Genomic DNA, 57,671 nt, shown 5'->3' with positions numbered 1-57,671 from the left:
CTTCCTCACGCCGAACCTGAGTTGCGATGCCGCGAAAAACGGCGAAAACTACGCCCGCTGGTGTAACCAGGAGTTTCAGGGCTTGATCGACAAGGCCCGCGCCATCGCTGAACCCACACAGCGCGCCGCACTCTATGAACAAGCGCTGGACGTTTTCGACAAGGACCAACCGTGGATCCCCATGGCCTACCCGAAAATGTTCACCGCCATGCGTAAAAACGTCGAGGGTTATACCCAAAGCCCCCTGACCAACAATAACTTCGCCACCACCCAGGTGAAGTAATAAGAGACGCCCGGCGCCGTCGACATTGACGGTGCCGGACCTGCCTAACCGGCTGATTGAGGTAGATACCACGATGTTTAGTTTTATTGCCCGCCGATTGGGGTTATTGATCCCAACGTTTTTCGGCATCACGTTGCTGACTTTTGCGTTGATTCGCATGATCCCTGGCGACCCCGTAGAAGTCATGATGGGCGAAAGGCGGGTTGACCCCGAGATGCACGCCCAGGCAATGGAACGCCTTGGCTTGAACAAACCCTTGTATGCGCAATACCTGGACTACGTCGGCAAGCTCGCCCAGGGTGACCTCGGCGAATCCCTGCGGACCCGCACCAGCGTTTGGACCGAGTTCAGCGCCCTGTTCCCCGCGACCCTGGAACTGTCCATGGCCGCCCTGTTGTTCGCCGGCATTCTTGGGCTATTGGCCGGGGTGATCGCGGCCTTGAAACGAGGATCCCTGTTCGACCATGGGGTGATGGGCATCTCCCTGGCGGGATATTCGATGCCGATCTTCTGGTGGGGCCTGATCCTGATCATGTTCTTCTCCGTGAGCCTGGGCTGGACCCCGGTTTCCGGGCGTATCGACCTGCTCTACGACATCGAGCCGCGCACCGGCTTCATGCTGATCGACACCTTGCTGGCCGACGAGCCGGACGCGTTCTGGGATGCCCTGCACCACCTGATCCTGCCAGCCATCGTGCTCGGCACCATCCCGCTGGCGGTGATTGCGCGGATGACCCGCTCCTCGATGCTCGAAGTCCTGCGCGAAGACTACATCCGCACCGCCAAGGCCAAAGGTCTGTCGCCGGCGCGCGTGGTCTTCGTACACGGCCTGCGTAATGCGCTGATTCCGGTGCTGACCGTGGTCGGCCTGCAAGTCGGCACGTTGCTGGCCGGTGCAGTCCTGACCGAAACCATCTTCTCCTGGCCCGGCATCGGCAAATGGCTGATCGAAGCCATTGGCGCACGGGACTACCCGGTGGTGCAAAACGGCATCCTGCTGATCGCCTGCCTGGTGATCCTGGTGAACTTCGTGGTGGATATCCTCTACGGCTTCGCCAACCCACGCATCCGTCACCAGCGCTGAGATCATGACCATGACCACACCTACTCCCGTGTCAGCAGTCGATCAAAGCCTGCTGTACCCGTCGCCGTACAAAGAATTCTGGCAAGCCTTCTCCAAGAACAAAGGCGCGGTTGCCGGCCTGCTGTTCATGCTGCTGATCGTGTTCTGCGCGATCTTCGCCCCGTGGGTTGCCCCCCATAACCCGAGCGAGCAATACCGTGACTTCCTGCTGACCCCACCCTCGTGGCTTGAAGGCGGGCAGATGCAGTTCCTGCTGGGCACCGACGAACTGGGCCGTGACTTGCTGTCGCGCCTGATCCAGGGCTCGCGCCTGTCGTTGCTGATCGGTTTGTCATCGGTGGTGATGTCGCTGATTCCGGGGATCCTGCTGGGCCTGTTCGCCGGGTTCTTCCCGCGCCTGCTCGGCCCGACCATCATGCGATTGATGGACATCATGCTGGCCCTGCCATCGCTGCTGCTGGCCGTGGCGATTGTCGCCATCCTCGGTCCTGGCCTGATCAACACCGTGATCGCGATTGCCATTGTGTCGCTGCCATCCTATGTGCGCCTGACCCGCGCCGCCGTGATGGGCGAGCTCAACCGTGACTACGTGACGGCCGCGCGCCTGGCCGGTGCCGGCCTGCCGCGCCTGATGTTCGTCACGGTGCTGCCCAACTGCATGGCCCCCCTGATCGTGCAGGCCACCTTGAGCTTCTCCTCGGCGATTCTCGATGCCGCGGCCCTGGGTTTCCTCGGCCTTGGCGTGCAACCGCCGACGCCTGAGTGGGGCACCATGCTGGCTTCGGCCCGTGACTACATCGAACGTGCCTGGTGGGTCGTGAGCCTGCCGGGTCTGACCATTTTGCTCAGCGTGCTGGCAATCAACCTGATGGGCGACGGACTGCGCGATGCGCTGGACCCGAAACTCAAGAATGCCGCGTGAGGAGATTCCCATGTCACTGCTAGAAATCAAGAATCTCAATGTGCGCTTCGGCGACAAGACTGCCGTGCCAGTGGTCGACGGGCTCGACCTGTCCGTGGACAAAGGCGAAGTATTGGCCATCGTTGGCGAGTCGGGTTCGGGTAAATCCGTGACCATGATGGCGCTGATGGGCCTGATCGAGCACCCCGGCATCGTCAGCGCCGACTCGCTGACCTTCGACGGCAAGGACATGCTCAAGCTGAGCAATCGCCAGCGCCGGCAGATCGTCGGCAAAGACCTGGCGATGGTCTTCCAGGACCCGATGACCGCGCTGAACCCCAGCTATACCGTGGGGTTCCAGATTGAAGAAGTGCTGCGCCTGCACCTGAAAATGTCCAGCAAGCAAGCGCGCAAGCGTGCCATCGAGTTGCTGGAAAAAGTCGAAATCCCCGGCGCTGCCAGCCGCATGGACGCCTACCCGCACCAGTTGTCGGGCGGCATGAGCCAGCGTGTGGCGATTGCCATGGCCATTGCCGGCGAGCCCAAGCTGCTGATCGCGGATGAGCCGACCACAGCGTTGGACGTGACCATCCAGGCGCAGATCATGGAGTTGCTGCTGGCCCTGCAAAAAGAACAGAACATGGGCCTGGTACTGATCACCCACGACCTCGCGGTAGTGGCAGAAACCGCCCAGCGCGTGTGCGTGATGTACGCAGGCCAAGCCGTGGAAGTCGGCCAGGTGCCGGGCTTGTTCGACGTGCCTGCGCACCCTTACAGCGAGGCATTGCTGGCGGCGATCCCGGAACACAGCATGGGCGCCGAGCGCCTGGCAACCTTGCCGGGCATCGTCCCCGGTCGCTATGACCGCCCGCAAGGCTGCCTGTTGTCGCCACGCTGCCCGTACGTGCAGGACAGCTGCCGCCAGACCCGTCCGAGCCTGGACCCGCAAGCCCACAGCCTTGTGCGCTGCTTCTACCCCTTGAACCAGGAGGTGGCGTAATGGCCGTCGTTCTTACCGCCCGCGACCTGACCCGTCATTACGAAGTGTCCCGTGGCCTGTTCAAGGGCCACGCCACCGTGCGTGCCCTCAATGGCGTGTCGTTCGAGCTGGAAGCCGGCAAGACCCTGGCTGTGGTGGGTGAGTCCGGTTGCGGCAAATCCACCCTGGCCCGTGCGCTGACGCTGATTGAAGAGCCCTCGTCCGGCTCCTTGAAAATCGCCGGCCAGGAAGTCGCCGGCGCCGACAAGGCCCAGCGCAAGCAACTGCGCAAAGACGTGCAGATGGTGTTCCAGAGCCCTTACGCGTCGTTGAACCCACGGCAGAAAGTCGGTGATCAACTGGGCGAGCCGCTGCTGATCAACACCAACCTGTCCGCCGCCGAGCGCCGGGAAAAAGTCCAGGCGATGATGAAGCAAGTGGGCCTGCGCCCTGAGCATTATCAGCGCTACCCGCATATGTTCTCCGGTGGCCAGCGCCAGCGGATCGCCCTGGCCCGGGCGATGATGCTGCAACCCAAAGTGCTGGTGGCGGACGAACCGACCTCGGCGCTGGACGTGTCGATCCAGGCCCAGGTGCTCAACCTGTTCATGGATTTGCAGCAGCAGTACAACACGGCCTATGTGTTCATCTCCCACAACCTGGCGGTCGTCCAGCACGTGGCGGATGACGTGATGGTGATGTACCTCGGCCGCCCGGTGGAAGTGGGCCCCAAGGAAGACATCTACGCACGCCCCCTGCACCCGTACACCCAGGCGCTGTTGTCGGCCACCCCGACCATTCACCCGGACCCGAACAAGCCGAAGATCAAGATCGTCGGCGAACTGCCCAACCCGTTGAACCCGCCATCTGGCTGCGCCTTCCACAAGCGCTGCCCGTACGCGACCGAGCGCTGCAGCAGTGAAGAGCCGCTGTTGCGCGAACTGGACAACCGCCAGGTGGCCTGCCATCACGCGGAGCAGTTCGTCGCCTAAAGCCTGTGGGAACGGGCTTGTGTGGGAGCGGGCTTGCTCGCGAAAGCGGTGGGTCAGCCCCCCATTCAGTGACTGATACGCCGCCTTCGCGAGCAAGCCCGCTCCCACAGGGGATCGTGGTGATACCGAGTTGTACAGCCTCTCCCGCCAGATTGCGCATCAGTCTGGCAGGAGGGGCTTTTTTGTTTTTGGGGGCCGCATCGGGGCTTGGGCAAAGTGTAAAAGTTGTAAATGACATTTACTTGTATTTGATAATGAATAGCATTCCGGCGCATAGAGCGCGCCGAATCCTGCTGGAAGGCAATTCTGGTGCGTCTCGCTCAGTTGCCACCTTCCTTAAAGGATTTTGCGGACATGTCACCTCGATTCAGGCTCAGCCATTTCTCCCTGGCGTTTATCGCCGCCCTTTCTTCCCCCGCACTGCTCGCAGACACCCAGGAAAGAGAACACGGCAAAGTGCCGGTGCAAGCGAGCGACCTGCCCGTCGATGGCACCTCCCAAGCGTTGGAACTGAGCGAAACACGAATCCTGGGCACCGCCGCCGAAGAGCTCAAACAAGCCCCCGGCGTGTCGATCATCACCGCCGAAGACATCAAGAAGCGCCCCCCGACCAACGACCTGTCGGACATCATCCGCCGTGAGCCAGGCGTCAACCTGACCGGCAACAGCTCCAGCGGTAGCCGTGGCAACAATCGCCAGATCGACCTGCGCGGCATGGGCCCGGAAAACACCCTGATCCTGATCGATGGCAAACCGTCGACCTCGCGCAACGCCGTACGCTACGGCTGGAGCGGCGACCGTGATACCCGTGGCGAAACCAACTGGGTACCGGCCGAGGAAGTCGAACGCATCGAAATCCTGCGCGGCCCGGCAGCCGCGCGTTATGGCTCCGGCGCCATGGGCGGGGTGATCAACATCATCACCAAGCGCCCAACCGACCAGTTGCACGGCTCGCTGACCACCTACGTGTCGCTGCCCGAAGACGATGCCGAAGGCATGAGCAAGCGCACCAACTTCAACCTCAGCGGCCCGTTGAGCGATACCTTGGCGTTCCGCGTCTACGGCGGCCTGAACAAGACCGATGCCGATGACGCCAACATCAACCAGGCCGAGCAGGCCAGCGCCGACTCGTTGGTAGCCGGCCGCGAAGGTGTGCGCAACAAGGACGTCAACGGTCTGCTCAGCTGGCAGTTCACCCCCGAGCAAACCCTGGACCTGGAAGCCAGCTACAGCCGCCAGGGCAATATCTTTGCCGGCGACACCATGCTCAACGGCGGCGGCACCTTCGTTAACAGCCTGGTGGGCAAGGAAACCAGCGTGATCCAGCGCAGCAGTTTCTCCGCCACCCACCGCGGCGAGTTTGACTGGGGTTCGACCATGGCGTCGCTGAGCCACGACCTGACCCGCAACGCGCGTCTCAACGAAGGCCTGGCAGGCTCCGGCGAAGGTGCCCCTTCTGCCACGGCGGGTGCTTTTGAGTCGCGCCTGCGCAATACCCGGGCGACTGCCGAAGTCAACCTGCCCCTGAGCTTCGGCACTGAGCAGGTACTGACCCTGGGCAGCGAATACCTCTACGAATCGATGAACGATCCAGGTTCACTGCGTCCGCAAACCTTTGACCCAGGCACCGGCGGTGTACCCAGCATCCCAGGCGTCAGCCGCAGCAGCACCAAGACCACCGCGTCGAGCTATGCGTTGTTCGCCGAGGACAACATCGAAGTCGGTAGCAAGACCATCATCACCCCCGGCCTGCGCTACGACAATCATGAAGAGTACGGCGGCAACTGGAGCCCGAGCCTTAACGCCTCGCACCAGTTGACCGATGAACTGAGCCTCAAGGGGGGTATCGCCCGGGCCTACAAGACGCCGAACCTGTATCAATCCAACCCCAACTACTTGCTGTACAGCCGCGGCAATGGCTGCAATGCCAGCGAAGCCAACTCGGGCGGTTGCTACCTGATCGGCAACCCGAACCTGAAACCGGAAATCAGCGTCAACAAGGAAATCGGCCTGGCCTTCGACAAAGGCACCTGGCGCACCAGTGCGACCTACTTCCGTAATGACTACAAGAACAAAATCAACGCCAGCAACCAGGCCGCTTTCCGCCTGGACGGTGGCCGCCGTGTATTGCAGTGGGAAAACAGCGGCGCGGCACTGGTCCAGGGGATCGAAGGCAACCTGTTCATGGACCTGCGCGACGACCTGGCCTGGAACACCAACCTGACCTACATGATCGACTCCAAGGACAAGGACACCGGCGAGCCACTGAGCATCATCCCCAAGTACACGGTCAACACCACGCTGGACTGGCAGGCCACCGACAAGCTGTCGTTCCAGGTCAGCGGCACCTACTACGGCAAACAGGAAGCGCCGACCCTCAACTCGCGCAGTGCCAATAACTACGACAGCAGCGCACAGCAGGATGTCGACCCGTACGGCCTGATGGGCTTGAGCAGTGGTTATGAGTTCACCAAGAACCTGAGCGTACGCGTGGGTATCGAAAACCTGCTGGACAAGCGCCTGTATCGCAAAGGCAATGCTGATGATGCTGGCGCGCAGACCTATAACGAGCCGGGGCGTGCTTACTTTGCATCGGTGACTGCTTCGTTCTGACGGTACGCCTCAACGAAAACACCTGCACCGCCCGGCCTGCCGGGCGGTGCTTTTTCCGACGATGTTGAAGTCTCGCCGATCAAGTTTTATTCGAACTTATCTGTAATCCCCGCCCAGAATAGACAACTAATAAAGAAAACAACTACAACCAACACTCGTTAACTCCCCACCACACTTCGCAGAATCCGAAATATGTAACACCTCCCACTTTAATATTGCCCCACAAAAAATCCACGATTAAAGTCTGCCGTCCAAACCCTCATCAACAGGTAGACCCTTATGCAGTATCGCGCCATATCCCGCTCACTCGAAAACTTACTTGACACCATCTACAAAGATGGCAACGTCACCTTTGACGAATTCAAAACCCTCCAGAAAGAATCGGATCGTCGCTGGGAGGCGGTCATGGAAGAGCTTGGCAAGAACAACACGCTAATCTCTTTCCAAAGCGCCATGGATGTTGCCCTGCACTTGCTCTACCTCAGTGTCGAGCACATAAAAAACCAGGAGTTGACCGACTTTGGCGAAGCGCTTGTAAAAGATGCGGTGATTGCACAGGTTGAAGCGGTGCGGGTGGGGGCGGAGCTTTCCTTGAAACAGTTGAAGGTAGGGCCCAACACCCTATAAGTTTCTGCTATTCGTTACCCACAAAAAGGGCAAAGCCATGATAGCTTCGCCCTTTGATAAATACTCACAAGACACTCCACGACCTCAATCACTTCCCACCCAGCATTGCAAATAGCCACCCTCAAACCATTTACACCATCAATAAACAAACGCCATGAGTGTTCATTAGGCCCTGGCACCCACCCCACCAAGCATGATTTCCTATACCGAACCGCCAGATAAAGAAGCATTATTCGCCTCCAATATACAATACCCTTTTATATGCTTGCTCAGTGAGTTTCGATGCGCTACAAAGTCAAATTCAATATAAGCCGCTTTTTGATAAACATTAACAATTCCAGTAACACTTCCCGCCTTACCTTCCCAGCGTTCCCCTAGATAAAAATATGTGGCTTCGACATCCCCTCCGATAGAAACATCGTCCCCCCAAAACTCTCTCCCATATTTAAAATCAAGATAAACACCCGTTTCCCGGATAGTATTATCAGCACCTCGCCCCAATAAAATCGCCGTAGTTCTATCTCCCATATCCAAAAAATATGTGTATTTATAAGCTGGAGCAATAAGGCTACCGCCATCAACAGTGTATTCAAAGACACCATGGGAATTTAACAGATTCTTCTCTATTTCCTGACGATCCAACATGATTTCACTCTCCAGATGCAACCACCGAAAGGCACATACCTCCCACCAACAAGATTAGAAGCATGCTATTTATCGTCAACTGTCAATCTTGACAGTTGACAACTCAGTAAAAACCATAAGTCCTAATGATATTCGCGTGGCGTGCGAAACTTACACCCGGCTGGCGCTCCTCTATCAACATCTGTTGACTCAGATCGAGATTGGTAGATAACCACTGGGCCTTAAAATCAATTCCTACCAGACAACCAAAGTTTGACTTTTTATCCAAAAAGCCCGAGAGCACAATAAATAACTTTACCGCTTTATCAATCATAATGCTTGTACAGCCTCAGCCTTCTCCATTCAAGCCTTTCAAAGAAACCACCCAAATCAACATATGTACGGAGTACCTGAGACTTTGTATGCGTCATAGGCTTCGCAAAAAATCAGAAACGTGAACTCGATAACGTGCCAAGTGCAATAGCTTTATACTGAATCAATTGAGGAAGAGAAATTACTCTCCTTCAACAGAAGACGCCCCTTTATATGCTTAACCTGTGAGTTTCGCTGCGCTGTAAAATCAAACTGGAAAAACGCCGCTCTTTGCGAAGAGCTGAACATCCCAGTAATACTCCCTGCCTGGCTACCCCAGACTTCTCCTGCATTGTAAAAATTGGCGATGAGATCTCCTCCAAGTGGAGCATCAACCCCCCAGAACTCAAGTGACTTATCATAGGTGAACAATAAATGAACACCCGTTTGCTGGACATCAGAATCAGTATCCCGCCCAATAAAAAATGTATGGGTTCTATTCTGAAAAAAATGAGCATATTTATAAACAGGAATAACAACTACCCCTCCATCCACTGTATATTCAAATCTCCCCTGGGCATTTAACAGATTCTTTTCTATTTCCTGACTGTCTAACATGATATCGCTCTCCAAGCCCTGTTATTGAAAGACATACGCCTCTCACCTACAAAGTAGGAAGCACGACATTCAGTGTCAACTGTCAACCTTGACAGTTGACAGTCCAGAACCTCTCAGAAACTAAAAAGCCCTACAGACATAAATCTGTAGGGCTTTCAGTTCAGCGACAAATACCTGTGTTAATGATGCTCACGCGTCGCGCGGAACTTCACATCCGGCCAACGCTCTTCCATCAACGCCAGGTTCACCCGCGTCGGCGCCAGGTAGGTCAGGTGACCACCGCCGTCGATGGCGAGGTTTTCCACGGCCTTGTTGGAGAATTCCTCCAGTTTCTTCTTGTCGCTGCAATCGATCCAGCGCGCGGAGTACACGGTGATTGGCTCGTAGGAGCACTCGACCTTGTATTCCTCTTTCAAGCGGCTGGCCACCACATCGAACTGCAGCACACCGACGGCGCCGAGGATGATGTCGTTGCTGCGCTCGGGGAAGAACACCTGGGTCGCGCCCTCTTCGGCCAATTGCTGCAACCCCTGGCGCAGTTGCTTGGACTTGAGCGGGTCGCGCAGGCGTACGCGGCGGAACAGTTCCGGGGCGAAGTGCGGGATACCGGTGAAGCCCAGTGCTTCGCCTTCAGTGAAGGTGTCGCCGATCTGGATGGTGCCGTGGTTGTGCAAGCCGATGATGTCACCGGCAAACGCTTCTTCCAGCTGTTCACGCTCGGAGGAGAAGAACGTCAGGGCGTCGCCGATGCGCACGTCCTTGCCGGTACGCACATGGCGCATCTTCATGCCTTTTTCGTATTTGCCGGAGCAGATACGCATAAAGGCGATACGGTCGCGGTGCTTGGGGTCCATGTTCGCCTGGATCTTGAACACGAAACCGGTGAACTTTTCTTCGACCGGCTCAACCGTGCGCTCGTTGGCAACTCGCGCCAATGGTTTGGGCGCCCAGTTCACGACCGCATCAAGCACGTGATCGACACCGAAGTTGCCCAATGCCGTACCGAAGAACACCGGGGTCAACTGGCCGTCGAGGAATTCCTGCTGGTTGAATTCGTGGCAGGCGCCCTGCACCAGCTCAAGTTGGTCGACAAACCTGTCGTACTCGTCACCCAGGTGGGCGCGGGCTTCGTCGGAATCGAGCTTCTCGATGATTTTCACATCGGTGCGTTCGTGACCGTGGCCGGCGGTGTAGACAATGATGTAGTCGTCGGCCAGGTGGTACACGCCCTTGAAGTCGCGGTAGCAACCAATCGGCCAGGTAATCGGCGCAGCCTTGATTTTCAGGACGGCTTCGATTTCATCGAGCAGTTCGATCGGATCACGGATATCACGGTCGAGTTTGTTGATAAAGCTGACGATCGGCGTGTCACGCAGGCGGCAGACATCCATCAGCGCGATGGTACGTGGCTCAACGCCCTTACCACCGTCGAGGACCATCAAGGCCGAGTCCACTGCGGTCAGGGTACGATAGGTATCTTCGGAGAAGTCTTCGTGGCCCGGGGTGTCGAGCAGGTTGATCATGTGTTCGCGGTAAGGGAACTGCATGACCGACGTGGTAATGGAAATACCCCGTTGCTTCTCCATCTCCATCCAGTCGGAAGTGGCATGGCGATCAGACTTGCGGGATTTCACCGTGCCGGCCACAGCGATCGCCTTGCCCATCAGCAGGAGCTTTTCGGTGATGGTGGTTTTACCGGCATCGGGGTGGGAAATAATGGCGAAAGTGCGGCGTTTCGCGACTTCGGCGGCCTGGTGGGTCATGGGAAATCGCCTGGCAGGTGAGTCAAAAAAGGGCGGCGAGTATAGCGTAAATCAAGGCACCCAGACCACCGCTCACCCGATTGGGGGTGGCTAAATGCTGCCAATTATGGAACCTTTTAAAAGGCGGAGACGTCCACTCCCCTGTTATCGCATTGGTAACAGAGGCTGAAATATCAGCAAGTTAGCCTGACGGGGCTGCGCTCATGGTTCGACCAAACGCCGTATTACCGGCATTGGCGAGCTGCTTTTCGCGACCACATTGACCGGCAGCCAGGAATGGCAATGCCACACGGGAATGTGCTCGCCGACTGAAATAAAGGAGTCCGCCTGTGGCTATTCGCTATGGCAAAGGGCTGATAGGAGGAGCGGTTGTCGTCGCTCTCCTGGCCCTGCTGATCCACTGGATCGGCATCAACACGATCGAGATGTACCGCGACGATTTGTTGTTTTACCTGCAAGCACACCTGATCCTCGTTCTAGTCTCCATGCTGGCCGCCCTCGTTGTAGGGATTCCCGCCGGTATCCTGCTCAGCCGACCGAATATGGTCGGGCGCGCAGAACGCTTCATGCAGATCTTCAACATCGGCAACACCGTCCCTCCCCTGGCCGTACTGGCCATCGCCCTCGGCGTCCTCGGCATCGGCAGCGGCCCTGCGATCTTCGCCCTGTTCCTCGCCTCCCTGCTGCCTATCGTGCGCAACACCTATGAAGGCCTGAAAAACGTGCAGGGCTCCCTGAAGGAAGCTGCCGTCGGCATCGGCATGACCCCGCGCCAGGTGCTGTTTCGCGTCGAACTGCCCAACGCCGTGCCCATCATCATCGGTGGCGTGCGCGTGGCCCTGGCGATCAACGTCGGTACCGCACCGCTGGCGTTCCTGATTGGTGCCAACAGCCTGGGCAGCCTGATTTTCCCCGGCATCGCCCTGAACAATCAGCCGCAATTGCTGCTTGGCGCCGCGTGTACCGCGCTGCTGGCCTTGCTGCTTGACGGCCTGGTGACCATGGCCAGCCGCCTCTGGCTGGAACGCGGGTTGCGTGCGTCTTAAGGCTGGGTAAAGGAATCGACATGAAAAAAATAAGCTTGATATTAGGCTGCGTCCTGCTGTTTGCAGGCATTGCGCAAGCCGCTGAAAAACCGGTGATCCGCATCGGCGCCCGAGTGTTCACCGAGCAGACCCTGCTGGCGGAAATCACCTCCCAGTACCTGCGCACCAAGGGTTACGAGACCCGCGTGACCGGTGGCCTGGGCAGCAACCTGGCGCGCAGTGCCCAGGAAAGTGGGCAACTGGACCTGATCTGGGAATACACCGGCGTATCCCTGGTGGCTTACAACCATGTGGACGAGAAGCTCGACAGCGAACAGTCCTACGCAAGGGTCAAAGAACTCGACGCGAAAAAAGGCCTGGTCTGGCTGTCGCCGTCGAAGTTCAGCAATACCTACGCCCTGGCACTGCCAGAAAAAGTGGCCGCCGAGCACCCGCAGATCAATACGATCAGCGACCTGAACAAAGCCATGCGAGAGGACACCAAGGAGCACCGCCTGGTGGCTCTGGACACCGAGTTCGCCAACCGTTCCGACGGCATGGCCGGCATGGTCAAGCTGTATGAGATGAACCTGACTCGCGAAAACACGCGCCAGATGGATGCCGGCCTGGTCTACACCGCGCTGCGCAATGGCCAAGTGTTTGCCGGGCTGGTGTACACCACTGACGGGCGCCTCAACGCCTTCAAGTTGAAGCTGCTGGAAGATGACCTGCATTACTTCCCGGACTACACCGCCGCGCCCGTGGTGCGTCAGGTTTATCTGGATGCCCACCCGCAACTGGCCGCCGAGCTCAAGCCACTGGCGGCGCTGTTCGACGATGAAACCATGCGCCAGTTGAACGCGCGGGTCGACGTCGACCATGAAAGCCCGTCCGCAGTTGCCGCTGACTTCCTGCGCCAGCACCCACTCAACTAAAGAGGAGAAGACATGGAATTTTTGAACGCCTTTTCCCATCTTGATTGGGCCCAAGTCCTGCACCTGACCTGGCAGCACATCACCCTGGTCGGTATCGCCGTGATCCTCGCAATTGTCGTCGGTGTGCCCCTGGGCGTGCTGATGACCCGTTTCCCGACCCTCGCCGGCCCGTTGCAGGCCAGCGCCACAGTGTTGCTGACCGTGCCGTCCATCGCCCTGTTCGGCCTGCTGCTGCCGTTCTACTCCAAGTTCGGCCAGGGCCTGGGACCGATGCCGGCGATCACCGCGGTGTTCCTCTACTCGCTGTTGCCGATCATGCGTAACACCTACCTGGCGCTGACCGGCGTGGAGCCTGGGATTCGCGAAGCCGCCAAAGGCATCGGCATGACCTTCGGCCAGCGCCTGCGCATGGTCGAGTTGCCCATCGCGGTGCCGGTGATCCTCGCCGGCGTGCGCACTGCCGTGGTGATGAACATCGGTGTGATGACCATTGCCGCCACCATCGGCGCCGGTGGCCTGGGTGTACTTATTCTGGCTTCCATCAGCCGCAGCGACATGTCGATGCTGATCGTTGGCGCCGTGCTGGTCAGTCTCCTGGCCATCTTCGCCGACCTGCTTCTGCAATGGCTGCAACGCTCGCTGACTCCAAAAGGATTGCTCAAATGATCGAACTTCAAAACCTGTCCAAGACCTTCCAAAGCAACGGCAAGACCATTACTGCCGTTAACGATGTGAGCCTGACCGTCAACGAAGGCGAAATTTGTGTGTTCCTCGGCCCGTCGGGTTGCGGCAAGAGCACCACGCTGAAGATGATCAACCGCCTGATCCGCCCGACCTCGGGCAAGATCCTGATCAACGGCGAAGACACCACCGACCTCGATGAGGTGACCCTGCGCCGCAACATCGGCTATGTGATCCAGCAGATCGGCCTGTTCCCCAACATGACCATCGAGGAAAACATCGTGGTGGTGCCCAAGCTGCTGGGCTGGGACAAGCAGAAATGCCATGACCGCGCCCGCGAATTGATGAGCATGATCAAGCTCGAACCCAAGCAGTATCTGCACCGCTACCCGCGCGAGTTGTCCGGCGGCCAGCAGCAACGGATCGGCGTGATCCGCGCCCTGGCGGCCGATGCGCCGTTGCTGCTGATGGACGAACCGTTCGGCGCGGTCGACCCGATCAACCGCGAGATGATCCAGAACGAGTTCTTCGAGATGCAGCGTGCGCTGAACAAGACGGTGATCATGGTCAGTCATGACATCGACGAGGCGATCAAGCTCGGCGACAAGATCGCGATCTTCCGCGCCGGCAAGCTGTTGCAGATCGACCACCCGGACACCCTGCTGGCCCATCCTGCCGACGATTTTGTCAGCAACTTTGTCGGCCAGGACAGCACCCTCAAGCGCCTGTTGCTGGTCAAGGCCGAGGACGCGGCAGACAACGCCCCGTCGGTCAGCCCGGAAACGCCGGTGGCCGATGCCCTGGAGTTGATGGACGAGCATGACCGGCGCTATGTGGTGGTCACTTGCGCCGAGAACAAGGCGCTGGGGTATGTGCGACGTCGCGACCTGCATCGTCAGACCGGTACCTGCGCCCAATACCTGCGCGAATTCAACGCCACGGCGGCGTTTGACGAGCACTTGCGCATCCTGCTGTCACGGATGTACGAGTTCAACCGTTCGTGGCTGCCGGTGATGGATGCCGAGCGGGTGTTTTTGGGTGAAGTGACCCAGGAGTCGATTGCCGAGTACCTGAGCTCCGGCAAGTCCCGTGGGGGCAAGACCAGTATTGTGTCGCCCGCAGAAACAGCCCAGGCCTGATAGACCGCTATCGCAGGCAAGCCAGCTCCTACAGTTGAAATGCATTCTCCTGTGGGAGCTGGCTTGCCTGCGATGAATACACCGCAAATCCATCTGATTAACCCCATCCGGGGAACATCAATCCGTCACACCGGTCGGTTACATAAGTAGCTGCACGGCGCCTCGCGACGAACGCGTGCACAAACGCGACATTTTTAGTTGATCTCAAGCCCCTCACGCCCTAAAGTTCGCGCCGAACGTCCATGCTGGAAACGATCCATCCGGCTCAAGTACTGACGACGAGACAGCAAGGCCAAGGGAAGCTTATCCCATGGCCTTTTTGCTTTCGGCGACATGCCTTGGGAAGTAGGCGAACCAAAGTGGGGATACGGAGGACGTTCATTTGCACCCATTGATCAATTTAGTTTGCCCTTAGGAGTTCCCAGCATGTCGATCAACGTCGAAGACTATTTCGCGCGCGCCACGTTTGACAAAATGAAGGCGTTCGCCGACAAGCAAGAAACCCCGTTCGTGGTGATCGACACCGCGATGATCAGCCAGGCCTACGATGACCTGCGCGCCGGTTTCGAATTCGCCAAGGTGTACTACGCCGTCAAGGCCAACCCTGCCGTCGAGATCATCGACCTGTTGAAAGACAAGGGTTCGAGCTTCGACATCGCCTCGATCTATGAGCTGGACAAGGTCATGGACCGTGGCGTCAGCGCCGACCGTATCAGCTACGGCAACACCATCAAAAAGTCCAAGGACATCCGCTACTTCTACGAGAAGGGCGTGCGCCTGTTCTCCACCGACTCCGAAGCCGACCTGCGCAACATCGCCAAGGCCGCGCCGGGTTCGAAAGTCTATGTGCGCATCCTCACCGAAGGCTCGACCACGGCTGACTGGCCTTTGTCGCGCAAATTCGGCTGCCAGACCGACATGGCCATGGACCTGCTGATCCTCGCGCGCGACCTGGGCCTGGTGCCCTACGGCATCTCGTTCCACGTCGGTTCCCAGCAGCGTGATATCAGCGTGTGGGACGCAGCCATCGCCAAGGTCAAGGTGATCTTCGAGCGCTTGAAAGAAGAAGACGGCATCCACCTCAAGCTGATCAACATGGGTGGCGGCTTCCCGGCCAACTACATCACCCGCACCAACAGCCTGGAAACCTATGCCGAGGAAATCATCCGCTTCCTCAAGGAAGACTTCGGTGATGAGTTGCCGGAAATCATCCTGGAGCCAGGCCGTTCGTTGATCGCCAACGCCGGGATCCTGGTCAGCGAAGTGGTGTTGGTTGCACGTAAATCGCGCACCGCCGTCGAGCGTTGGGTGTACACGGATGTGGGCAAGTTCTCCGGCCTGATCGAAACCATGGACGAAGCCATCAAGTTCCCGATCTGGACCGAGAAAAAAGGCGAGATGGAAGAAGTGGTCATCGCCGGTCCTACCTGCGACAGCGCCGATATCATGTACGAAAACTACAAGTATGGCCTGCCGCTGAACCTGGCCATTGGTGATCGCATGTACTGGCTGTCCACCGGTGCGTACACCACCAGCTACAGCGCAGTTGAATTCAACGGCTTCCCACCGCTGAAATCCTTCTACGTCTAAACACCTACCCCTGTAGGAGCGAGCTTGCTCGCGAAGAACCTGAGGACGCCGCGTTCATTCTGAATGAACGCGTTATCGTTAGCGATTTTCGCGAGCAAGCTCGCTCCTACAGGGGTTCTAACTGCGCCTCGCGTTGTTGGTAGGCGACAGCCATGGCGCGAATCTGCGGATCATTCGCCGCCGCCAGCGCTGCATGCGCTACCCGCAAGAACTTCAGGTTCCCGCCCTCCAGCGCCTTGCGCAACCACTCCAGCGCAACCTCGACCTGGCCTTGATCTGCCAGCACCGCCGCATAACTGAACTGCCCGCGAAAGTCCCCACCCTCCGCCGAGCGGCGATACCAATCACGCGCTGCGGACACGTCCTGGGCGCAGAACTGCCCTTGCTCCAGGTAACGCCCCAGCAGGTTCATCGACTTGGCATGCCCCAGTTCGGCAGCCTGGCGATAACAGGCCAATGCCTGCTGTTGGTCTAACGTCACGCCGCGCCCAGTGGCCAGCAGGTTGGCGTAGTTGTACAAGCCCCAATCCAACCCGGCTTCTGCTGCCAGGCGGTATTCCCCGGCGGCGGCCAGCGCATCGGCGGCGCAACCCCAGCCATGCTCCAGGCAGCGCCCCACCATATTGCGTGCCATCAGGTGGCCGCCCCGTGCAGCGATCCGGAACCAGCGCAACGCCAGCGCCTCATCGCGCGCGATACCACGCCCGTCCAAAAGGATTTGCCCCAGCAGCGCCTGGGCGTCGAGCACGCCCTCCTTCGCTGCCATCAGGATCGCCTGGGCCGCGCGGGCCGGGGATTCGTCGAGCATGGCCCGCAGTTGTTCACCGTCGAGGGTTTCTTCGAGGCGCAGGTGAAAAACCATGCTCAGACCTCGACCCAGCGACGCAACAGGTTGTGATAGGTGCCGGTGAGCTGGATCAGCGCCGGGTGATCCGGTACGTCACGGGTCAATTGCTGGATCGCGCCGTCCATTTCAAACAGCAAGGTGCGCTGGCTGTCTTCGCGCACCAGGCTCTGGGTCCAGAAAAACGAGGCATAGCGTGTGCCACGGGTCACGGCGTTGACTTTATGCAGGCTAGAGCCTGGGTACAGCACCATGTCACCGGCTGGCAACTTGACCCGTTGCAGGCCGAAGGTGTCCTGGATCTCCAGCTCTCCGCCGTCGTACTCGTCCGGATCGCTGAAAAACAGCGTGGAGGACAGATCGGTGCGCACCCGCTCCGGGCTGCCCTTGGGCTGGCGCACGGCGTTGTCGATATGAAAGTCGAAGCTGCCACCGGCGGTATAGCAATTGAGCAGCGGCGGGAAAACTTTGTGCGGCAGTGCTGCCGACATGAATTGCGGGTTTTGCCACAGGCGGTCGAGCATGGCTGCGCCGATTTCCTTGGCCAGTGGATGGCCTTCGGGTAATTGCAGATTGTGCTTGGCCTTGGCCGACTGGTGGCCGGCGGTGATCTTGCCGTCAGCCCAGTCTGCCTGTTCCAGGGCTTCACGAATGCGCAGGACCTCTTCGCGAGAGAACAGGCCGGGAATATGCAGCAGCATGAGGCGTTACCTGAGAGCAGAAGGATGTCAATGATATTGATTCCTATTGACTATGTAAAACCCTGATCGACAGGCAGACGTATGAGCCAATAAAAACCGTAATTTGCGAAGTGTAAATTTTGTAAATACAGTGCAAATAGCAACGCCTCTCAATTGCTATACATAATTGTTTACAATATATTTCGCGCCCTAACATCCTTGGGGTAGGGAATTTCATGTCGCGCCACATTACAAAAACACCAAACAGTTCACCGCGCCTGCTGGCTTCGGCCATTGGCGTGGCCATCAGCGCCAGCTCCGTAGCCCATATGGCTCAAGCGGCCGAAGAGACCGAACAAAAAGGCGAGCGCAACAGCATTTCCCTGGGAGCCACCAGCATTACCGGCCAGGAACAGGACGCGACGTCCTACCAGACCGAAAAAGCCTCTTCGCAGAAATACACTGCGCCGCTGGTCGACACCCCGCGCTCCGTCACCGTGGTGCCGGCGCAGGTGCTCAAGGACACTGCCGCCACCTCGCTGCAAGATGCCTTGCGCACCGTGCCAGGCATCACCTTTGGTGCCGGTGAAGGCGGCAACCCCCAGGGCGACCGCCCGTTTATCCGTGGCTTCGATGCCCAGGGCGACACCTACCTGGACGGCGTGCGCGACACCGGTGGCCAGAGCCGGGAAATTTTCGATATCGAGTCCATTGAAGTCAGCAAGGGCCCGAACTCTTCGTTCGGTGGCCGTGGTTCGGCCGGCGGCAGCCTCAACCTGGTGAGCAAGACCCCACAAGCGCGGGACTTCCTCAACGGCGGCTTTACCTACGGTTCGGACCAGACCCGTCGCTATGCCCTCGACGTCAACCGCCAGTTCCTCGACACCGCCGCATTCCGCCTGAACCTGATGAGCCACGAACAGAACGTGGCCGGCCGCGACGCGGTCAATTACGACCGTTGGGGCGTGGCGCCGTCGCTGACCTTTGGCCTGGGCACTCCGACCCGCGTCAACCTCAGCTACTACCACATGGAAAGCAACGACCTGCCGGATTCGGGCATTCCCTACGGCTACAGCAGCAGCGCGTCCAACGCCGCCCACGTGCATGACAAACCCACCGACGGCGGTGACAGCAGCAACTTCTACGGCCTCAAGGATCGTGACTTTCGCAAGACCCGCGCCGACATCAGTACGTTCTCCATCGAGCACGACCTGAACGACAACATGACGATCAAGAACACCCTGCGCCACGGCAGCACCGGCCAGGACTACGTGCTCACTCAGCCGGATGACAGCCAGCACAACGTCAACCAGTTCGGTACCGTGTGGCGTCGGGCCAACAGCCGCGTGTCCACCACCACGACCACCACTAACCAGACCGATCTGTTTGGCAACTTCCAGGCCCTGGGCTTCAAGCACAGCTACTCCACCGGCCTGGAATTTACCGGTGAAGAAACCCGCGTCAGCGGTTATACCGTCAGCCCCAATAGCAACCCGGTCTGCACCGTGGCCGGTGGCGGCAAGGGCGGCCAATGCACGTCGTTGAGCAACCCGAACCCGGATGACGCCTGGACCGGCAGCGTCGCCCGCAACTACCTGGGCACCAACACCAAGGCCACCAGCCGCGCTGCCTATGTGTTCGACACCATCGAGCTGGACCCGCAATGGCTGCTGAACGTCGGCCTGCGCTACGACACCTTCGACACCGAGGCCAATAGCAACGCAGCCACCGGCCGCACCAAGTTCAAGGACGACAGCCAGTTCTTCAACTGGCAGGCCGGCCTGGTCTGGAAGCCGATGGAAAACGGCAGCATCTACACCTCCTATGCCACTTCGGCCTCGCCTCCCGGCGGCCTGGTCGGTGAAGGTGTGGACTCGAATGCACCGCCCACCGGCATCAACACCAGCGACCTGAAACCAGAAGAAACCGTCAACTACGAGCTAGGCACCAAGTGGGACCTGTTCCACGACCGCCTGTCCCTGACCGCTGCGGTGTTCCGCACCGAGAAGAAAAACGCGCGCATCCTGGTGAACTCCAACACCTATGAGAACGCTGGCGAGTCCCGCGTCGATGGCCTGGAGCTGTCGGCCAGCGGCAAGCTCACCGAGCAGTGGCAAGTGTTCGCCGGCTACAGCTACCTGAAAAGCGAGCTGGTAGACCCAGGCAAAAACGGCAACCGCCAGGGCGTCGTCACTGCCGGCTCCAACAAAGGCAACGAAATGCCCAACACGCCGAAGAACGCCTTCAGCCTGTGGACAACGTATGACATCACCTCGAAGCTGACTGTCGGCGGCGGCGCGTTCTATGTCGACGACGTCTACGGCGATGCGGGCAACACCGTCTACGTGCCGTCCTACACCCGCTACGACGCCATGGCCAGCTACAAGCTGACCAAGAACGTCGACCTGCAATTGAACGTGCAGAACCTGACCGACAAAACCTACTACGACAAGGCCTACGGCGCGCACTTCGCCAACCAGGCAGCCGGTCGTACGGCGCTGTTGACCACCAGCTTCCACTTCTAAGCAGCCAGACGTTTCATGCAAAAGCCCCGTGCATCGGATGCCCGGGGCTTTCGTATGTAAAAAAGAATCTTTCTCGACAACTCACGGCATAATGCGCGCCGTAAAATTACTATCCAGCTCAGCGAGGCCGTCCGACGTGTTGAAGAAAACCCTATTTCAGTTGCACTGGTTTTTCGGCATCAGCGCCGGGCTGGTGTTGGCCTTGATGGGGATTACCGGGGCTGCGTACTCGTTCCAGGATGAGATCCTGCGGGCGCTCAACCCGACGGTATTGACCGTGCAAAAGCAACCGGCTGGCGTGCTGCCACCGGCGGAACTGGTGCGCAAGCTCGAAGCCACCGAAGGCAAGGCCGTGTCCATGCTGTGGGTGGAAAGCGAAAGCGGCAACGCCGCACGGGTCTTCTTCACCCCGCCACCGGGCGAGCGCCGGGGCCAGATGCGCTACTTCGACCCTTACACCGGTGACTACCTGGGCGATGCCGTCGGCCAGGATTTTTTCGGCCTGATGCTGCAACTGCACCGCTTCCTGGCCATCGGTGACACCGGCCGGCAAATCACCGGTGCCTGTACGCTGATCCTGATCTTCTTCTGCCTCTCCGGCCTGTACCTGCGCTGGCCGCGCCAGGTGGCGAGCTGGCGTGCCTGGCTGACCCTGGACTGGCGCAAGAAAGGCCGCAGCTTCAACTGGGACCTGCACTCGGTGTTCGGCACCTGGTGCTTGCTGTTCTATCTGTTGGCCGCGCTCACCGGCCTGTACTGGTCCTATGAGTGGTACAGCAAGGGCCTGACCCGGTTGTTGTCCGATGCCCCGCAAAACGAGCGGGTGCGCAACCGTGGCCCAGCGCCTGCGGGACCGGCCCCCGTCGCCAACTACGATGCCATCTGGAGCAGCATCTACAGCACCGCCGGCCCGGACTTGAGCGCCTACAACATTCGTATGCCGCCCGTGGCTGGGCAACCGGCCACGGTCTACTACCTGTTGCAGAGCTCTCCCCATGACCGTGCGCTGAACCAGATCAACCTGGACCCGGCCACCGGCGTAGTCAAAAGCGTTGAGCGCTATGGCGACAAAAGCCTCAAGGCGCAATTGCTGACCAGCATCTACGCGCTGCATGTCGGCAGTTATTTCGGCCTGGTGGGGCGGATCATCCTCACCGTCACTTCGCTGTGCATGCCGTTATTCTTTATTACCGGCTGGCTGCTGTACCTCGACCGCCGCCGCAAAAAGCGCCAGGTGCGCGATGCCCGCAAAAGCCTGGGCAGCAACCGCAGTGATGCACCCGCGTGGCTGATCGGTTTCGCCAGCCAGAGCGGCTTTGCCGAACAACTGGCCTGGCAGACCGCCGGCCAATTGCAGGCCGCCGGGTTGCCGGTGAAGGTGCAATCCCTGGGTAGCGTCAGCGAAGATGACTTGCGCCAATCAGACCATGCGCTGTTTGTGGTCAGCACCTTCGGCGATGGCGAAGCACCCGACAGCGCGCGCGGTTTCGAACGCAGCGTGCTGGGCAGCGACCTCAGTCTCAAGGGCCTGAACTACTCGGTGCTGGCCCTGGGCGATCGTCAATACCAACACTTCTGCGGCTTTGCCCGGCGCCTGCACTTCTGGCTGACCAACCAGGGCGGCAACGCCTTGTTTGCCCCGGTTGAAGTCGACAGCGGCGACGAGGACGCCTTGCGGCACTGGCAACAACAACTGGGCCAGATCACCGGCCACGCACCGGCAGCCGCATGGGCCAGCGCCAGCTACGAGAACTGGACCTTGAGCCAGCGCACCCTGCTCAACCCGGACAGCAGCGGCTCGGGTGTCTACCTGCTGGGGCTCAACCCACCCGCCCCGCGTGACTGGCTGGCCGGCGACCTGGTGGAAGTCCTGCCGCGCAATTGCCCGTGGGCCGTCGAGCATTTCCTCGATGGCCTGGGCATTGCCGGCACCGACGAAGTGCTGATCGATGGCTTGGCGCGCCCCCTGGAACAGGTGCTTGCCAGCCGTCAGCTGCCGGACAATCGCGTACATCTGGTCGGCCTGCATGCGCGCGCCCTGGTGGATGCACTGGTGCCGTTGGCCATGCGCGAATACTCCATCGCCTCGATTGCCAGCGATGGTGTGCTGGAATTGATCGTGCGCCAGGAGCGTCATACCGACGGCAGCCTGGGCCTGGCATCGGGCTGGCTGACCGAGCACGCACCACTGGGTTCGGCGGTCAGCCTGCGCGTACGGCGTAACAGCGGCTTCCACCTGCCGACTGACCCGGTGCCGATGATTCTGCTGGGCAACGGCACCGGCCTGGCTGGCTTGCGCAGCTTGCTCAAAGCCAGGATTGCCGACGGCCAACAGCGTAACTGGTTGTTGTTTGGCGAACGCAACATCGCCCATGACTACCACTGCCAGGACGAGCTGCAAGGCTGGCTGGCCAGTGGCGACCTGGCGTTGCTGGACCTGGCATTTTCGCGGGATCAGGCAGAGAAGATCTACGTCCAGGATCGCCTGCGCGAATCCGCCGATGTGCTGCGCAAATGGCTGGCCGATGGCGCAGTGATTTATGTCTGCGGGAGTTTGCAGGGCATGGCGACAGGGGTCGATCAGGCCTTGGTTGATATCCTGGGAAGTGAGGCCGTGGAACGGCTGATCGAACAGGGCCGCTATCGCCGGGATGTCTACTGACCTACACCCATCAACCTGTGGGGCTTGCTCCCACAGGTTTGAAGGCATTCCAAGTCAGGTGGGTTGGAGTTTTTGTTCGAATACCGAGACGCCATCCAGGTCGCGCAACGTGACCGTCAACTCCGTCGTCTGCCCATCGATCTGCACTTCCCCAAAAAACTGAAACCCGGCAAACGGCGAAGTGTTTTGCGCCGGCGGGGCCTTTTCAAACACCACCTGCGGGCCGAAGGTTTTATCCAGCGGGTTGGGCCCAAAGCTCCCCGCATTCAACGGCCCCGCGACGAACTCCCAGAACGGCTCGAAATCCTGGAACGCTGCCCGATCCGGGTGGTAGTGATGCGCCGCGCAGTAATGCACATCGGCAGTCAGCCACACATAGTTGCGCACCTGTTGCGCGCGTAAAAAGCCCAGCAGTTCGGCAATTTCCAGCTCGCGTCCCTGGGCCGGGCCCGGGTCGCCGTTGGCTACCGCTTCCCAGCGTGGCACACCGGGGCTGACCTCACCGTCGGGCACGCCAAGGCCGATGGGCATGTCGGCGGCGATCACCTTCCACTGCGCCTTCGACGCCTTGAGTTCACCCTTGAGCCAGTCCAGTTGCGCCCGCCCCAGAAACGGTTTTGCCTCGCCCAGGTTGTCATCGTTGGCCTCGCGATAGCTGCGCATATCCAGCACGAACACATCGAGCAACGGCCCATAACCAATCTTGCGGTAAATACGCCCACCCTGGTCGGCACTCTGCAAACGCATCGGTGCATATTCCAGCCAGGCCTGGCGTGCGCGGCCTACCAGGGCGGTGATGTCCTTGGTCTGGTAACGCTCATCCAGTTGCTTGCCGGGCGACCAGTTGTTGACCACTTCGTGATCGTCCCATTGCCAGATCTGCGGCACCTGCGCATTGAAGCGACGCACGTTTTCATCCATCAGGTTGTAGCGATAGTTGCCACGGTATTCATCCAGGGTTTCGGCCACTTTGCTCTTGGCCTCGGTGGTGAGATTGCGCCAGATGCGCCCGCCTTCGGTGGTCACTTGGGCCGGCACCGGGCCGTCAGCGTAGATGGTATCGCCACTGTGGATAAAAAAATCCGGCAGGCGCAGGCGCATGGCTTCGTAGATGCGCATCCCGCCAATATCCGGGTTGATCCCGAAGCCTTGGCCGACGGTATCGCCGCTCCACACAAAGCGGATATCGCGCCGTTGTTGCGGCACGCTGCGCAGGTGACCGAACCAGGGTTCACTGGTCACGCCGGTCTGTGCATCCTCGAACTGCACGCGATAGAAGATCGCCTGGTCGGCTGGCAAACCGGTCAACTCGACGCGAGCGGTGAAGTCGCTGCGGCTGTCGGCCAAGGGCGAGACGAACCTGCGCGGGTTGCTGAATACACTGCGGGTGTCCCACTCGACCACCATGCGCGCCGGTCGGTCGCAGCGGCTCCAGATCATTGCGCGGTCACCCAGCAAGTCGCCGGACTGCACGCCATCGGTCAACAGCGGCCGGTCCTTGACCGAAGCTATCACTGCCGGTGCCAGCCCCGGTAGCAACAGGCCGGCGCCGACACCCTGGATCACACGGCGACGGCCGAGGTTGAAGTGGCTCATGGGCTTCCCTCCAAGCATCAAAAGGGAAACTAAAGCATGGGCGGATGAAGCGCAGATGACATGCCGCGCCTACAGGGTCAGGCGAGTGCCAGTTCTGCCGCCTCGGGACGCTTGATCACGGCATACACCAACCCGGTAAGTAGGCTACCTGCGACGATCGCCAGCAGATACAGCAGTGCATGATTGATCGTGTTCGGGATCAGCATCACAAACAGCCCGCCGTGGGGCGCCATCAACTTGCAGCCGAAGTACATCGACAAAGCGCCGGTCAATGCGCCACCGGCGATGCTGGCCGGGATCACCCGCAGCGGGTCCTTGGCCGCAAACGGGATGGCGCCTTCGGAGATAAAGCACATGCCCAGGATCAGCGCAGCCTTGCCGGCTTCGCGCTCGGTCTGGGCGAACTTGCGCCGTGCCAGGAACGTGGCGATGGCCATGCCAATCGGCGGCACCATGCCTGCCGCCATGGTGGCGGCCATCGGCGCGCCGCTCTGGGAGGCCAGCAGGCCGACGGAAAAGGCGTAGGCCGCCTTGTTGATCGGCCCGCCAAGGTCGGCGCACATCATCCCGCCCAGCAGGATGCCCAGCAGCACCGCATTGGTGGTGCCCATGGTGCTGAGAAAATCCGTCAGGCCCACCAGCATCTGCGCCACGGGCGGGCCGATCAGGTAGATCATCGCCAGGCCAGTGACCAGGCTCGCCAGCAACGGGATGATCAGGATCGGCTTGAGCGACTCCAGGCTCTGCGGCAACGGCACTGCACGGGTGATCAGCTTGACGCTGTAGCCGGCGAGGAAACCGGCGAAGATCCCACCGATAAAACCCGCGCCCAGGGTGCTGGCCAACAGGCCGCCGATCATCCCCGGCGCGAGCCCCGGACGGTCGGCAATCGAGTAGGCGATGTAGCCCGCAAGTAGCGGCACCATCAGGGTGAAGGCATGGTCACCGACGGTCTTCAGGGCCGCCGCCAGGGTGCCTGGCTCTTCGAAAGCGTGGATGCCGAAGACAAACGACAGGGCGATTAGCAGCCCGCCCGCCACCACCATCGGCAACATGAACGACACCCCGGTCAGCAGGTGTTTGTAGACCCCGGTTTTCTCCGGTTTGGCTGTCGCGCCACTGGCGGCGCTTTCCTGCTGGGCCTCGGCCAGGGCTTTATCGAGGATCGCGGCGGACTGCTTGAGCGCAATGCCGGTGCCACAACGATAGATTTTCTTGCCGGCAAAGCGCTCGGTGGCGACTTCGATATCGGCCGCCAGCAGCACCACGTCGGCGTCGCGAATGGCTTGTTCGCTCAAGGGCGTACGCGCGCCCACCGAGCCCTGGGTTTCCACCTGCAACTCATAACCCTTGGCCTTGGCGGCCTGCTGCAACGCTTCGGCGGCCATAAAGGTGTGGGCCACACCCGTTGGACAGGCCGTGATAGCAACGATGCGCGGTGCGTTTTTTGCCGTCGGCACTGCGGCGCTGGCAACGTACAGCTGGGCCTCTTGCGCGCCCCGTTGCAGCACCGCTTCAACGTCCTGCAATGCCTGGGCCGGGGTGCTCTGGTACACGCGCTTGCCGACAAAGCGCTGCATGTCCACCGGCGTGCTGCTGACCAGCAACACCCATTCGGCCGCGTCGAGGGTGGCCTGGGACAGTGCGCGCTCGGGGTGGTTCGCATCCACCACTTCGACACTGGTGCTCCAGCCCTGGCGCTGCGCGGCGGCGTCCAGCAAGCGGGCGCACAGCACACTGGTGACCATGCCGTTGGGGCAGGCGGTAACAATGGCTAACTTCATCACAAACCCTCTTATTGTTCTGTCAGCGGGCGCACAGCGACGCCGCTTTCGAGACGCGCCAGTTGCGCGTCGTCGCGGATGCCGAAACCGATCTGCGTGACCGCCATGGCGGCAATCGCGGTGGCGCGGCGCAGGGTCTGCTCGGGCGCTTCGCCGCTGAGCAGGCCGTGCAGCATGCCCGCCAGCAAGGAGTCGCCGGCGCCCACGGTACTGGCGACGCTGACCTTGGGTGGTGTGGCGTGCAACGCTGCGCTCCGGCTGAACCAGTTCACGCCGTCGGCCCCGTGGGACACCACCACATGCTCCACGCCTTGGGCGTGCAAACGCTCAGCCGCCAGGGCTTGTTGGGTGACGGTCTGCGTGGGGCAGTCGAGCGCTTCGGCGAGTTCTTCAGTGTTGGGCTTGATCAACCACGGCGCGGCCTTCAAGCCAGCGCGCAACGCTTGGCCACTGGTGTCCAGGGCGACTTTCAAACCAAGGTCCTTGAGCGTTTCCAGCAAGCCCTGAAACCACTGCGGACTGACGCCACGCGGCAAACTGCCGGCGACCACCACCGCATCGAACTCAGGACCGATCACCGCGATCAGCTTGAGCAATTGTTCTTGTGCCTGCTCACTCACCAGCGGCCCCGGTGCGTTGATGTCGGTGACCCGACCATCCTGCTCGGCAATCTTGATATTGCTGCGGGTTTCGCCCGGCACACGAATAAACGCATCGCCAAACCCTCGGCTGGCGATCAAGGCCTCGAAAGCCTCGGGGTTTTGCGCGCCGAGAAATCCACCCACGCTCACGTTATGGCCCAAATCAGCCAACACCTGCGCCACATTCACGCCCTTGCCGGCGGCATGGGTGAGCAGGGTTTCGCTGCGGTTGACCGCACCCGGTTCCAGGCATACCAAACGCACCGTCAGGTCCAACGCCGGGTTCAGCGTCAGGGTCAGAATCTTCGCCATTTACACGGCCTCCACAAGGGCACGCACTTGGGCCGGGGAACCCAGCGCCAGTGCTTGTTGCGCCAGGCTCCGGGCCTCGCTCAGACTGAATTCACGCACCCGCGCCTTCACTTCAGGAATACTGCGGGCCGACACACTCAACTCATCCACACCCAGGCCCACCAGCACCGGCACCGCCAGCGGATCCGCCGCCAACTCGCCGCACACACCGACCCATTTGCCATGGGCATGGGCCGCACGCACCGTGAGGTCGATCAGTTGCAGCACCGCCGGGTGCAGGCCGTCAGCCTGGGCCGACAAGGTTGGGTGGCCACGGTCGATAGCCAGTGTGTACTGGGTCAGGTCGTTGGTGCCGACACTGAAAAAGTCCACTTCCTTGGCCAGCACCGGCGCCAGCAACGCGGCGGAGGGCACTTCGATCATGATGCCCAGTTGCAGGTCCGCCACCGGGATTTCCAGGCGCAGGCGCTCGGTCATGTCGCGGGCCGCACGCCACTCATCAACGCTGCCGACCATGGGGAACATGATGCGCAACGGCCGGCTGTCCGCCGAGCGCAGCAGCGCGCGCAGTTGCGCCTCCATGATCTGCGGGCGCTGCAGGGTCAGGCGAATGCCGCGCACGCCGAGGAATGGGTTTTCTTCCTTGGCAATCGGCCAGTAAGGCAACGGTTTGTCCCCGCCGACATCCAGGGTGCGCACCACCAGCGGCCGGCCGCCCAGGCCATCGAGCACACGGCGGTATTCGGCTTCCTGGGTGGCTTCATCCGGCGCTTGCGAATGGGCCATGAAAATCAGTTCGGTACGCAGCAGGCCAATGCCTTCGGCGCCCTGCTCGACGGCGGCGGCCACCCCTGCGCTTTCGCCGATATTGGCGAACACTTCGACCGCATGCCCGTCGCGGGTCAAGGCCGGTTCATGGCGTTGCGCGGCGGCAGCCTCGAGGCGCTGTTCGCGGGTATCACGCTCTTGGGTGGCGCGCTGCAAGGTCGCAGCATCGGCATCCACATGCAGGCGCCCGCGTTGGCCGTCGAGCAACAGCGGCGTGCCCGAGGCCAGCAGCAGCACCGCCGGACCTGCGCCGACCAGCGCCGGGATCCCCAAGGCACGGGCAACGATGGCGCTGTGGGCGGTAGCGCCGCCACGTGCGGTGAGGATCCCGGCGACACGCGCCGGATCCAGCCGGGCAACGTCCGAAGGGCCGACTTCATCCATGACCAGAATGTAGGGTTCGTCCGGCTCTTGTGGGGTTTGCACACCACACAGTTGTGCCAGCACCCGACGGCCAATGTCGCGCAGGTCGGCAGCTCGCTCGGCGAGTAATGCGTCCTGCAAGGACTCCTGCTGCCTGGCGGCGGCTTCGATCACACTCATCCACGCCGCTTGCGCGCTTTCGCCTTGCTTGAGCCGGGTGTCGACTTCGTCGGTCAGTTCCGGGTCGTCGAGCATTTCCTGATGGGTGATGAAAATCTCGCGGATCGCCTTGGATTTGCTACGTTCGATCAAACCCTGGATATCGCCGCGCACCTCGCGCAATGCCGCGGATAAACGCTCGCGCTCGGCGCTGGTCGACTCGCCGCGCAGTGGATAGTCAAACGGCTGCAACACTTGGATATGGGCCGGGCCGATGGCGATCCCAGGCGCGGCGGCGATGGCCTGGATCAGGCTGCCGGAGGCTGGCGCGCGCAGTGGCGGCTCGCTCTCGACCACGTCCAGCCGGGCACTGACGGCCAGCAGCGGCTCGACCTCTTCGCCCAGGCCGGCTTGCACCGCCGCCAATAGCGCGGGCAATGCGTCGTCGGCACTACCGGGTTCGGCGACAAATTCCAGCACCTGACCGCGACGGGCGCCGAGGCTGAGCAATTTGCTCAGGCTCTTGACCGACACCGCGCCGCCCTGCCCGTCCACGATCCGCACGCGGATTTCACCGTCGAACTGCTTGGCCAGTTGCGCCAGGACCTTGGCCGGTCGCGCATGCAGGCCGTGGGCGTTGGCCAGGGCGATGCGCGCGCTGGGCCAATCGGCGGGCAGTTCGCCACCCAGCACTTCGAGGACCGCTCGGCTGCTGGTGGCCCGTCCCAGTTCCTGGCCGCGCCCTTCAATCAGCAAGGCGCACAGGCGCTCAAGCAATGCCTGATGAGCTTCGCCGAGGCTGGCCAGGCAAAACAGGCCGCTCAACGGTTGGCCCAAGTAGCGCATGGGCTTGTCCGGGGTGACGAAGGCCAGGCCCGGACGCTTGACCGTTTGTTCGCTGTGCAACCACCACAGGCCATCGCCCAGGGGCAGCGCATCGACTTGCTGTAGCACGGCAGCGAAGCCATTGCTCACACAGTCGGCCTGGCGCAGCAGGCGAGCGCCGCGCCACACCAGTTCTTCAAAATCGTCGGCGGATACGCCCAGGCCAATCATCTGGGCATCCAGCGCCAACTCCTGGGGGGCGCCTTGCAACAGCTTGAGCAAGGCATCGGCCGAGGTGGCGCGGCACAGCGCCTGGCCCAGGTCGGTTTCGCCAAGGGCACGGGTCAGCAGTTGCAGCAGGCGCAGGTGTTCGTCGGATTTGGCGGCAATGCCAATCGCCAGGTAGACGATCTGGCCATCGCCCCAATCCACACCTTGGGGAAACTGCAACAGGCGCACGCCGGTGGCGAACACCTGATCGCGGGTTTCGGGGGTGCCATGGGGAATCGCAATACCTTGGCCGAGGAAGGTCGAGCCTTGCGCTTCACGGGCTTGCAGGCCGCTCAGGTAACCTTCGGCGACCAGGCCATCGGCCACCAGTTTTTCGGCGAGCAGTTGCAAGGCAGCAGACTTATCCACAGCCACCTGGCCCATGGATATCTGCTCTACGGTGAGCTCAAGCATGCCTTTCTCCTAGTTAGTGCGGGGTGCGCACTAGGTATTGTTTTGATTAAACCGTGCAAAAATAACTGACTGAGTGGTCAATTGGCAGTAGGCACTCAGCAGCGATCATCGTAAAAATACGCCTGCTGAAACGTTTAATCTAGAATTTATGGCAGATTACTGAGTAATTCTGCATCCTTGAAGCACCACTCGGCGCTTGAGTTGCGACAATGGTCGTGTGCAGGAATCGGTTACGATTGGACAAAATGTCGGGGCAAGCTCTAAAAAACAAGGAAATCCCGGTTTGAAACTCAGTGATATTGCACGCATAGCCGGTGTGTCCGTGACCACCGCCAGCTACGTCATCAATGGCAAGGCCGAACAGCAACGGATCAGCAGCGCCACCGTCGAACGGGTGCGCGCGGTGGTCGAGGAGCATGGCTTTACCCCCAACCCCCAGGCCGCCGGGTTGCGCAGCCGGCATACCCGCACCTTGGGGTTTATCCTGCCGGACCTGGAAAACCCCAGTTACGCACGGATCGCCAAGCTGTTGGAACAAGGCGCACGGGCCCGTGGCTATCAGTTGCTGATCGCCAGTTCCGACGACGATGCCAACAGCGAACGCCAGTTACTGAAACTGTTCCGCGCGCGGCGTTGCGACGCATTGTTCGTTGCCAGTTGCCTGCCCGCCAGCGATGACTGTTATCGCGAGCTGCAAGCCAAGGGCCTGCCGGTGATCGCCATCGACCGGGTGATGGCGCCCGAGCAGTTCTGCTCGGTGGTCAGCGATGACCGCCAGGCTTGCCAGCAATTGACCAGCAGCCTGCTGCAACCGCTGCCCCGGCAGATCGTCTTGATCGGCGCCCACCCCGAACTGAGCATCAGCCAGGAGCGCGCGGCAGGTTTCCAGCAAGCACTGCACGACTTCAAGGGTGACATTCTGATCGAGCATGGCGAAGCCTTCAGTCGCGACTGTGGCCGCCAGTTGATGGAAGAACTCCTGCAACGCCTGGGGCATTTGCCCGACGCGTTGGTGACTACTTCCTACGTCCTGCTGCAAGGGGTGTTTGACGCGCTGCATGACTTCCCGCTCAAATCCCGACCGCTGCGCCTCGGCACTTTCGGTGACACCCAGTTGCTGGACTTCCTGCCGCTGCCGGTCAACGCCATGGCCCAGCAACATGCGCTGATCGCCGAGACGGCCCTGCGCCTGGCACTGGCGGCGATTGAAGAGCAGCATTACCAGCCGGGCGTGCATGCGATTGGCCGGACTTTCAAGCAGCGGATTCACGAGAGATAGGCATGGAGCTGGTCGACAGCCACACCCACCTCGACTTCGAGGATTTCGACGCTGATCGCGACGAGGTGCTCAAGCATAGCCGCCAGCTCGGCGTGCGGCGCATGGTGGTGCTGGGGGTGTACCAGCGCAATTGGCAGCGGTTGTGGGACTTGGCGCAACAGGACCCGGACCTGCATGCGGCCTTTGGCCTGCACCCGGTGTATCTGGATGAACATCGCCGCGCAGACCTGATCGAGCTAGGTGACTGGCTGACGCGCCTCAAGGGCCACCGTCAGCTATGTGCCGTGGGTGAAATCGGCCTGGATTACTTTCTTGAACACCTGGACCGGGAGCGCCAGCAAACCCTGTTCGAAGCCCAGTTGCAGTTGGCCGCAGACTTCCAACTGCCGGCGCTGCTGCATGTGCGACGCAGCCACGCAGCCGTTATCTCTACCCTAAAACGCATCCGCCTGCCCCGAGGCGGAATCATCCATGCTTTCGCCGGCAGCCGCGAAGAAGCCCGTGAATACATCAAGCTGGGGTTCAAGCTCGGCCTGGGCGGCGCGCCGACCTGGCCCCAGGCATTACGCATGCACAAGGTCATCGCCCAACTGCCGTTGGAATCGGTGGTACTGGAAACCGACTCGCCAGACATGGCGCCCGCCATGTACCCCGGCCAACGCAACAGCCCAGAGCACTTGCCGGCAATCTGCAGCGCCCTGGCCGAACGGATGGGGATCAGCCCTTCAGCGCTGGCCGAGGCGAGCACCCGCAACGCCTGCGAACTGTTCAACTGGCCGCTCGATGATGGGGTTCACCGCCTGTAGCGTGAGGGTCATGCGATGCCGGTGGCGGGCGTAGCGCAGGGTAAGGAAGTGAATCAGGATCGCCACCAGTGATACGTTCAATTGCCCGATCTTGCTGATCAAGCCGACCCACTCCACCACCAGGGCCACCAACAAGGCCACGCAGGTCAACACGAGCATGCTTGGGCGCAGCAAGGCCAGGTTGTCCAGGGACTTCAACTGGCGCAGTTGCCTGGGACAATTGAGCAGCAGGACTTTGTGGCAATACGGACAGTCAAAAGGCTCGTTGAGGGCAATGGCATTGAGCTGCCAGGGCTTGAGTACGAAGGTGATATCGCAATGGGCGCAATGCCCTTTCACGCCAGGGGTTGTCGCGGTCATGGCCCTGCCTCCCGGAAGCGCTGGATGGGGTGTGAAACAAATTCTCACCCAATCTGGTTGCGAAAAAAGCTCACTCGGGAAAACAGGACATGCACCACACAGCCAACAGATAAAACCTACATTAAAGTCTTACACGCGAAATGCACCGATCAGCTTTTTCAGCTCAATCACCTGCAAAGACAATTGCCGGCTGGCCTCTTCGGTCTGATGCGCACCTTGGGCCGCGTGCTCGCCAGCCCGATTGATCTCGACGATGTTCTGGTCGATGTCATGGGCCACCGCCGTCTGTTGCTCCACCGCCGCAGCGATTTGCTGGTTTTGGTCGACGATCATGCCTACCGCGCCCAGGATATTTTCCAGGGCCAGCTGGACTTTTTCCGACTGCCCGACCGTACCGCTGGCCATTTTATGGCTACTGCCCATGGCCTTCACCGCCGCACCCACGCCCTGGTGCAATTTGGCGATCATCTGCTCGATCTCTTCAGTGGAATGCTGGGTGCGCCGGGCCAGGGTGCGCACCTCATCGGCCACCACGGCAAACCCACGCCCCTGCTCGCCCGCCCGCGCCGCCTCGATGGCCGCGTTCAAGGCCAGCAGGTTGGTTTGTTCGGCAATGCTCTTGATCACTTCCAGCACGCTGCTGATGGACTGGCTGTCGATCGCCAGTTGATTGATCACCAGCACTGATTGGTCGATCTCGGACGCCAGTTGCGCGATGCTGCCCTGCTGGGATTGCACCAGGCCACGCCCGCTAAGGGTTTCATCGTTGACGCTGTGGGCACTGCTGACAGCCGCGGCCGCACTGCGCGCGACTTCGTGGGCGGTCGCCGACATCTGGTTCATGGCCGTTGCCACCTGTTCGATCTGGCTGCGCTGGCCCGACACCGCCTGGTTGCTGCGCGCCGAAACCGACTCCACTTGCCCGGCCTGATGCTCGACTTCCTGGACGGTTTGCCCTACCCGTTCAATCAGATCGTGGATTTTCGCTACGGTGCCATTGAACACCTCACCCAACTCACCCAACTCATCGCGGCTCTGGGACTTGAAGCTGACCGTCATGTCCCCGGCAGCGACCTTATCCATCATCGCGCCCAGGCGGCGCAGGGTGGTGCGGGTCGAAGCGTAGAAGCCGCCGTACAGATAGAAGATCAACAGGAACACCGCCGCCAGCGCCGCGACCAGCACCACCATGTGCGTACGGTTCTGGGCCAGGCGCTGTTGCAGTTGCTGGTCGAGGAAGGACAGGGTCGCATCGTCCAGTTGATAGGTCTTGGCCATCAAGGCTGTCACTTGATCATAAAAACCCTGCCACGGCGCCTCCAGGGTCTCGGCCATCACTACCTGTTCCTCGAACAGTTCGCTGCCCTGCTTGAGGCTGGCCTGGCTGGCTTGGGCCAAGGTATCCAACGCGTCATGGGCGGCCTTGCTGGAGTTCAGGGCATCCTGCACTTTCAAGCCGTATTCAGCCTGGAGCTTTTCCAACTGTTGCAACAGTTCGTCAAAACGCGTGCTGGACGATGAGTTGAGAAAGCCCTGGCCCAGGGAGTACGCGCCCATGGCCCGGCCCTCGCCCAAGGTCTGGGTGACTTGCGGGGTGACGCTGGTCACCAGTTCGCTGAGTTGGCGCACATCACCCTGCACATCACGGCTCAACCCCGACTGGCTGGCAATGATCTGGCTGAACATCTGCGCCTTGTTGAGCAACTTGCCAATCAGCGCACTTTTGCTCAACAACGAAGATTCGCTTTGCTGGACCTTGAAGGCCGCGATCATCTCGTCGCGCTTGCCCTCGAACACCGCAACTTGCTCGGGATCGGCCGTCATCGCCTGGAAGCCTTGCAGGCGTTCAAGGACGCGCAGTTCCAATGCGCTGATTTGACTTTCGATATCGCCCGCCTTGCCCGACTGACCGAGGGTGGCGTTGATTTGCACCTGATTGTTCAGGGTTTCCAGGTCGCGGCGCAGGATCAGGCTGCTGCCCAGCAGGTCCAGGCTCTGCAACTCAACCTGCGTGCCCTGGAACTCACGCCAGGAGTCGCGCACCAGGTAATAGTTGGTCACCAGCATCGGCAGGAAAAACAACACACTGATCAGGCTGAACTTCATGCCAAAGCTCAGGCGATTCATCAGCGCGATGGCGGGATAGAGCAAGCTCTTCACAGATGAACTCCCTTTTCTTTTATTTTTATTGAAGGCGCAGGGCAGCGGCAGAAAGCCACTATTGGGCGCGCTGTCTGTATAGCTTAAATCGGCGGGGAGTTTTGTAACTTAAGGTTAACGCGATCGGCGGCGCTTAATAGGCCGACCGATTTCTTGATACCAACACATCTTCCCTGTGGGAAATTGCTCTAATGCCAGTCAGTTAAGCGGTCATCGCCTTCTGTAGGAGCGAGCTTGCTCGCGAAAAACGTCAACGATAACGCGTACTTACTGAATGAACGCGGCGCCTGTAAGTTTTTCGTCGGAACGCCGCCCGGAGACAAGCTCGCTCCTACAAAGGGCGTTTCTCAGGGTAAAACAGTCCAGATCGCAAACCCGGCATACCACAACACCGCCGCGCGCAGCAGCAGTTCCCACAAGCGATCCAGGCTGTTGATGCCATCTGCACCCACTACCGGCGGCGGAATTTCCCCGGCCACCAGGCCAACCTTTTCCACCAACTGCGCCGCACTGATATCCCAGTTCAGCAGCTCATGCAGCATGACCCGGCTGACCGCGACAAAATTGCCCACCAAGGCAAAGCTCGCTGCCAGCAACCGCACCGGTAACCAGTCGAAAGCATGGCGCAATTGCCCGGCGCGCTCGGCCACCAATGGGTTCTGACTGCGTTCACTGGCCAGCGCCAGCAAGCGGTAGGCCAGGGCCACCACAGGGCCGAGGAGGAAATACCAGAAAATCACCGCGAAGAAACTCTGGTAGGCCTGCCACAGCAAATGGCCCTGGACCCGCTCCAGCAGTTGCTCGCCACTGTCGGCGCCAATGGCCAGGTCGCGTTCGGCAACATGCTCAGCCGCTTGCAGGTCCCCCCGGCGCCAGGCATCACGGAACGGCCCGAGCTGGCCCAACAGATCACCGCGCCCCAGGCTGTAGATCACCACCAGCAGGTGCACCGGCAGTGCCAGCAAACCATAGGCCACCGGTTCCAGGACCAGCAGCAACAGCCCCAGCAGCGCCACCGGCAGCAGTACCAGCAGCGCCAGGATCAGCCAGGGTTGCTTGCCCAGCCGCGTGCTCGACTCAAGCCGGGCCAGCTCGCGCAGCCAGCGGCCATCACGCTGTACCCGCTGACGCAAGGCCGAGAACTTCTCGATCCACACCGCCAGCACCAACACCAGAAAACTCATTGTGCATGTCCTCCTTCCTGCAAGGCGCCGCGAAAACGCGCCCAATCAAAAGCCGGTCCAGGATCGGTCTTGCGTCCTGGGGCGATGTCACTATGACCGCAAATGCGCTGGAGCGTGATGCCCGGGTAGGCGGCCAGCAATTGGCGACTCAGTTCGATCAAGGATTGGTACTGGGCATCGGTAAAGGGTTGGTCGTCGGTCCCTTCAAGCTCGATCCCCAGGGAAAAATCATTGCAGGTCTCACGCCCCTCGAAACAGGAAACACCGGCATGCCATGCGCGGTCCTGGCAGGAGACAAATTGCGTCACCGCGCCATCACGCTCAATCAGAAAGTGCGCGGATACCCGTAAGTCGGCGATACCTGCAAAGTAGGGATGTTCCGTGACATCCAGGCGATTCTGGAAAAACTCCTGCACTTTGCCTGTAGCGAACTGGGCCGGTGGCAAGCTGATGTTGTGCACCACCAACAAGGAAATCTCGCCGCCCGGGCGTTCATTGAAGTTGGGCGATGGGCAATGGGCAACGCCCTGGCACCAACCGCTGGTGGGGTCCAACTGCATACAGGTTCCTTGCGCAAGACTTGGGAGCACTCAGTATGCCGTGATCCGCCTGGCGGTTGCGATCACTTGGCGCGATTGAGTTGCCGCAGATTGCCAATCACCGACGCCAGTGCGCGGTCGAACAACAGCGCATCATCCAGGGTGCGCACCCCGCCACGCTTGAACTCCAGGGCCAGTTCGGTGCAGGTTTTTTCCAGCACTTTGAGACCTGTGCGATTGACAAAAATATAGCTGTTGGCCGGCTCGATAATCGCCGTCAGCTTGCAGCGCAGGGCATTGTCTTCATCTTCGCGGAACTCGACCCAACTGCCGATACGCAATTGGAGGACCTTGAGCAAATCGGGATCATTCTCTGCCAGGCTGACCGTCTCCACCGGCATCTCGGCACTCGAATCCTCGCGCACTTCGATCAGCGTCACGCGGGGCAGCGTTGCCCCCTGGAACACCTGGGTATGCAGGGCCTGCAACTGGATAAAAAACTCCCGGGTAACAAAGGAGTCAAACGCCGCCTCGCTCACCCCCTCGCGCAGGGCCTTGAGCAACGCGGGTAATTGCTCCAGCAAGCGACGACCGGCTTCAGTGTCCTCACTCAGGCCGACACTCCAGATCAGCTCATCCATGGTCCGCAACCGCGCCTGCCATTGCGGCGAGTGTTGCCCATGTTTTAGGCATTCAAGCAACAAGACCTGGCTCCAGGCCTGCTGCAGGAACTGCACCACGAAATGTGGCAAGACCTTACCCAGCAAGCGCTGATTGAGCGCATCCGCAACCCGCTGCCGAGCCTGCTCAGTGCGCGCGCGCCCTTCCTCGGCATCGCGGGTACGCTGTTCGAGCAGCTCACTGCGACGGCGCTCATCCTGGGTAAACGCGGTGAACTCGTGCAGGAGCACCGAGAAAATCGCCGGGTCATCGACAAAATCGTTCAGCAGCCGCTGCACCACCTGCTCGATGCGCAGGTACAGGCTGTCACGCTGATAATCATCACGCTTGCCCCAGCCCATGGCGGCGGTCCCGATTTCATTGAGCAGGCGCCGCGCCGGGTGGCTGGCGCGGCTGAAAAAACTCTTGTCCAGCACGGCCACTTTCAACATGGGAATTTGCAGGCGCGCAATCAACGCCTTGAGGGAGTCAGGCAAGGTACGGTCGTCGAGGATGAACTCGAACAACATGGCGATCAGGTTGATCACATCCTCGTCGGCATCTTCGACTACCCGCGACTTTCCACTCTTGACGCTGACCCGGGTGAGCAGCTCTTCCAATTGGCGGCGCAAGTCAAAATCGTCCTCGACCGCAGGCTCCGGTACATATTGTTGCAAATGGGACAGCAGGCGCAGCAGGTCGCGGGTAGAAATAGGCTGGGCCTGGGCACTGGCCTCCAGGGTCGGGGCCACGCTGCCACGGACTGTCAGTAGCAGTTCTTGCAGGGCGGCGAAGACTTGTTGCTCGGCTTCGTCGGCCTGTGGGTCGACCGCCGGGGCTGCCTCGACGGGCGGGCGGGCCCTGCTTGCACGTTCGCCAGGACGCCGCGAAGGTACGGCCTTGAGTTCAGGCAGCACGCCCGTGGCGACCAGCAACTGATTGGCCTCGCCGTACAGCAGGTCGGCATCGCTGAGTACGTACTTTTCAAATAGCTTCAAAATGATCAGCTTGACCCGGATCTCCACCCCCAGGCTGCGCCCGGCCCGCAGGAAGTACTCGCAGAGCATCGCCGGGCCAAGGGGGTTTTCCCGATCATCCAGGCGCTTGCCCAACAACACACCCAGGCGGGCGCTCAGTTGCCCCAGCGCCAGGCCGTAACGGTGCATGACCTTGTCGAGCATGGCCTCCAGGGCCACGGCTTTTTCCAGGTCGTCGGCGCACACGCCAGGCGTCTCGTCGTAGGAAACCGTCGGTAACAGCAACTCGCCTTGCCCGGCCTGCCCCAGGTTGGCGAACGCCGCGAAGAGCTGCTCCATGAACACACGTTCGAAGTTCTTGCGCTTGAGGCGCAGGTCGCGCATCGCTTCAAAGAAAATATTGTGGTCGGCGCTGTTGCGGGCCTTGTCGGCCATTTCGAACAGGGTGTCGTCGGCGTTATCGAACAACTCCTGCAAACCCCGGTCGAGTTGCTGCGTGGCCTTGTCACGAACCTGGAGCACGATCACGGGCAGGCGGGCGAGCGGCGACGGCATCGCGTGTGCAGCGATCTTGTTGATCGGCACCACCTTTGCGTCATTGTGCATGCTGGCCTCCTGGAGCGACGGGGTTCGGTTGAGTGAACGATCACTGCAACCGCCGATGGAATACCGGCGGTTACCGCGATTATCTGTAGATCACCGAGACGTCAAAGCTATGACGCCAATTGCAAGGCGCGAGATTATCTTGCAAATAGCCCCTGTAGCGCCAGCAAACTCTGTAGGCGCTTTGTAATCAGGCAGGTTATGGCGGCATACCTTGGGTTCGGCGCTGCCATGCCCCTATAATCGAGGCACTTTGTATGTGGAGCCCGCTATGCCGAATCTACGCCTCGCCGACCTCACCGCCGAAATCGAAGCCAACGTGCGCCGCGCACTGCTGGAAGATGTCGGCAGCGGCGATATCACCGCACAATTGATCCCCGCCGAACGGCTGGCCAAGGCCACGATCATCACCCGTGATGCTGCCGTCATCAGTGGCACTGCCTGGGTCGATGCCGTGTTCCGCCAGTTGGACCCGCGGGTTGCCGTGCATTGGCAGGTGCGCGACGGTGAACGCGTGAGCCCCAACCAGGCGCTGTTCCACCTCGAAGGTCCCGCTCGCTCACTGTTGACCGGTGAGCGCAGTGCGCTGAACTTCCTGCAACTGTTGTCGGGCGTGGCCACGCGTGCGCAATACCTGGCGGACTTTGTCGCCAGCACCCAGGTCAAGCTGCTGGACACCCGCAAGACCCTGCCCGGCCTGCGCCTGGCGCAAAAGTACGCAGTGACCTGCGGCGGTTGCCACAATCACCGTATCGGCCTGTATGACGCGTTCCTGATCAAGGAAAACCATATCGCCGCCTGCGGTGGCATTGCCCAGGCCATTACGGCCGCCCACAAGATCGCCCCAGGCAAGCCGGTGGAAGTCGAAGTGGAAAGCCTGCAAGAGTTGCGCGAAGCCCTGGCGGCGGGTGCCGATATCATCATGCTCGATGAACTGAGCCTGGACGACATGCGCGAAGCCGTACGCTTGAACGGCGGCAAGGCCAAGCTCGAAGCCAGCGGCGGGATCAATGAAAGCACCTTGTTGCCCATTGCCGAAACCGGCGTGGACTACATCTCCATCGGGGCGATGACCAAGGATGTGAAGGCGGTGGACTTGTCGATGCGGCTCAGTATTTGAGTGGCTACAAACTTTAAGCTGCAAGAGCGCCTGGCGCCACTTGCAGCTTAAGGCTTGAAACTTGCCGCTGCTTCTAGACCACCAAATCGTTCATCTCGCAATATTCTTCCCAGCCGACACCCAACACCTCGGCAGCCTCCTTGTGCAGGGCCAGGCGTGCCGCCTCGAAATCTTGCGGCGTGGACGTGTACTTGAGGGTCAGCTCCCAAGGCTGGAAGCCCTGGCTCTCGGCCTCGTCCTCGAATGCCCACTGGATCTGGTCGCGCTGGTCATCAGCGCTCAGGTCCTTGATCTCTTCCTTAAGCTGCGGCGACTCCTCAAGGTATTTCTTGAGGGCTTCTGCGTGCCGCACTTCCTGGGTCATTGCTGTCGTGGTCATGGCGTTCTCTTAGATCGAGGAATGGGGATGCATCTGGGTCATCAAGGTTGCGCAGATACAAAAGAACGGGCACGAATACCGGTTCATCTGGCCTTCAGAACCATTCTGGGATCATCTGAAAACTGTGGTGCCTTTTTGCCCGAGACAGGAGTCGAACCTGCGACCTTCGCGTTACGAGTGCGCTGCTCTACCAACTGAGCTACACGGGCGGTGGGCTAAAGCTAGCACTGCATTGGGCGCCCGGCAACTTACCGGACATGCGGCGCAATGACTCCCTGGACCCAGAACCGTGGCTGCAGATGGCGTTTGGTAACGTCGATGTAGTGTTGGCTGCGCTCAGTGGCGCCTGGCAGGTCGCGGTACACGACAAATACCAGCAACGCCACCGAAAGCACCGCCGACACCTGCCAGGCCCGACGCAACAGCGGCATCGGCTCGGCAACGGGTGTGCGCCACGGATGCAATGCCAGCAGCCAGCCCACCACCAGCGCCAGCCATAGTTGTGAATAAGGCATCACAATCACCCCATCGACCATGGCCTGCACCGTCGCACCCATCAAAGCGGCGAATAGACACAGGCGCAACAGGTCTTGCGATGCCCCAGCAGGCCCTTGCCGGCGAATCACCATCAACGTGGCCCAGCCGCCGCGCAGTGCCAGCAACGACACACACAAGGCCGAGGGCACGCCCCATTCACTGGCCCACTGCAAGATTGCCTGGTGCGGATGGGCGGCAATCGGGTTAGGGATATCGGCAAAGTGCATCGGCCCGAAGCCTAGCCACGGCCGTTCGCGGAGCATGTCCCAGGCTTGCCACCAGATCACTTCTCGACCTGAAAGGCTGGTGGTGAGCCGATCATTGGAAAGGCTGGCGATTTCGATCCCCAGATAACGTGCCAACACCGTGAACAACAGCCAGTACAAAAACAGCCCGCCACACAGCGCAGCCAGCTGCCAGATCAACCAGCGACGCCCTGCGCCCCCCAAAAAAGCCAGGACGACTGCGACAACTCCGATACCCAGCCAGGTGCCACGGGTACCGCCACTGATTGCAATCAACCACCAGGCACACAACAGGGTAAACACCAGCCCACGCGCCAACCGCGAGGTGCTCGCGAGCAGCAGCGGCAACGCCAGCAAGGGTAAGGTAAAGGTCTGGAACTGGCCGTAGAAACGCTTGTTGGAGAACCCGGAAAGCAGGAGGTCGGTGTCCAGTGTCGGTTCGCCACTGGTAAACGCCAGCACGCCTGCGTATCCATATTGAAGGGTCTTGATCAGGCATAGCAGCAACACAAACAGGATCAGCGCCTGATCCAGGGTTTGGTCGCCATTGCGCCGCAACCAGGCAAAAGCCGCGACAATCACCCCGCAGGTGATCATCAGCGCCCATTCGGTCAACGCCCAGAGGGGCTGGTGGCCCAACAACGAAGAAACCAGGCCGAGGCCGAACACCAGCGCCAGGCCGATAGCGGTAGGTTTGTCGACCAGGCGACCGGCGGGAATCGACAGGCCATAGACCAGCGCACACACACCCACGCCGACCTGCATCACACGCTGCCAGTCATGACCACTGAAGGACAGGGTGATGCCCAGCAGCAAAAGGCTCAGCGCCACCACCAAGAACACGCTTCCTCGCTGTTGCACGGATAACGTCATGGGCAACCTTTACTTCCCTGTGACGTGCCTGGGAGCCCGTCATATCCAACAGGCTCCGGTCACTGATTTTCGCCGCCCGGCCTCAGCTGCCAGCCGTGCAACCTTTTGCAGCGTACTGCTCTTGAGCAGTGGTGGCGCACTTCCAACCGTCTGTGGCGCTGCGTGCCAGGGTAATGATCTTGCCCTGGACGGGCGCTGGGGCATCAAGGATTTCGCAGGCAATCGAGCCCGTTCCCGAGGCCACATCACCCGCAACGCTGATCACGCAGTTCGCGGTCGGGCTGGTACCGCCAATCAGCGCCAGCGTGGGCGTGGTGCCCTGATTGAAGGTGTCCTCAAAACCTGCCTTTAACGCCGAGATTTCCGCCAACCCCGCCGTGAACTTGGCCTTGGCCTGGTGCTTGGTATACATGGGCAGGCCAATCGTGGCCAAGATGCCGATGATCGCCACGACGATCAACAACTCGATCAAAGTAAAGCCGTTCTGACGCATCACACTCACTCTCCAGAATAAAACCCCATCGCAAGGCACATCCTGCGCCCTGCCCTCAACAACCGCGCCAGTGTACTCATCCGCGTCGGGCCAGGCGCTCACAAGACGCACAATCTGACATTTTTCCCCTGCCCAATCGCCTGACGGACACACAGGCCTGACTAAGCTGTAAATCCTCACCTGTCGATGAGCTGTCGCTCCCAATGAATGATGTCACCGTGAACTCCACCGCCACCTTCGCCTGGGAAGGCACGTTGCGCAATGGCCGCAAGGTGTCCGGCGAAACCCGCGGCCATAGCCCGGCTGTGATCAAGGCCCAATTACGCCGGCAAGGTATCAACCCGATTCGGGTGCAGCTACGCTCCAGCCTTCTTTCGGGCCTGCGCAACCCCATCTCTCCTGCCGATATTGCCCTGTTCACTCGCCAACTGGCGACCCTGCTGAAAGCGGGAATCCCCCTGCTGCAAGCCTTCGATATGATTGGCGAAGGCCTCGGCAGCCGGGCCATGCGCACGCTGACCCAAGGATTGAAGCAGGAGGTTGCCGCCGGCAACAGCTTGAGCGATGCGTTATTGAAACAGCCGCAGTGTTTCAGCCCCCTGTATTGCAGCCTGATTGCGGCAGGCGAACAGGCCGGCACCCTGGAAACCCTGCTGGAACGGGTAGCCACCCACCTGGAAAAGAGCCAGCGCCTCAAGGCCCGGATCAAGAAAGCCATGACCTACCCGCTGGCGGTCCTGCTTGTGGCTATGCTGGTCAGCAGTATCCTGCTGATCCACGTCGTGCCCCAGTTCGAGAGCCTGTTCGCCGGCACCGACACACCTCTACCGCGCTTTACCCTGCTGGTTATCGTGCTATCAGAATTCATGCAAGGCGCGTGGTGGGTGCTGTTGCTGGCCATGAGCGCGACTGCCTGGGGGTTACGCCACAGCTACCGTCGACACCTTGGTTTTCGCCTCTGGCTGGACGCTGGTTTGTTGAAAGTGCCGCTGGCAGGCACACTGCTGAAAAAAACTGCGGTCGCCCGTTACGCCCGTACACTCGCCACCACCTTTGCCGCCGGCGTACCGCTGGCACAAGCGTTGGATTCAGTGGCCGCAGCCGCCGGCAACGAGCGGTTCAAACAGGCAATCATGCGTATGCGCCAGGACGTGGCAATAGGAATGCAATTGAATCGAACCATGACCGCCAGCGGCCTGTTCCCTGGCATGGCGATACAGATGACAGCCATCGGCGAAGAGTCGGGCGCACTGGACAGTATGCTGGAGAAGGTCGCCGATCATTATGAGACGGACGTCGACAACCTGGTGGACAACCTGACCAGCCTGATGGAACCGCTGATCATGGTGGTTCTCGGCAGTATTGTCGGGGCGCTGGTAATCGCCATGTACCTGCCAATCTTCCAGCTCGGCACGGCGTTTTGAACATGACCCTGGACCTACTCCTGATCCTTCACCCCTGGCTGTTCGTCTGGTGTTCACTGGTGCTGGGGCTGATCGTCGGCAGCTTCCTCAACGTGCTGGTCTGGCGCCTGCCAAAAATGCTCGAACGGGACTGGCGCGCCCAGGCCCATGAAATACTTGGCCTGCCCCCGGAGCCCGACGGCCCGACCTACAACCTGTTGCACCCCAACTCCTGCTGCCCGCATTGCTCGGCGCCGATTCGTCCGTGGGAAAATATCCCGTTCCTTAGTTACTTGTTCCTCAGGGGACGTTGTGCACGGTGCCACGGCTCTATCAGCCCGCGCTACCCGCTGACCGAACTGGCCTGCGGGCTGCTCTCGGCATTTATTGCCTGGCACTACGGCTTCGGCTGGCCGGCCGCAGGAGTCCTGTTTTTGAGCTGGGGCTTGCTGGCCATGAGCCTGATCGATGCCGACCACCAGCTATTGCCGGATGTACTGGTGTTACCGCTGCTGTGGCTCGGGCTGATCCTCAATTACTTCGAGCTGTACGTCACCTTGCCCGATGCATTGTTGGGCGCGGTCGCTGGCTATCTGAGCCTGTGGGCAGTGTTCTGGCTGTTCAAGCTGTGTACCGGCAAGGACGGCATGGGCTATGGCGATTTCAAACTGCTGGCCATGCTCGGCGCCTGGGGCGGCTGGCAGATCCTGCCGCTAACGCTGCTGCTGGCATCACTGGTGGGCGCGATATCGGGGGTGATTCTGTTACGCATGCGTAACGCGCAGACATCGGTGCCCCTGCCTTTTGGTCCCTATCTGGCGATTGCCGGCTGGATTGCATTGCTCTGGGGTGGTCAAATAACCGACTTCTATTTGCAGTCTGTCGGTTTCAGATGACCACTTCTGTCGCAACACCCTGGATTCTTGGCCTGACGGGCGGCATCGGCAGCGGCAAAAGCGCTGCGGCCCAGCACTTTATCGACCTTGGCGTAGACCTTATCGACGCCGACCACGCCTCGCGCTGGGTGGTGGAGCCCGGCCGGCCGGCACTGACCAAGATTGCCGAGCACTTCGGCGACACGATCCTGCTGCCTGATGGCCAGTTGGATCGCGCCGCCTTGCGCAAGCGCATTTTCGAGGCGCCGCAAGAACGCCTGTGGCTGGAGGCCCTGCTGCACCCGTTGATTGCCGACGAGATCCGCAGCCATCTGGCCCGCGCCCGCTCGCCCTATGCGATCTTGGTATCGCCGTTGTTGATCGAGTCGGGCCAATACACCATGACCCAGCGCATCCTGGTGATCGATGTGCCGCAATCAACGCAGATTCAGCGTACCCTGCTGCGCGATGGCATCAGCGAAGAACAGGTGCAGGCAATTCTCAAGGCCCAGGCCTCACGGGAAGATCGCCTGCGCCATGCCGACGATGTACTGGTCAATGACCAAGACCTGGCCTGGCTGCAGGCCGAGGTCGAGCGACTGCACCACTTTTACCTTACTTTGCGTGGAGGCCGAACATGAGCCAACCCTTGACCGTCGAATGCCCAACCTGCGGCGCCCCCGTGGAATGGAAAGCGACCAACCTCAACCGGCCATTCTGCTCGGATCGCTGCAAACTGATCGACCTGGGCGCCTGGGCCGCAGAAGAACACAAAATTCCAGTCAGCCCGGATGCCGAAGACGAACTGTTCTCGGAAGATCTGCCACCGCGCGCCCACTAAGGCCGCATAAAAGCGTACTCCTGCTGGTCGTCGAGGTTTTCTGCAAGGTATTGCAGCTCGTCGGCCAGGTCTTCAAAACTGCGCACGCCCTTGCTCTGCTGCACCACGGCACTCAGCAGGGCACGCAGGCTCAAACCAGGGTCAAAGCCAATTTCCAGTGCCGCTTCCTGACTCCTGCGTACCTCTTGTCGCGCCCACTCGTACACACTCATGATCGTGCTCCTGGAAGTTTCGCAGAGCATGCGACCACTTGCGCGTCGCGCCTTTGATTTGGATCAAGGCTGCGAATTGTCGTCCTTCCAGGGCGCCGAGAGGTAGCGCGTACGGTTGAATGTCTCAAGCCATTCCGGGCAAAACACCACCAGAGCACTGATCACTACGCCGTTGATAAATGCTTCGGGAAAGATGATCAGCCACAGGTAACCGATAAAGTCCTCTATCCACTCGGGCATGGCGAAGCGACCATCCAGCCACAGCAGGCCCAGGCCCGCCAACAGGCACAGCAACGCCGACAATGCGGCGGCAAAAAAACCCGAACAGAAGATATAGACGAAGGGATTGCGCGGCTGCGCCCGCTCCACCAGCAACGCGCATGTCTCGGTCACTAATACTGGCAAGAGGACCAGCAGCGCGCCGTTGACCCCGAGCGCCGCCAAGTCCTGGCGCCCGAGCAGCACCAGGCCCAGTTGCGCCGCCAGCCCGCCGACAATTGCCAGCGGCCAGTCGAGCAGCAAGGTCACAGCGGTCATGCCGATAAAGTGGTAGGACACGCCGGTATCGAAATCCCGACGCACCAGCCACAGCATGAACAGCGCGAACACGGTGCCAAACAACAGATGCTGGCGCCGCCGGTCGGCAAACAGCTCGACCCAGGGCGAACGCAGGATCGCCCATAGAATCACGGGCGCATACAACAGCCAGCCCAGCCACAGGGTGAGTGGCGCCAGCACAGCGGCGCTGATCACGGCTGCAACTGCTCCCCGAGCTCAACCGCCTGGGCCCACAGAGGCAAAAGACTCAGCAACACCGCAACCAGAAACTTCACAGCGAACTCCTTGTAGAAAACCGTCAACCGAGCAGCCAGTCTACACCGAGCCTTTTCACACGGGACTTCCTGCGGTCATCATTTGAACGCTAAGCTGCAACCATGGATGACTCAGATTATTTGCGCCTGCTCACCATAGCGGCCGAACAAGCCAACGCGTTCCTGTCCAATGCCCGCAAATGGGAGCGTGAGCGTTGGGTCTGCCAGCGCCTGCTGCAAGGCCTGAATGTGCCCTACCGCGCCGAAGAGTTTCATGCTGCCGGTCAAGAACCGCCGGACGTGCTGTTTCGCGACGCCAGTTTCGAAGTGTTTTTTGTCCTCGACGAAGGCCGGCGACTGAATGACGAATGGCGCGACGAATTGCTGCGTCGGCGCAGCGCCTTTTCCCTGAGCCAGTTGGTGCGGCGTGAAGCCAAGCCCAGGCGTATTCCCGCCCATGAATTCCTGCTGCGCCTGGCGCCGACCCTGCGCAAGAAAGCCCATAACTACAAAGAACGCGGCATGGACCTGGGCGAGCTGGATATCATCGCCTTCGCCAGCCTCAAGCGCGAAGTGCTGGACCTCAACAGCCATTTCCCGCCGCCTACCGAATACCTGCGCCAGGGCTGGCGCTCGCTGTCATTGGTCGGCCCGACCTTTGCGCGCGTGTTGTTCGCCCACCCGGACGCACCGGATTTCTTGCGCAACAACCTGGGGCGCAGCATAGTGTTCGATGTGGGTATCAGCCTGTAGCGTGGTGCCCTTTAGCAACGTCTACCTGACGAGGCCTTTATGACCAGCCGCCTGAACCCTGACGACCAACAACATGTCGAAGAGTACCTGCAACTGTCCCAGCACCAGGTTGAGCGCAAGCCTTTCCGGCCGTGGCTGCTCCTTGGGGTGGTACTGATTGTGGTGATTGGCCTGGGCCTGCTGAGCCGCCTTTTGAGTTACCTGACGCTATGAGCTGCCTGGCGCTCGCTCGGGTAACCGCACCGATTTCTTTTAGCCTTGCGAGATATCCCCATGACCCATCGTATTATTATCGTCGGCGGCGGCGCCGGCGGCCTGGAGTTGGCTACCCGCCTGGGTAAGACTCTGGGCAAGCGCGGTACCGCCAGCATCACGCTGGTGGACACCAACCTCACCCATATCTGGAAACCCCTGCTGCACGAGGTTGCCGCCGGCTCGCTGAACTCCTCTGAAGACGAACTCAATTATGTTGCCCAGGCAAAATGGAACCACTTCGAGTTCCAGCTGGGGCGCATGAGCGGGCTTGATCGGGATCAGAAGAAAATCCAGCTGGCCGCGACCCTTGATGAAGAAGGCCGGGAACTGGTGCCCGCGCGCGTATTGAGCTATGACACCCTGGTCATCGCCGTTGGCAGTACCACCAATGACTTCGGCACCGAAGGCGCGGCACAGCACTGCCTGTTCCTTGATACCCGCAAGCAGGCCGAACGTTTCCACCAGCAACTGCTCAATCACTATCTGCGCGCCCATGCCGGGCAAACCGATGTGGTCGAGCAAATCAGCGTGGCGATCGTTGGTGCTGGCGCTACCGGCGTCGAACTGGCGGCCGAGCTGCACAACGCCGCCCATGAACTGGCGGCCTACGGCCTGGACCGGATCAAGCCGGAAAACATGCACATCACCCTGATCGAAGCCGGGCCACGGGTATTGCCGGCCCTGCCAGAGAGGATCAGCGGGCCTGTGCATAAAACCCTGGAAAAGCTCGGGGTGACGGTCATGACCAACTCCGCTGTGAGCGAAGTCACCGCCGACAGCTTGATTACCAGCAGTGGCCAGGTGATTCCCGCCAGCCTCAAGGTGTGGGCCGCCGGGATTCGTGCGCCAGGCTTCCTCAAGGACATCGATGGCCTGGAGACCAACCGCATCAACCAATTGCAGGTCCTGCCAACGCTGCAGACCACGCGTGACGAGAACATCTTCGCCTTTGGCGACTGCGCAGCCTGCCCGCAGCCGGGCACGGATCGCAACGTTCCACCACGGGCACAAGCAGCGCATCAGCAGGCGTCGCTGCTGGCCAAATCGCTGAAATTGCGCATCGAAGGCAAGACACTGCCCAGCTACAAGTACACCGACTACGGCTCACTGATCTCGCTCTCGCGTTTTTCGGCGGTGGGTAACTTGATGGGCAACCTGACCGGCAGCGTGATGCTCGAAGGCTGGCTGGCGCGGATGTTCTATGTGTCGCTGTACCGCATGCACCAAATGGCGCTTTACGGGTTCTTCCGCACGATGATGTTGATGCTGGGCAGCAAGATCGGCCGGGGTACCGAACCGCGTCTCAAGCTTCACTAACAGCACGACCAGGTCAATGCGGGGGGCTTGCTCCCGATAGCGGTGGTTCAGACACACCGTCATCGGGAGCAAGCCCCCTCCCACATTGGATCGGCGGTACTTTCAGGTTTTTCACAGGCAAAAAAAATCCCCGTATCTTTCGATACGAGGATTTTTAATATGGTCGGGGTAAGGGGATTCGAACTCCTGACATCCTGCTCCCAAAGCAGGCGCGCTACCGGACTGCGCTATACCCCGGTAAAAAAAAGGCGACCTTTTCAAGTCGCCTTCTTCGATCAGGGCTTTTGGCCTCTGATCTTAAGATTCGATTCCAGTGTTAACTGGTCTCAAAAATGGTGGGTCGTGTGGGATTCGAACCTACGACCAATTGGTTAAAAGCCAACTGCTCTACCAACTGAGCTAACGACCCAAAAATGGTCGGGGTAAGGGGATTCGAACTCCTGACATCCTGCTCCCAAAGCAGGCGCGCTACCGGACTGCGCTATACCCCGGCTTGAAATTGGCTCCGTGACCAGGACTCGAACCTGGGACCCAATGATTAACAGTCATTTGCTCTACCGACTGAGCTATCACGGAACTACATATTTCAAAGTACAACTTTTACTGCGGTGTAACCTTCTCTTCGACGCTGTCTGTATCGCTACGTTAGCGTGTCTGAGGCGCGCTATTCTACAATCTTAAAAACCCCTGTCAACCCTTTAAATTGCTTTTAAGACAATGATTTGCGCTTCTTTCTGATTTCTTCTTGGGGAGAAGAAACCCGTGGGCTGACGTTGCTGCGGGGCGCACTTTACAAGCCTTTGCCTTACAGTTCAACGCCCTATCGAAAAAAAAGGCCCCGCAATGCGGGGCCTTTGCTTATAACCACCCAATCGGCGCTTAGTGGAAGACGATTTCGTCGTTTTCCACGGTGGCCTTGACGCTGGTCCCCGGCACAAAGCTGCCCGACAGGATCAACTGGGCCAGCGGGTTCTCGATCCAGCGCTGGATCGCACGTTTTAGTGGGCGTGCGCCATACACCGGGTCGTAACCCACGGCGATCAACTTGTCCAACGCCTCGCTGCTCAGCTCCAGCATCAACTCGCGCTCTGCCAGACGGCTGCGCAGGCGGCCCAACTGGATCTCGGTAATGCCCGCGATCTGATCCCGCGCCAGAGGCTCGAAGATCACCACTTCATCGACCCGGTTGATAAATTCCGGCCGGAAGTGGCTGGTCAACGCGTCCATTACCGCAGCACGCTGGCCTTCTCGATCCCCGACCATTTCCTGGATCTGTACCGAGCCCAGGTTGGAGGTCATCACGATCACCGTATTACGGAAATCCACGGTACGCCCGTGACTGTCCGTCAGACGGCCATCTTCCAGCACTTGCAGCAATACGTTGAACACATCCGGGTGAGCCTTCTCGACCTCATCCAGGAGGATCACCGAGTAAGGCTTACGCCGTACCGCTTCGGTCAGGTAGCCACCTTCCTCGTAACCCACATAGCCTGGTGGTGCCCCGATCAAGCGCGCCACGGAATGTTTCTCCATGAACTCGGACATGTCGATACGCACCATCGCCTCTTCGGTATCAAAGAGGAACTCGGCCAGGGCCTTGCACAGCTCGGTCTTACCTACACCGGTCGGGCCGAGGAACATGAACGAGCCACTCGGGCGGTTCGGGTCGGACAACCCGGCGCGCGAACGCCGTACCGCGTTGGACACTGCCACCACCGCCTCTTCCTGGCCGATGACGCGCTGGTGCAACAGGCTTTCCATGCGCAACAGCTTGTCACGCTCGCCTTCCAGCATCTTCGACACCGGAATGCCAGTCCACTTGGAGACCACCTCGGCAATTTCTTCCTCGGTCACCTTGCTGCGCAGCAGCTGGTTTTCACTGTGGCCATGCTGGTCGACCATTTGCAGGCTGCGTTCCAGATCCGGGATCACCCCGTACTGCAACTCAGCCATGCGGTTCAGGTCGCCTTTACGGCGTGCAGCTTCCAGCTCCTGGCGCGATTGCTCGATCTTTTGCTGGATCTGCGCAGAACCCTGTACTTCGGCTTTTTCCGAGGTCCAGATTTCTTCCAGGTCCGAATACTCACGCTCCAGACGGACGATTTCTTCCTGAAGTTTTTCCAGGCGTTTCTTCGCCGCGTCATCGTCTTCTTTCTTCAGCGCCTGGGATTCGACTTTCAGTTGAATCAGGCGCCGCTCCAAACGATCAAGCACTTCAGGCTTGGAGTCGATTTCCATGCGAATACGGCTAGCCGCTTCGTCGATCAGGTCGATAGCCTTGTCCGGCAACTGACGGTCAGTGATGTAGCGATGGCTCAACTTGGCCGCCGCAATGATCGCGCCGTCAGTGATGGCTACCCGGTGGTGGACCTCATAACGCTCTTTCAGGCCACGCAGGATCGCGATGGTGTCTTCCTCGCTCGGCTCTTCCACCAGTACTTTCTGGAAACGACGCTCAAGGGCCGCGTCCTTTTCAATGTACTGGCGGTATTCGTTGAGCGTGGTCGCACCGACACAATGCAACTCACCCCGAGCCAGTGCTGGCTTGAGCATGTTGCCTGCGTCCATCGAACCTTCGCCTTTACCGGCGCCGACCATGGTGTGCAGTTCGTCGATAAACAGAATGATCTGCCCTTCCTGCTTCGACAGTTCATTAAGCAGGGATTTGAGGCGCTCTTCGAACTCCCCACGGAACTTGGCACCGGCGATCAACGCGCCCATGTCCAGGGACAGCAAGCGCTTGCCCTTGAGGCCATCCGGCACTTCACCATTAATGATGCGCTGGGCCAGGCCTTCGGCAATGGCGGTTTTACCCACGCCAGGCTCGCCGATCAGCACCGGGTTGTTCTTGGTGCGACGCTGCAGGACCTGGATGGTGCGACGAATTTCATCGTCACGCCCGATCACCGGGTCCAGCTTGCCGTCTTCGGCGCGCTTTGTCAGGTCGACGGTGTATTTGTCCAGGGCCTGGCGCGACTCCTCGTGATTGGGGTCATTCACCGCCTCGCCGCCGCGCAGGTTGTTGATGGCATTTTCCAGGGCCTTTTTGCTCACGCCCTGGCCCAGCAACAACTTGCCGAGCTTGCTGTTGTCGTCCATGGCGGCGAGTAGCACCAGCTCGCTGGAGATGAACTGGTCGCCCTTCTGCTGGGCCAGGCGGTCGGCCTGATTGAGCAGGCGCGCCAAATCCTGGGACATATTCACGTCGCCAGTAGGGTTCTGGATTTTTGGCAGTTGATCGAGCTCTTTGCTCAATTCCTTGCGCAGGCTGTTGACGTCAAAGCCCACCTGCATCAGCAGGGGCTTGATCGAACCACCCTGCTGCTCAAGGAGCGCCTGCATCAAGTGCGCAGGCTCGATGGCCGGATGGTCGAGGCCAACCGCCAGGGATTGAGAATCCGATAACGCCAATTGTAATTTGCTGGTTAAACGGTCAATACGCATTAGTCACCTTCCTTTTGAGCAGGCCGGAGCTATGTGCGAGCGAGCTTGCTCGCGATTAACGCATCCTGAATGAAGAAACCTGCCAGATACCCTTATAGATGGGGTGGATTCTGGAAGATTCAAGCCGGCGATACTTGATATGGGTCAGGGGAGTCTAGCGTTCGAGCCAGATAAGGGAGGCGAATCGACCGGTGCGCGGGTTGCGCCGGTAAGAAAAGAAGCGTGGGTCGGTCACCGTGCACAAGCCGCCGCCGTAGACTGCCGTGATACCGCATGCGGCCAGGCGCAGGCGCGCCAACTGGTAGATGTCGGCCAGGAACTTGCCAGGGTTGTGGCTCGGCACAAAGGCTTCGGCCGTTTGCGCTAGTTGCTGCATGAAGGCTTCACGTACCTCAGGGCCGACTTCAAAGGCCTTTGGGCCAATCGCCGGACCTAACCAGACCATTACCTCGGCAGGTGCAGTTTCCAGGCTTTGCGCAGCAGCTTCCAGCACACCCGCGGCCAGTCCACGCCAACCGGCATGGGCCGCGGCGACCCGGGTCCCGGCCTTGTTGCAAAACAAGGCCGGCAGGCAATCGGCGGTCATCGCCGTGCAGGCGATGCCGGGCGTATCGGTCCAACTGCCGTCTGCCTCGGCAATCTGCCCAGGATCGGCCTCGACCACGACGACGCCATGGACCTGGCGCAGCCAAGCCGGCTGGATATCGAACGCGGCAGTGAGACGACGGCGATTCTCAAGCACAGCCCCAGGGCTGTCCTCGACATGATCGCCAAGATTCAGGCCGTCGAACGGCGCCAGACTGACGCCGCCCGCGCGGGTAGTGACGCAGGCTTTCACCCCGGCCGGCGCAGGCCAGTCAGGAATCAGCCAGTCACTCATCCGACAAAGGCCTCGCGGTCTTGCTTGAGCAGCGACAACAACCAGACAAAATCGTCAGGCAGTGGCGATTCCCAGCTCATCCGCTCACCGCTCGTCGGATGGTCCAGTTCCAGGAAGCGCGCATGCAGCGCCTGGCGCGGGAACGACTTCAACGATTCGACCATGGTCACACTGGCCGCCGGCGGAATACGGAAGCGACCACCGTAGGCCGGATCGCCGACCAACGGGAAGTTGATATGCGCCATATGCACCCGGATCTGATGGGTACGGCCGGTTTCCAGCTTGACCCGCACATGGGTATGAGAGCGGAAACGCTCCAGCACGCGGTAGTGGCTGACGGCCTGCTTGCCACCCTCCATCACCGCCATGCGCTGGCGCTGCTGGCCATGGCGACCAATAGGCGCATTGATCTTGCCACCCGCCACGACCACACCAATCACGATGCACTCATAGATGCGGCTGACGCTGCGGCTCTGCAATTGTGTGACCAACTGCGTCTGTGCCTGGATGGTCTTGGCCACCACCATCAGACCGGTGGTGTCCTTGTCCAGGCGGTGGACAATGCCGCAGCGCGGAACATTGATGATGTCCGGCACATGGTGCAACAAGGCATTGAGCAAGGTGCCATCAGCGTGCCCGGCTGCCGGGTGAACCACCAGGCCTGCGGGTTTGTTGATCACCAGGATGTCGTCGTCTTCATAGACGATATCCAGCTCGATGTCCTGGGCGATCCATTCTCCCTGGGCTTCCTGCTCGGCAGTCAGCTCCAGAACCGAACCGCCATGGACTATGTCTCGCGGGCGGATAACCGCTCCATCCACAGTCAGGCGGCCGTCTTTGATCCAGGCGGAAAGGCGCGAGCGCGAGTGCTCAGCGAATAGTTGTGCGGCGACTTGATCGAGGCGTTGGCCGCCCAATTCGGACGGCACCTCTGCGCGAAGTTCAATTTTATCGGACATGCTCAGACTAGGCGTGGCACAGCCTTTGGTTTCGGCTGCGCGCTTGTGGTTAAATACGGCGTCTTTTGCCCCGAGGCTTTCATCGGGGCGCTCATCATAACAGGACGGCCCCGCCCAAGACAGCGGCCGTCATAGGGACGCAAGCCGCCATGCAAGTGAAACACCTGCTGCTGATCGCCATCCTCGCCATGACTGCTGCTTGCTCGTCAACAAAGGACGTCGTCGACGAAAACCTCAGTGAAGTCGAGCTGTACCAGCAGGCTCAGGCCGACCTGGACAATAATAGCTACACAAGCGCCACGGCCAAGCTCAAGGCCCTGGAGTCGCGTTATCCGTTTGGCCGCTATGCCGACCAGGCCCAGCTCGAACTGATCTATGCGAACTACAAGAACGCCGAGCCGGAAGCTGCCAAGTCCGCCGCCGAGCGTTTTATCCGCCTGCACCCGCAGCACCCGAACGTGGACTACGCCTACTACCTCAAGGGCCTGACCTCGTTTGACCAGGATGTCGGCCTGCTGGCGCGCTTCCTGCCGCTGGACATGACCAAGCGTGACCCAGGTGCTGCGCGCGACTCGTATAACGAGTTCGCCCAACTGACCAGCCGCTTCCCCAACAGCCGCTACGCGCCGGACGCCAAGCAGCGCATGATCTACCTGCGCAACCTGCTGGCTTCCTACGAGATCCACGTAGCCCACTACTACCTGACGCGCCAGGCTTATGTCGCTGCCGCCAACCGTGGTCGCTATGTAGTGGAAAACTTCCAGGAAACCCCTTCGGTGGGTGATGGCCTGGCAGTAATGACCGAAGCCTACATGCGCCTGCATCTGGATACCCTGGCGGACACCAGCCTGCAGACCTTGAAACTCAACTACCCAGACCACCCAAGCCTGAAAGACGGCCAGTTTGTGCCGCAGGTTGCCGAAGCGGACAACCGCTCGTGGTTGAGCAAGTACACCCTGGGCCTGATCGAGTCCCGTCCACCGTTGCCGCCGGGCGAAACCCGCGCCAACCAGGACATTCTCAAGCAGTACCAGGACGCCAAGGATGCCATTCCGTCGGACCTCAAGCCACATGACGAGAACGGCGACGTGATCGAGGAAGAAGCTCCCGAAGCCCTGGGCAACAACCAGGACCGCTCGTGGTTCAGCTACATGACGTTCGGTGTCTTTGACTGACACCAGTCTGGCCACACAAGAAGGAGTCCCTCGGGGCTCCTTCTTGTGTGGCGCGACTTTATTACCCTGTGCGCCGTTAACATCCTTGGCTAAACTGCCGGATTCCCCGCCGAGAAGCTGCCTGCCATGGTTCGTTTACTGTTCTGGATTGCCCTGATTGCTGCTGCGGTATGGTTCTGGCGCAAGTTAAAGCGCTCTGCTTCAACGCAGCAACAGCCCCGCGAACAAGGCGCCGCGCCCATGGTTCGCTGTGCCCACTGTGGCGTACATCTGCCTCAGGACCGGGCATTGAGCCAGCAGCAGGAGTGGTACTGCACCCAGGCGCATCTGGAGCAGGGGCCGAAATCTATCGAACGCTGAAAACCCTGGACCTGTAGGAGCTGACTCCTGCAGGCACCCAAGCTTATATCCGACCAGCGGGTGCATAGGGGGCGGGGTCAATCACCGGCTCGTGCCCCAACAGCAAGTCAGCAAACAACTGACAAGACGCAGGCGCCAATACCAGCCCGTTGCGGTAGTGCCCACAGTTGAGCCACAGACCTTCAAACCCTGGCACCTTGCCAATGTACGGGATGCCCTCTGGCGACCCGGGCCGTAAACCGGCCCAATGCCCCACCACTTCGGCATCCGCCAGCGCTGGAATCAATTCCACCGCCGAGGCCTTGAGGCTTTCCAGGGCCGGCTCGGTCGGCGTCTTGTCGAAACCCTCATGCTCCAGCGTACTGCCAATCAGGATATGCCCATCCCGACGCGGGATCGCATAGCGCCCCTTCGCCAGAACCATGCAGGACAGAAAGTCCGCAGCACACTTGTACAAAATCATCTGACCCTTGACCGGCTCCACCGGCAACGTCAGGCCCAGGCTGCCAAGCAACTCGCCACTCCAGGCACCGGCCGCGAGAACGACCTCGTCGCCCCGCACCTCACCCTGCGCCGTATTGACCCCGACGATGCTGCCGCCCTCCTGGATAAAGCCCTGTACCGCGCAATGCTCATGCAGGGTTACGCCGGGCAACGCCAACAACGCAGCCTTGAGGGATTTGACCAGGCGCGGATTGCGCACGTTGGCCACGTCCGCCATATAGATAGCCTGTGCAAACCCCGCCCCCAGCACCGGCACTGCGTCACGGGCGGCCGACACATCCACCTTGCTCAATGGCCGGCCTTCCCGAACGGCCCAGGCCAGGGCATCGGCTTCGTCGTCCAGATCCAGCCAATACAGGCCCGTGGTATGAACCTCAGGGTCCACACCCGTGGCCGCAAACAGACGCTGGGCCAACTGTGGATAAAAATCCTGGGACCAATGCGCCAGCGCCGTGACTGCCGGGCTGTAGCGCCACGGGTATAACGGAGAAACAATCCCGCCACCGGCCCAGGAAGACTCCTGCCCAACCGACGAACGGTCCAGAACAACCACTGCCCGCCCTTGGGTTGCCAGGTTGAACGCCGTCAACAGCCCGATAACACCACCACCCACAACCACGACTTGCTGTTGCTTGGTCATTGTTCCATTCAGCCCATAAAAAGAAAGGAGTGCCCACCAGCCTCAGCGCCCCCAGCATTCCTGACGCGTCGTGCCGGGCGCAGCACCGGGATTAGCCCGTGCGCCAGTGCTGGTCAAACTGAACTCACCACAAGGATCACCCAGCATCGCATCGGCAAAGGGCGTCGCGGTTAGCGTGAAATCCTGGGGATTCAGAACTACCGTGATTCTATAGCGATCATTGCCGGAGCTGACGCCGCTTGCATCAATAAAAGTGCCATTTCTCACGTAATAGCGCTCCAGATGCTGGGCTTGCTCCGTGAGCAGCCCGACAATTTCCGTGCGATAGGCTTTTTTCACATGGGCGGTGTACCCCGGATAAATCACCGCGGCCAATGTGGCAATAACCGCCAGCGCGATCAGTAATTCGATCAAGGTGAATCCTTTGCAGTTGCCGCTCATCGCGATGTTCACCTACTGAAGTTGTCGCCATAGAATTCGTCGAAATCGCTCACCGGCGTCATCAACCGGGGCTACCCGTGCATAGACGCTCTCCAGAACGGTGCGCGACTGGCCGCTGATTCCCACTGCCGTGACCCGATACAAAGTCGCCGGGGTGTCGGGCGGCAAATGCGCCGATCCGAGACCGACGCCCAAGTTTTGAGTGCCATAAATACCCGCCTTCATGCCGACCCAGGTAACGGCCGAGACCGGATCGACACCCGGCCGGCCGATGACATACGCCTCTTTCGGCGGTGCGCAGGTGACAAGTGACTGACAGGGCGGTAAACCGAATCCTTGCGCCTGCACAGCCGACTCACCGCGCCTGAGTCCGCTTTCGGCAGCCTGAAACGATTGGTTGCGATGCCGGAGGCTGCCAGCGAGCTGCTCCTGCGACGTTGCACCCTGCATCGATGACAGCCCGAGAACCATCAACAACAGCAGCAACACCAGGCTGATCAACAGCACCATGCCACG

At 60.3% G+C, this 57,671-nt stretch carries 50 protein-coding genes, 5 tRNA genes and 1 pseudogene (1 of these 56 cut by a window edge); 26 read left to right on the top strand and 30 right to left on the bottom strand.

Annotated features, from left to right (window positions below; genetic code table 11):
• The 7 genes from KL786_RS00550 to KL786_RS00520 form a co-directional block, all read left to right on the top strand.
• Positions 1–283: the final stretch of an ABC transporter substrate-binding protein gene (locus KL786_RS00550; protein ID WP_215516375.1), read on the top strand. Its footprint begins 1,313 nt before the window's first position; 283 of the gene's 1,596 nt are visible here — the last part of the coding sequence; its start codon lies off the left edge, out of view; its stop codon occupies positions 281–283.
• A gap of 73 nt (positions 284–356) precedes the next feature.
• Positions 357–1,367 (top strand): ABC transporter permease subunit, encoded by a 1,011-nt coding sequence (locus KL786_RS00545; protein WP_032860135.1) that lies wholly within the window; start codon positions 357–359, stop codon positions 1,365–1,367.
• 10 nt (positions 1,368–1,377) lie between these two features.
• Complete coding sequence (locus KL786_RS00540) at positions 1,378–2,289, top strand: ABC transporter permease subunit (protein ID WP_038443398.1); 912 nt, start codon at positions 1,378–1,380, stop codon at positions 2,287–2,289.
• A 10-nt stretch (positions 2,290–2,299) separates the two neighbouring features.
• The gene (locus KL786_RS00535) at positions 2,300–3,268 is read left to right on the top strand and encodes an ABC transporter ATP-binding protein (protein WP_215516374.1); all 969 of its coding nucleotides are present in this window, start codon (positions 2,300–2,302) and stop codon (positions 3,266–3,268) included.
• A complete protein-coding gene (locus KL786_RS00530) occupies positions 3,268–4,239 on the top strand; it encodes a peptide ABC transporter ATP-binding protein (RefSeq protein WP_215516373.1) in 972 nt (323 codons plus the stop codon). The genes KL786_RS00535 and KL786_RS00530 overlap by 1 nt, the downstream gene beginning before the upstream one ends.
• Before the next feature lie 354 nt (positions 4,240–4,593).
• Positions 4,594–6,852, top strand: coding sequence for a TonB-dependent siderophore receptor (locus KL786_RS00525; RefSeq protein WP_215516372.1), 2,259 nt, complete (start codon positions 4,594–4,596; stop codon positions 6,850–6,852).
• A gap of 279 nt (positions 6,853–7,131) precedes the next feature.
• Positions 7,132–7,479, top strand: a complete 348-nt coding sequence (locus KL786_RS00520; protein WP_215516371.1) for a hypothetical protein — start codon at positions 7,132–7,134, stop codon at positions 7,477–7,479.
• A 201-nt stretch (positions 7,480–7,680) separates the two neighbouring features.
• On the opposite strand, the gene KL786_RS00515 is transcribed toward KL786_RS00520, so the two are convergent.
• The 3 genes from KL786_RS00515 to KL786_RS00505 form a co-directional block, all read right to left on the bottom strand.
• Positions 7,681–8,124, bottom strand: a complete 444-nt coding sequence (locus tag KL786_RS00515; RefSeq protein WP_215516370.1) for a hypothetical protein — start codon at positions 8,122–8,124, stop codon at positions 7,681–7,683.
• 465 nt (positions 8,125–8,589) lie between these two features.
• Entirely contained in the window at positions 8,590–9,033 is a 444-nt protein-coding gene (locus KL786_RS00510) for a hypothetical protein (protein ID WP_215516369.1), read from the bottom strand.
• Between the two features lie 179 nt (positions 9,034–9,212).
• Positions 9,213–10,796, bottom strand: coding sequence for a peptide chain release factor 3 (locus KL786_RS00505; protein WP_032860140.1), 1,584 nt, complete (start codon positions 10,794–10,796; stop codon positions 9,213–9,215).
• Between the two features lie 329 nt (positions 10,797–11,125).
• On the opposite strand from KL786_RS00505, the gene KL786_RS00500 reads away from it, so the two are divergent.
• From KL786_RS00500 to KL786_RS00480, 5 genes are all read left to right on the top strand, one after another.
• Complete coding sequence (locus KL786_RS00500; RefSeq protein WP_215516368.1) at positions 11,126–11,842, top strand: ABC transporter permease; 717 nt, start codon at positions 11,126–11,128, stop codon at positions 11,840–11,842.
• 20 nt (positions 11,843–11,862) lie between these two features.
• On the top strand, positions 11,863–12,756 hold the full coding sequence (locus KL786_RS00495; protein ID WP_215516367.1) for a glycine betaine ABC transporter substrate-binding protein: 894 nt from the start codon (positions 11,863–11,865) through the stop codon (positions 12,754–12,756).
• Between the two features lie 12 nt (positions 12,757–12,768).
• Complete coding sequence (locus tag KL786_RS00490) at positions 12,769–13,422, top strand: ABC transporter permease (protein ID WP_027604864.1); 654 nt, start codon at positions 12,769–12,771, stop codon at positions 13,420–13,422.
• Entirely contained in the window at positions 13,419–14,576 is a 1,158-nt protein-coding gene (locus tag KL786_RS00485) for an osmoprotectant ABC transporter ATP-binding protein OsmV (protein ID WP_215516366.1), read from the top strand. The genes KL786_RS00490 and KL786_RS00485 overlap by 4 nt, the downstream gene beginning before the upstream one ends.
• 426 nt (positions 14,577–15,002) lie before the next feature.
• Positions 15,003–16,166 (top strand): type III PLP-dependent enzyme, encoded by a 1,164-nt coding sequence (locus tag KL786_RS00480; protein ID WP_124361263.1) that lies wholly within the window; start codon positions 15,003–15,005, stop codon positions 16,164–16,166.
• Positions 16,167–16,272: 106 nt separating this feature from the next.
• Here the strand turns inward: KL786_RS00480 and KL786_RS00475 are convergent, their stop codons facing one another.
• Both KL786_RS00475 and KL786_RS00470 read right to left on the bottom strand, forming a co-directional pair.
• On the bottom strand, positions 16,273–17,028 hold the full coding sequence (locus KL786_RS00475) for a tetratricopeptide repeat protein (protein WP_215516365.1): 756 nt from the start codon (positions 17,026–17,028) through the stop codon (positions 16,273–16,275).
• Positions 17,029–17,030: 2 nt separating this feature from the next.
• Positions 17,031–17,711, bottom strand: a complete 681-nt coding sequence (locus KL786_RS00470) for a Fe2+-dependent dioxygenase (protein WP_032861939.1) — start codon at positions 17,709–17,711, stop codon at positions 17,031–17,033.
• 215 nt (positions 17,712–17,926) lie between these two features.
• Between KL786_RS00470 and KL786_RS00465 the strand changes: the two genes are divergently transcribed.
• Together KL786_RS00465 and KL786_RS00460 are read left to right on the top strand one after the other, a co-directional pair.
• On the top strand, positions 17,927–20,215 hold the full coding sequence (locus KL786_RS00465; RefSeq protein ID WP_215516364.1) for a TonB-dependent receptor: 2,289 nt from the start codon (positions 17,927–17,929) through the stop codon (positions 20,213–20,215).
• Positions 20,216–20,351: 136 nt separating this feature from the next.
• A complete protein-coding gene (locus tag KL786_RS00460; RefSeq protein ID WP_215516363.1) occupies positions 20,352–22,877 on the top strand; it encodes a PepSY domain-containing protein in 2,526 nt (841 codons plus the stop codon).
• A gap of 54 nt (positions 22,878–22,931) precedes the next feature.
• Here KL786_RS00460 and KL786_RS00455 read toward each other — a convergent pair whose 3' ends face one another.
• The 4 genes from KL786_RS00455 to ptsP all read right to left on the bottom strand — a co-directional run bounded on the left by KL786_RS00455 (position 22,932) and on the right by ptsP (position 30,069).
• Positions 22,932–24,473 (bottom strand): alkaline phosphatase D family protein, encoded by a 1,542-nt coding sequence (locus KL786_RS00455; RefSeq protein WP_215516362.1) that lies wholly within the window; start codon positions 24,471–24,473, stop codon positions 22,932–22,934.
• Between the two features lie 77 nt (positions 24,474–24,550).
• A complete protein-coding gene (locus tag KL786_RS00450; RefSeq protein WP_215516361.1) occupies positions 24,551–26,257 on the bottom strand; it encodes a PTS fructose-like transporter subunit IIB in 1,707 nt (568 codons plus the stop codon).
• Between the two features lie 11 nt (positions 26,258–26,268).
• Entirely contained in the window at positions 26,269–27,210 is a 942-nt protein-coding gene (pfkB, locus tag KL786_RS00445) for a 1-phosphofructokinase (protein WP_215516360.1), read from the bottom strand.
• Complete coding sequence (gene ptsP / locus KL786_RS00440) at positions 27,211–30,069, bottom strand: phosphoenolpyruvate--protein phosphotransferase (protein ID WP_215516359.1); 2,859 nt, start codon at positions 30,067–30,069, stop codon at positions 27,211–27,213.
• Between the two features lie 283 nt (positions 30,070–30,352).
• Here ptsP and cra point away from each other — a divergent pair, with 283 nt between their 5' ends.
• Positions 30,353–31,348: a catabolite repressor/activator gene (cra, locus tag KL786_RS00435; protein WP_215516358.1), complete on the top strand. Its 996-nt coding sequence runs from the start codon at positions 30,353–30,355 to the stop codon at positions 31,346–31,348.
• 2 nt (positions 31,349–31,350) lie between these two features.
• Positions 31,351–32,154: a TatD family hydrolase gene (locus KL786_RS00430; protein ID WP_215516357.1), complete on the top strand. Its 804-nt coding sequence runs from the start codon at positions 31,351–31,353 to the stop codon at positions 32,152–32,154.
• Here KL786_RS00430 and KL786_RS00425 read toward each other — a convergent pair.
• From KL786_RS00425 to KL786_RS00405, 5 genes and pseudogenes are all read right to left on the bottom strand, one after another.
• Positions 32,074–32,514 (bottom strand): hypothetical protein, encoded by a 441-nt coding sequence (locus KL786_RS00425; RefSeq protein ID WP_154841557.1) that lies wholly within the window; start codon positions 32,512–32,514, stop codon positions 32,074–32,076. The genes KL786_RS00430 and KL786_RS00425 overlap by 81 nt on opposite strands.
• Before the next feature lie 129 nt (positions 32,515–32,643).
• Positions 32,644–33,171 (bottom strand): annotated as a pseudogene (locus tag KL786_RS30005) (methyl-accepting chemotaxis protein); the annotation flags it as partial.
• A 1,850-nt stretch (positions 33,172–35,021) separates the two neighbouring features.
• Positions 35,022–35,858, bottom strand: coding sequence for a regulatory signaling modulator protein AmpE (gene ampE, locus KL786_RS00415; RefSeq protein WP_032861923.1), 837 nt, complete (start codon positions 35,856–35,858; stop codon positions 35,022–35,024).
• Positions 35,855–36,418 carry a 1,6-anhydro-N-acetylmuramyl-L-alanine amidase AmpD gene (gene ampD / locus KL786_RS00410; RefSeq protein ID WP_065944233.1) on the bottom strand — a complete coding sequence of 188 codons (564 nt, stop codon included), beginning with the start codon at positions 36,416–36,418 and terminating at the stop codon, positions 35,855–35,857. The genes ampE and ampD overlap by 4 nt, the downstream gene beginning before the upstream one ends.
• Before the next feature lie 62 nt (positions 36,419–36,480).
• Positions 36,481–38,640 carry a DUF1631 domain-containing protein gene (locus tag KL786_RS00405; protein WP_215516355.1) on the bottom strand — a complete coding sequence of 720 codons (2,160 nt, stop codon included), beginning with the start codon at positions 38,638–38,640 and terminating at the stop codon, positions 36,481–36,483.
• 268 nt (positions 38,641–38,908) lie between these two features.
• Here KL786_RS00405 and nadC point away from each other — a divergent pair, with 268 nt between their 5' ends.
• The gene (gene nadC, locus KL786_RS00400) at positions 38,909–39,757 is read left to right on the top strand and encodes a carboxylating nicotinate-nucleotide diphosphorylase (protein WP_032861918.1); all 849 of its coding nucleotides are present in this window, start codon (positions 38,909–38,911) and stop codon (positions 39,755–39,757) included.
• 73 nt (positions 39,758–39,830) lie between these two features.
• Here nadC and KL786_RS00395 read toward each other — a convergent pair whose 3' ends face one another.
• From KL786_RS00395 to KL786_RS00380, 4 genes are all read right to left on the bottom strand, one after another.
• On the bottom strand, positions 39,831–40,136 hold the full coding sequence (locus tag KL786_RS00395; protein WP_215516354.1) for a DUF6388 family protein: 306 nt from the start codon (positions 40,134–40,136) through the stop codon (positions 39,831–39,833).
• A gap of 136 nt (positions 40,137–40,272) precedes the next feature.
• Positions 40,273–40,345: transfer RNA gene (locus KL786_RS00390), tRNA-Thr, on the bottom strand.
• 39 nt (positions 40,346–40,384) lie between these two features.
• Positions 40,385–41,791, bottom strand: coding sequence for an O-antigen ligase family protein (locus KL786_RS00385; RefSeq protein WP_215516353.1), 1,407 nt, complete (start codon positions 41,789–41,791; stop codon positions 40,385–40,387).
• An 82-nt stretch (positions 41,792–41,873) separates the two neighbouring features.
• The gene (locus KL786_RS00380; RefSeq protein WP_215516611.1) at positions 41,874–42,284 is read right to left on the bottom strand and encodes a pilin; all 411 of its coding nucleotides are present in this window, start codon (positions 42,282–42,284) and stop codon (positions 41,874–41,876) included.
• 203 nt (positions 42,285–42,487) lie between these two features.
• On the opposite strand from KL786_RS00380, the gene KL786_RS00375 reads away from it, so the two are divergent.
• From KL786_RS00375 to yacG, 4 genes are read left to right on the top strand one after another with little or no spacing between them, the layout of a single operon-like run.
• Entirely contained in the window at positions 42,488–43,708 is a 1,221-nt protein-coding gene (locus KL786_RS00375) for a type II secretion system F family protein (RefSeq protein WP_215516352.1), read from the top strand.
• A 2-nt stretch (positions 43,709–43,710) separates the two neighbouring features.
• Positions 43,711–44,583 (top strand): prepilin peptidase, encoded by an 873-nt coding sequence (locus tag KL786_RS00370; RefSeq protein ID WP_215516351.1) that lies wholly within the window; start codon positions 43,711–43,713, stop codon positions 44,581–44,583.
• Positions 44,580–45,203 carry a dephospho-CoA kinase gene (gene coaE, locus KL786_RS00365; protein WP_215516350.1) on the top strand — a complete coding sequence of 208 codons (624 nt, stop codon included), beginning with the start codon at positions 44,580–44,582 and terminating at the stop codon, positions 45,201–45,203. The genes KL786_RS00370 and coaE overlap by 4 nt, the downstream gene beginning before the upstream one ends.
• Positions 45,200–45,403 (top strand): DNA gyrase inhibitor YacG, encoded by a 204-nt coding sequence (yacG, locus tag KL786_RS00360; protein WP_032861907.1) that lies wholly within the window; start codon positions 45,200–45,202, stop codon positions 45,401–45,403. Before coaE ends, yacG begins: the two co-directional genes overlap by 4 nt.
• Here the strand turns inward: yacG and KL786_RS00355 are convergent.
• On the bottom strand, positions 45,400–45,615 hold the full coding sequence (locus tag KL786_RS00355) for a hypothetical protein (protein ID WP_032861905.1): 216 nt from the start codon (positions 45,613–45,615) through the stop codon (positions 45,400–45,402). The genes yacG and KL786_RS00355 overlap by 4 nt on opposite strands.
• A gap of 63 nt (positions 45,616–45,678) precedes the next feature.
• Complete coding sequence (locus tag KL786_RS00350) at positions 45,679–46,368, bottom strand: energy-coupling factor ABC transporter permease (protein WP_215516349.1); 690 nt, start codon at positions 46,366–46,368, stop codon at positions 45,679–45,681.
• Between the two features lie 182 nt (positions 46,369–46,550).
• Between KL786_RS00350 and KL786_RS00345 the strand changes: the two genes are divergently transcribed.
• The 3 genes from KL786_RS00345 to KL786_RS00335 are packed head-to-tail and all read left to right on the top strand — an operon-like array spanning position 46,551 to position 48,752.
• Positions 46,551–47,180 carry a DUF1780 domain-containing protein gene (locus tag KL786_RS00345; RefSeq protein WP_029292005.1) on the top strand — a complete coding sequence of 210 codons (630 nt, stop codon included), beginning with the start codon at positions 46,551–46,553 and terminating at the stop codon, positions 47,178–47,180.
• Between the two features lie 39 nt (positions 47,181–47,219).
• Positions 47,220–47,393 (top strand): DUF3094 family protein, encoded by a 174-nt coding sequence (locus KL786_RS00340; protein ID WP_032861901.1) that lies wholly within the window; start codon positions 47,220–47,222, stop codon positions 47,391–47,393.
• Between the two features lie 60 nt (positions 47,394–47,453).
• Entirely contained in the window at positions 47,454–48,752 is a 1,299-nt protein-coding gene (locus KL786_RS00335; RefSeq protein WP_154841172.1) for an NAD(P)/FAD-dependent oxidoreductase, read from the top strand.
• Between the two features lie 160 nt (positions 48,753–48,912).
• Here the strand turns inward: KL786_RS00335 and KL786_RS00330 are convergent.
• The 7 genes from KL786_RS00330 to rluD form a co-directional block, all read right to left on the bottom strand.
• Positions 48,913–48,989, bottom strand: a tRNA-Pro gene (locus KL786_RS00330).
• A gap of 96 nt (positions 48,990–49,085) precedes the next feature.
• Positions 49,086–49,161: transfer RNA gene (locus KL786_RS00325), tRNA-Lys, on the bottom strand.
• Positions 49,162–49,166: 5 nt separating this feature from the next.
• A tRNA-Pro gene (locus KL786_RS00320) sits at positions 49,167–49,243 on the bottom strand.
• A 9-nt stretch (positions 49,244–49,252) separates the two neighbouring features.
• A tRNA-Asn gene (locus KL786_RS00315) sits at positions 49,253–49,328 on the bottom strand.
• A gap of 303 nt (positions 49,329–49,631) precedes the next feature.
• The gene (gene clpB, locus KL786_RS00310) at positions 49,632–52,196 is read right to left on the bottom strand and encodes an ATP-dependent chaperone ClpB (protein ID WP_215516348.1); all 2,565 of its coding nucleotides are present in this window, start codon (positions 52,194–52,196) and stop codon (positions 49,632–49,634) included.
• Between the two features lie 154 nt (positions 52,197–52,350).
• Positions 52,351–53,076 (bottom strand): peptidoglycan editing factor PgeF, encoded by a 726-nt coding sequence (gene pgeF / locus KL786_RS00305; RefSeq protein WP_215516347.1) that lies wholly within the window; start codon positions 53,074–53,076, stop codon positions 52,351–52,353.
• On the bottom strand, positions 53,073–54,035 hold the full coding sequence (rluD, locus tag KL786_RS00300; RefSeq protein ID WP_029292014.1) for a 23S rRNA pseudouridine(1911/1915/1917) synthase RluD: 963 nt from the start codon (positions 54,033–54,035) through the stop codon (positions 53,073–53,075). The genes pgeF and rluD overlap by 4 nt, the downstream gene beginning before the upstream one ends.
• A gap of 149 nt (positions 54,036–54,184) precedes the next feature.
• Here rluD and KL786_RS00295 point away from each other — a divergent pair, with 149 nt between their 5' ends.
• Both KL786_RS00295 and KL786_RS00290 read left to right on the top strand, forming a co-directional pair.
• Complete coding sequence (locus tag KL786_RS00295) at positions 54,185–55,210, top strand: outer membrane protein assembly factor BamD (protein ID WP_215516346.1); 1,026 nt, start codon at positions 54,185–54,187, stop codon at positions 55,208–55,210.
• 126 nt (positions 55,211–55,336) lie between these two features.
• Positions 55,337–55,570 (top strand): PP0621 family protein, encoded by a 234-nt coding sequence (locus KL786_RS00290; RefSeq protein ID WP_215516345.1) that lies wholly within the window; start codon positions 55,337–55,339, stop codon positions 55,568–55,570.
• A gap of 43 nt (positions 55,571–55,613) precedes the next feature.
• Here KL786_RS00290 and thiO read toward each other — a convergent pair whose 3' ends face one another.
• Genes thiO through KL786_RS00275 form a run of 3 tightly spaced genes read right to left on the bottom strand, consistent with a single transcriptional unit; the run spans position 55,614 to position 57,665 of the window.
• Positions 55,614–56,714: a glycine oxidase ThiO gene (gene thiO / locus KL786_RS00285; RefSeq protein WP_215516344.1), complete on the bottom strand. Its 1,101-nt coding sequence runs from the start codon at positions 56,712–56,714 to the stop codon at positions 55,614–55,616.
• A gap of 42 nt (positions 56,715–56,756) precedes the next feature.
• Entirely contained in the window at positions 56,757–57,155 is a 399-nt protein-coding gene (locus KL786_RS00280; protein ID WP_215516343.1) for a type IV pilin protein, read from the bottom strand.
• A gap of 12 nt (positions 57,156–57,167) precedes the next feature.
• Positions 57,168–57,665, bottom strand: a complete 498-nt coding sequence (locus KL786_RS00275; RefSeq protein WP_215516342.1) for a pilus assembly PilX family protein — start codon at positions 57,663–57,665, stop codon at positions 57,168–57,170.
• Between the last annotated feature and the right edge of the window lie 6 nt (positions 57,666–57,671).

The organism is Pseudomonas sp. TAE6080, assembly GCF_018732265.1.
GTDB lineage: Bacteria > Pseudomonadota > Gammaproteobacteria > Pseudomonadales > Pseudomonadaceae > Aquipseudomonas > Aquipseudomonas brenneri.
This window is presented reverse-complemented; position numbering and strand designations above follow the sequence as displayed.

Excerpts from the sequence above, each read along its gene's own strand:
- KL786_RS00340 (WP_032861901.1), top strand. The coding sequence starts at position 47,220 with ATGACCAGCCGCCTGAACCCTGACGACCAACAACATGTCGAAGAGTAC.
- KL786_RS00430 (WP_215516357.1), top strand. The coding sequence starts at position 31,351 with ATGGAGCTGGTCGACAGCCACACCCACCTCGACTTCGAGGATTTCGAC.
- KL786_RS00345 (WP_029292005.1), top strand. The coding sequence starts at position 46,551 with ATGGATGACTCAGATTATTTGCGCCTGCTCACCATAGCGGCCGAACAA.
- ptsP (WP_215516359.1), bottom strand. The coding sequence starts at position 30,069 with ATGCTTGAGCTCACCGTAGAGCAGATATCCATGGGCCAGGTGGCTGTG.
- KL786_RS00290 (WP_215516345.1), top strand. The coding sequence starts at position 55,337 with ATGGTTCGTTTACTGTTCTGGATTGCCCTGATTGCTGCTGCGGTATGG.
- KL786_RS00520 (WP_215516371.1), top strand. The coding sequence starts at position 7,132 with ATGCAGTATCGCGCCATATCCCGCTCACTCGAAAACTTACTTGACACC.
- KL786_RS00490 (WP_027604864.1), top strand. The coding sequence starts at position 12,769 with ATGGAATTTTTGAACGCCTTTTCCCATCTTGATTGGGCCCAAGTCCTG.
- yacG (WP_032861907.1), top strand. The coding sequence starts at position 45,200 with ATGAGCCAACCCTTGACCGTCGAATGCCCAACCTGCGGCGCCCCCGTG.
- KL786_RS00395 (WP_215516354.1), bottom strand. The coding sequence starts at position 40,136 with ATGACCACGACAGCAATGACCCAGGAAGTGCGGCACGCAGAAGCCCTC.
- KL786_RS00475 (WP_215516365.1), bottom strand. The coding sequence starts at position 17,028 with ATGGTTTTTCACCTGCGCCTCGAAGAAACCCTCGACGGTGAACAACTG.
- KL786_RS00525 (WP_215516372.1), top strand. The coding sequence starts at position 4,594 with ATGTCACCTCGATTCAGGCTCAGCCATTTCTCCCTGGCGTTTATCGCC.
- KL786_RS00515 (WP_215516370.1), bottom strand. The coding sequence starts at position 8,124 with ATGTTGGATCGTCAGGAAATAGAGAAGAATCTGTTAAATTCCCATGGT.
- KL786_RS00375 (WP_215516352.1), top strand. The coding sequence starts at position 42,488 with ATGAATGATGTCACCGTGAACTCCACCGCCACCTTCGCCTGGGAAGGC.
- ampD (WP_065944233.1), bottom strand. The coding sequence starts at position 36,418 with ATGCAGTTGGACCCCACCAGCGGTTGGTGCCAGGGCGTTGCCCATTGC.
- ampE (WP_032861923.1), bottom strand. The coding sequence starts at position 35,858 with ATGAGTTTTCTGGTGTTGGTGCTGGCGGTGTGGATCGAGAAGTTCTCG.
- KL786_RS00505 (WP_032860140.1), bottom strand. The coding sequence starts at position 10,796 with ATGACCCACCAGGCCGCCGAAGTCGCGAAACGCCGCACTTTCGCCATT.
- KL786_RS00530 (WP_215516373.1), top strand. The coding sequence starts at position 3,268 with ATGGCCGTCGTTCTTACCGCCCGCGACCTGACCCGTCATTACGAAGTG.
- KL786_RS00450 (WP_215516361.1), bottom strand. The coding sequence starts at position 26,257 with ATGAAGTTAGCCATTGTTACCGCCTGCCCCAACGGCATGGTCACCAGT.
- pfkB (WP_215516360.1), bottom strand. The coding sequence starts at position 27,210 with ATGGCGAAGATTCTGACCCTGACGCTGAACCCGGCGTTGGACCTGACG.
- KL786_RS00495 (WP_215516367.1), top strand. The coding sequence starts at position 11,863 with ATGAAAAAAATAAGCTTGATATTAGGCTGCGTCCTGCTGTTTGCAGGC.
- KL786_RS00275 (WP_215516342.1), bottom strand. The coding sequence starts at position 57,665 with ATGGTGCTGTTGATCAGCCTGGTGTTGCTGCTGTTGTTGATGGTTCTC.
- KL786_RS00535 (WP_215516374.1), top strand. The coding sequence starts at position 2,300 with ATGTCACTGCTAGAAATCAAGAATCTCAATGTGCGCTTCGGCGACAAG.
- KL786_RS00465 (WP_215516364.1), top strand. The coding sequence starts at position 17,927 with ATGTCGCGCCACATTACAAAAACACCAAACAGTTCACCGCGCCTGCTG.
- KL786_RS00425 (WP_154841557.1), bottom strand. The coding sequence starts at position 32,514 with ATGACCGCGACAACCCCTGGCGTGAAAGGGCATTGCGCCCATTGCGAT.
- KL786_RS00335 (WP_154841172.1), top strand. The coding sequence starts at position 47,454 with ATGACCCATCGTATTATTATCGTCGGCGGCGGCGCCGGCGGCCTGGAG.
- rluD (WP_029292014.1), bottom strand. The coding sequence starts at position 54,035 with ATGTCCGATAAAATTGAACTTCGCGCAGAGGTGCCGTCCGAATTGGGC.
- KL786_RS00540 (WP_038443398.1), top strand. The coding sequence starts at position 1,378 with ATGACCACACCTACTCCCGTGTCAGCAGTCGATCAAAGCCTGCTGTAC.
- KL786_RS00280 (WP_215516343.1), bottom strand. The coding sequence starts at position 57,155 with ATGAGCGGCAACTGCAAAGGATTCACCTTGATCGAATTACTGATCGCG.
- KL786_RS00380 (WP_215516611.1), bottom strand. The coding sequence starts at position 42,284 with ATGCGTCAGAACGGCTTTACTTTGATCGAGTTGTTGATCGTCGTGGCG.
- clpB (WP_215516348.1), bottom strand. The coding sequence starts at position 52,196 with ATGCGTATTGACCGTTTAACCAGCAAATTACAATTGGCGTTATCGGAT.
- pgeF (WP_215516347.1), bottom strand. The coding sequence starts at position 53,076 with ATGAGTGACTGGCTGATTCCTGACTGGCCTGCGCCGGCCGGGGTGAAA.
- KL786_RS00545 (WP_032860135.1), top strand. The coding sequence starts at position 357 with ATGTTTAGTTTTATTGCCCGCCGATTGGGGTTATTGATCCCAACGTTT.
- KL786_RS00485 (WP_215516366.1), top strand. The coding sequence starts at position 13,419 with ATGATCGAACTTCAAAACCTGTCCAAGACCTTCCAAAGCAACGGCAAG.
- KL786_RS00455 (WP_215516362.1), bottom strand. The coding sequence starts at position 24,473 with ATGAGCCACTTCAACCTCGGCCGTCGCCGTGTGATCCAGGGTGTCGGC.
- coaE (WP_215516350.1), top strand. The coding sequence starts at position 44,580 with ATGACCACTTCTGTCGCAACACCCTGGATTCTTGGCCTGACGGGCGGC.
- KL786_RS00370 (WP_215516351.1), top strand. The coding sequence starts at position 43,711 with ATGACCCTGGACCTACTCCTGATCCTTCACCCCTGGCTGTTCGTCTGG.
- KL786_RS00470 (WP_032861939.1), bottom strand. The coding sequence starts at position 17,711 with ATGCTGCTGCATATTCCCGGCCTGTTCTCTCGCGAAGAGGTCCTGCGC.
- KL786_RS00405 (WP_215516355.1), bottom strand. The coding sequence starts at position 38,640 with ATGCACAATGACGCAAAGGTGGTGCCGATCAACAAGATCGCTGCACAC.
- KL786_RS00355 (WP_032861905.1), bottom strand. The coding sequence starts at position 45,615 with ATGAGTGTGTACGAGTGGGCGCGACAAGAGGTACGCAGGAGTCAGGAA.
- thiO (WP_215516344.1), bottom strand. The coding sequence starts at position 56,714 with ATGACCAAGCAACAGCAAGTCGTGGTTGTGGGTGGTGGTGTTATCGGG.
- KL786_RS00385 (WP_215516353.1), bottom strand. The coding sequence starts at position 41,791 with ATGACGTTATCCGTGCAACAGCGAGGAAGCGTGTTCTTGGTGGTGGCG.
- KL786_RS00480 (WP_124361263.1), top strand. The coding sequence starts at position 15,003 with ATGTCGATCAACGTCGAAGACTATTTCGCGCGCGCCACGTTTGACAAA.
- KL786_RS00295 (WP_215516346.1), top strand. The coding sequence starts at position 54,185 with ATGCAAGTGAAACACCTGCTGCTGATCGCCATCCTCGCCATGACTGCT.
- KL786_RS00510 (WP_215516369.1), bottom strand. The coding sequence starts at position 9,033 with ATGTTAGACAGTCAGGAAATAGAAAAGAATCTGTTAAATGCCCAGGGG.
- nadC (WP_032861918.1), top strand. The coding sequence starts at position 38,909 with ATGCCGAATCTACGCCTCGCCGACCTCACCGCCGAAATCGAAGCCAAC.